Origin of the sequence: Xanthomonas sp. WHRI 1810A (assembly GCF_040202885.1) — a bacterium.
Classification (GTDB): Bacteria; Pseudomonadota; Gammaproteobacteria; order Pseudomonadales; family Pseudomonadaceae; genus Aquipseudomonas.
On sequence record NZ_JBEGED010000007.1, the window covers coordinates 1 to 56,084 of the forward strand.

54 protein-coding genes and 2 tRNA genes (1 of these 56 running past the window's edge) are annotated in these 56,084 nt (G+C 58.4%); 16 read left to right on the forward strand and 40 right to left on the reverse strand.

The genetic code is table 11. The annotated features are described in order from the left end of the window. Positions 1–135: 135 nt before the first annotated feature. The 7 genes from ABQX22_RS11910 to rfbB form a co-directional block, all read right to left on the reverse strand. Positions 136–633, reverse strand: a complete 498-nt coding sequence (locus tag ABQX22_RS11910; RefSeq protein ID WP_349799678.1) for a YiiD C-terminal domain-containing protein — start codon at positions 631–633, stop codon at positions 136–138. Then, positions 620–1,999, reverse strand: coding sequence for a sigma-54-dependent transcriptional regulator (locus ABQX22_RS11915; protein WP_349799680.1), 1,380 nt, complete (start codon positions 1,997–1,999; stop codon positions 620–622). Before ABQX22_RS11915 ends, ABQX22_RS11910 begins: the two co-directional genes overlap by 14 nt. Continuing rightward, positions 1,996–3,810 (reverse strand): sensor histidine kinase, encoded by a 1,815-nt coding sequence (locus tag ABQX22_RS11920; protein ID WP_349799682.1) that lies wholly within the window; start codon positions 3,808–3,810, stop codon positions 1,996–1,998. The genes ABQX22_RS11915 and ABQX22_RS11920 overlap by 4 nt, the downstream gene beginning before the upstream one ends. Before the next feature lie 190 nt (positions 3,811–4,000). After that, a complete protein-coding gene (rfbD, locus tag ABQX22_RS11925; protein WP_349799684.1) occupies positions 4,001–4,879 on the reverse strand; it encodes a dTDP-4-dehydrorhamnose reductase in 879 nt (292 codons plus the stop codon). Continuing rightward, positions 4,876–5,421: a dTDP-4-dehydrorhamnose 3,5-epimerase gene (rfbC, locus tag ABQX22_RS11930; protein ID WP_349799686.1), complete on the reverse strand. Its 546-nt coding sequence runs from the start codon at positions 5,419–5,421 to the stop codon at positions 4,876–4,878. The genes rfbD and rfbC overlap by 4 nt, the downstream gene beginning before the upstream one ends. Further along, the gene (rfbA, locus tag ABQX22_RS11935; RefSeq protein WP_349799688.1) at positions 5,418–6,293 is read right to left on the reverse strand and encodes a glucose-1-phosphate thymidylyltransferase RfbA; all 876 of its coding nucleotides are present in this window, start codon (positions 6,291–6,293) and stop codon (positions 5,418–5,420) included. Before rfbA ends, rfbC begins: the two co-directional genes overlap by 4 nt. Beyond that, entirely contained in the window at positions 6,290–7,369 is a 1,080-nt protein-coding gene (gene rfbB, locus ABQX22_RS11940) for a dTDP-glucose 4,6-dehydratase (RefSeq protein ID WP_349799690.1), read from the reverse strand. Before rfbB ends, rfbA begins: the two co-directional genes overlap by 4 nt. A gap of 202 nt (positions 7,370–7,571) precedes the next feature. Between rfbB and ABQX22_RS11945 the strand changes: the two genes are divergently transcribed. The 3 genes from ABQX22_RS11945 to ABQX22_RS11955 all read left to right on the forward strand — a co-directional run bounded on the left by ABQX22_RS11945 (position 7,572) and on the right by ABQX22_RS11955 (position 13,706). Beyond that, a complete protein-coding gene (locus tag ABQX22_RS11945; protein ID WP_349799692.1) occupies positions 7,572–10,502 on the forward strand; it encodes an aminotransferase in 2,931 nt (976 codons plus the stop codon). Positions 10,503–10,693: 191 nt separating this feature from the next. Next, positions 10,694–11,800, forward strand: a complete 1,107-nt coding sequence (gene aguA, locus ABQX22_RS11950; RefSeq protein ID WP_349799694.1) for an agmatine deiminase — start codon at positions 10,694–10,696, stop codon at positions 11,798–11,800. A gap of 622 nt (positions 11,801–12,422) precedes the next feature. Beyond that, positions 12,423–13,706, forward strand: coding sequence for an OprD family porin (locus ABQX22_RS11955; RefSeq protein WP_349799696.1), 1,284 nt, complete (start codon positions 12,423–12,425; stop codon positions 13,704–13,706). Positions 13,707–13,755: 49 nt separating this feature from the next. Here the strand turns inward: ABQX22_RS11955 and ABQX22_RS11960 are convergent, their stop codons facing one another. From ABQX22_RS11960 to ABQX22_RS12035, 16 genes are all read right to left on the reverse strand, one after another. Continuing rightward, positions 13,756–14,544 (reverse strand): substrate-binding periplasmic protein, encoded by a 789-nt coding sequence (locus tag ABQX22_RS11960; protein ID WP_349799698.1) that lies wholly within the window; start codon positions 14,542–14,544, stop codon positions 13,756–13,758. Positions 14,545–14,661: 117 nt separating this feature from the next. Beyond that, positions 14,662–15,288, reverse strand: a complete 627-nt coding sequence (locus ABQX22_RS11965; protein WP_349799700.1) for a glutathione S-transferase family protein — start codon at positions 15,286–15,288, stop codon at positions 14,662–14,664. A 118-nt stretch (positions 15,289–15,406) separates the two neighbouring features. Beyond that, positions 15,407–15,679 carry a hypothetical protein gene (locus ABQX22_RS11970; protein ID WP_349799702.1) on the reverse strand — a complete coding sequence of 91 codons (273 nt, stop codon included), beginning with the start codon at positions 15,677–15,679 and terminating at the stop codon, positions 15,407–15,409. Then, the gene (locus ABQX22_RS11975; protein WP_349799704.1) at positions 15,676–15,891 is read right to left on the reverse strand and encodes a hypothetical protein; all 216 of its coding nucleotides are present in this window, start codon (positions 15,889–15,891) and stop codon (positions 15,676–15,678) included. Before ABQX22_RS11975 ends, ABQX22_RS11970 begins: the two co-directional genes overlap by 4 nt. Before the next feature lie 170 nt (positions 15,892–16,061). Then, positions 16,062–16,265 carry a hypothetical protein gene (locus ABQX22_RS11980; protein WP_349799706.1) on the reverse strand — a complete coding sequence of 68 codons (204 nt, stop codon included), beginning with the start codon at positions 16,263–16,265 and terminating at the stop codon, positions 16,062–16,064. Positions 16,266–16,516: 251 nt separating this feature from the next. After that, positions 16,517–17,293, reverse strand: a complete 777-nt coding sequence (locus ABQX22_RS11985) for a CatB-related O-acetyltransferase (RefSeq protein WP_349799708.1) — start codon at positions 17,291–17,293, stop codon at positions 16,517–16,519. A 102-nt stretch (positions 17,294–17,395) separates the two neighbouring features. Then, on the reverse strand, positions 17,396–17,683 hold the full coding sequence (locus ABQX22_RS11990) for a DUF6124 family protein (RefSeq protein ID WP_349799709.1): 288 nt from the start codon (positions 17,681–17,683) through the stop codon (positions 17,396–17,398). A gap of 723 nt (positions 17,684–18,406) precedes the next feature. Further along, complete coding sequence (locus ABQX22_RS11995) at positions 18,407–20,308, reverse strand: UvrD-helicase domain-containing protein (RefSeq protein ID WP_349799711.1); 1,902 nt, start codon at positions 20,306–20,308, stop codon at positions 18,407–18,409. Continuing rightward, positions 20,290–22,518: an ATP-dependent nuclease gene (locus ABQX22_RS12000; protein ID WP_349799712.1), complete on the reverse strand. Its 2,229-nt coding sequence runs from the start codon at positions 22,516–22,518 to the stop codon at positions 20,290–20,292. The genes ABQX22_RS11995 and ABQX22_RS12000 overlap by 19 nt, the downstream gene beginning before the upstream one ends. Positions 22,519–23,248: 730 nt before the next feature. Next, positions 23,249–23,539: a DUF6124 family protein gene (locus ABQX22_RS12005; RefSeq protein WP_349799714.1), complete on the reverse strand. Its 291-nt coding sequence runs from the start codon at positions 23,537–23,539 to the stop codon at positions 23,249–23,251. Positions 23,540–24,019: 480 nt separating this feature from the next. Continuing rightward, positions 24,020–24,095 (reverse strand) — tRNA-Thr (locus tag ABQX22_RS12010). Between the two features lie 292 nt (positions 24,096–24,387). Further along, positions 24,388–25,608 carry a methyltransferase gene (locus ABQX22_RS12015; protein WP_349799716.1) on the reverse strand — a complete coding sequence of 407 codons (1,221 nt, stop codon included), beginning with the start codon at positions 25,606–25,608 and terminating at the stop codon, positions 24,388–24,390. Positions 25,609–25,692: 84 nt separating this feature from the next. Beyond that, positions 25,693–26,382 (reverse strand): ABC transporter permease, encoded by a 690-nt coding sequence (locus ABQX22_RS12020; protein WP_349799718.1) that lies wholly within the window; start codon positions 26,380–26,382, stop codon positions 25,693–25,695. Next, a complete protein-coding gene (locus ABQX22_RS12025; protein ID WP_349799720.1) occupies positions 26,379–27,074 on the reverse strand; it encodes an ABC transporter permease in 696 nt (231 codons plus the stop codon). The genes ABQX22_RS12020 and ABQX22_RS12025 overlap by 4 nt, the downstream gene beginning before the upstream one ends. Before the next feature lie 72 nt (positions 27,075–27,146). Beyond that, positions 27,147–27,914: an ABC transporter substrate-binding protein gene (locus tag ABQX22_RS12030; protein ID WP_349799722.1), complete on the reverse strand. Its 768-nt coding sequence runs from the start codon at positions 27,912–27,914 to the stop codon at positions 27,147–27,149. Positions 27,915–27,927: 13 nt separating this feature from the next. Then, positions 27,928–28,701, reverse strand: a complete 774-nt coding sequence (locus ABQX22_RS12035) for an ABC transporter ATP-binding protein (protein ID WP_349799724.1) — start codon at positions 28,699–28,701, stop codon at positions 27,928–27,930. A 456-nt stretch (positions 28,702–29,157) separates the two neighbouring features. Here ABQX22_RS12035 and gabP point away from each other — a divergent pair, with 456 nt between their 5' ends. Next, complete coding sequence (gene gabP / locus ABQX22_RS12040) at positions 29,158–30,549, forward strand: GABA permease (protein WP_349799726.1); 1,392 nt, start codon at positions 29,158–29,160, stop codon at positions 30,547–30,549. Positions 30,550–30,640: 91 nt separating this feature from the next. Here the strand turns inward: gabP and ABQX22_RS12045 are convergent, their stop codons facing one another. The 7 genes from ABQX22_RS12045 to ABQX22_RS12075 form a co-directional block, all read right to left on the reverse strand. Then, entirely contained in the window at positions 30,641–31,162 is a 522-nt protein-coding gene (locus ABQX22_RS12045; RefSeq protein WP_349799728.1) for a cytochrome b/b6 domain-containing protein, read from the reverse strand. Positions 31,163–31,249: 87 nt separating this feature from the next. Beyond that, positions 31,250–31,753, reverse strand: a complete 504-nt coding sequence (locus ABQX22_RS12050; protein WP_349799730.1) for a hypothetical protein — start codon at positions 31,751–31,753, stop codon at positions 31,250–31,252. Positions 31,754–31,842: 89 nt separating this feature from the next. After that, positions 31,843–32,469 (reverse strand): hypothetical protein, encoded by a 627-nt coding sequence (locus ABQX22_RS12055; protein WP_349799732.1) that lies wholly within the window; start codon positions 32,467–32,469, stop codon positions 31,843–31,845. A 95-nt stretch (positions 32,470–32,564) separates the two neighbouring features. Beyond that, positions 32,565–32,640: transfer RNA gene (locus tag ABQX22_RS12060), tRNA-Phe, on the reverse strand. A gap of 101 nt (positions 32,641–32,741) precedes the next feature. Next, positions 32,742–33,014, reverse strand: a complete 273-nt coding sequence (locus tag ABQX22_RS12065) for an oxidative damage protection protein (RefSeq protein ID WP_349799734.1) — start codon at positions 33,012–33,014, stop codon at positions 32,742–32,744. Then, positions 33,011–34,078 (reverse strand): A/G-specific adenine glycosylase, encoded by a 1,068-nt coding sequence (mutY, locus tag ABQX22_RS12070; RefSeq protein WP_349799736.1) that lies wholly within the window; start codon positions 34,076–34,078, stop codon positions 33,011–33,013. Before mutY ends, ABQX22_RS12065 begins: the two co-directional genes overlap by 4 nt. A 124-nt stretch (positions 34,079–34,202) precedes the next feature. Beyond that, positions 34,203–36,419 carry an AsmA family protein gene (locus tag ABQX22_RS12075; protein WP_349799738.1) on the reverse strand — a complete coding sequence of 739 codons (2,217 nt, stop codon included), beginning with the start codon at positions 36,417–36,419 and terminating at the stop codon, positions 34,203–34,205. Between the two features lie 381 nt (positions 36,420–36,800). Here ABQX22_RS12075 and ABQX22_RS12080 point away from each other — a divergent pair, with 381 nt between their 5' ends. The 6 genes from ABQX22_RS12080 to hisF all read left to right on the forward strand — a co-directional run bounded on the left by ABQX22_RS12080 (position 36,801) and on the right by hisF (position 41,924). Further along, the gene (locus ABQX22_RS12080) at positions 36,801–38,462 is read left to right on the forward strand and encodes an OFA family MFS transporter (protein ID WP_349799740.1); all 1,662 of its coding nucleotides are present in this window, start codon (positions 36,801–36,803) and stop codon (positions 38,460–38,462) included. Positions 38,463–38,707: 245 nt separating this feature from the next. Further along, positions 38,708–39,301, forward strand: a complete 594-nt coding sequence (gene hisB / locus ABQX22_RS12085) for an imidazoleglycerol-phosphate dehydratase HisB (RefSeq protein WP_349799742.1) — start codon at positions 38,708–38,710, stop codon at positions 39,299–39,301. Next, positions 39,301–39,939 (forward strand): imidazole glycerol phosphate synthase subunit HisH, encoded by a 639-nt coding sequence (gene hisH, locus ABQX22_RS12090; RefSeq protein WP_349799744.1) that lies wholly within the window; start codon positions 39,301–39,303, stop codon positions 39,937–39,939. Before hisB ends, hisH begins: the two co-directional genes overlap by 1 nt. Further along, entirely contained in the window at positions 39,939–40,199 is a 261-nt protein-coding gene (locus ABQX22_RS12095; RefSeq protein WP_349799746.1) for a DUF2164 domain-containing protein, read from the forward strand. Before hisH ends, ABQX22_RS12095 begins: the two co-directional genes overlap by 1 nt. A gap of 92 nt (positions 40,200–40,291) precedes the next feature. Further along, positions 40,292–41,029 (forward strand): 1-(5-phosphoribosyl)-5-[(5-phosphoribosylamino)methylideneamino]imidazole-4-carboxamide isomerase, encoded by a 738-nt coding sequence (gene hisA, locus ABQX22_RS12100; protein ID WP_349799748.1) that lies wholly within the window; start codon positions 40,292–40,294, stop codon positions 41,027–41,029. A gap of 124 nt (positions 41,030–41,153) precedes the next feature. After that, the gene (gene hisF, locus ABQX22_RS12105; protein ID WP_349799750.1) at positions 41,154–41,924 is read left to right on the forward strand and encodes an imidazole glycerol phosphate synthase subunit HisF; all 771 of its coding nucleotides are present in this window, start codon (positions 41,154–41,156) and stop codon (positions 41,922–41,924) included. An 81-nt stretch (positions 41,925–42,005) separates the two neighbouring features. Here hisF and ABQX22_RS12110 read toward each other — a convergent pair whose 3' ends face one another. Continuing rightward, positions 42,006–43,523 (reverse strand): trypsin-like serine peptidase, encoded by a 1,518-nt coding sequence (locus tag ABQX22_RS12110; protein WP_349799752.1) that lies wholly within the window; start codon positions 43,521–43,523, stop codon positions 42,006–42,008. Positions 43,524–43,721: 198 nt separating this feature from the next. Between ABQX22_RS12110 and ABQX22_RS12115 the strand changes: the two genes are divergently transcribed. Further along, complete coding sequence (locus ABQX22_RS12115; RefSeq protein ID WP_349799754.1) at positions 43,722–44,504, forward strand: substrate-binding periplasmic protein; 783 nt, start codon at positions 43,722–43,724, stop codon at positions 44,502–44,504. 115 nt (positions 44,505–44,619) lie between these two features. On the opposite strand, the gene ABQX22_RS12120 is transcribed toward ABQX22_RS12115, so the two are convergent. From ABQX22_RS12120 to gpmI, 4 genes are all read right to left on the reverse strand, one after another. After that, on the reverse strand, positions 44,620–45,420 hold the full coding sequence (locus ABQX22_RS12120) for a divergent polysaccharide deacetylase family protein (RefSeq protein WP_349799756.1): 801 nt from the start codon (positions 45,418–45,420) through the stop codon (positions 44,620–44,622). A gap of 1 nt (position 45,421) precedes the next feature. Continuing rightward, positions 45,422–46,753, reverse strand: a complete 1,332-nt coding sequence (locus tag ABQX22_RS12125) for a S41 family peptidase (RefSeq protein WP_349799758.1) — start codon at positions 46,751–46,753, stop codon at positions 45,422–45,424. Positions 46,754–46,783: 30 nt separating this feature from the next. Continuing rightward, complete coding sequence (locus tag ABQX22_RS12130; RefSeq protein ID WP_349799759.1) at positions 46,784–48,097, reverse strand: murein hydrolase activator EnvC family protein; 1,314 nt, start codon at positions 48,095–48,097, stop codon at positions 46,784–46,786. A 140-nt stretch (positions 48,098–48,237) separates the two neighbouring features. Beyond that, entirely contained in the window at positions 48,238–49,773 is a 1,536-nt protein-coding gene (gene gpmI, locus ABQX22_RS12135) for a 2,3-bisphosphoglycerate-independent phosphoglycerate mutase (protein WP_349799761.1), read from the reverse strand. Between the two features lie 186 nt (positions 49,774–49,959). Here gpmI and ABQX22_RS12140 point away from each other — a divergent pair, with 186 nt between their 5' ends. From ABQX22_RS12140 to secB, 3 genes are read left to right on the forward strand one after another with little or no spacing between them, the layout of a single operon-like run. Continuing rightward, positions 49,960–50,376 (forward strand): rhodanese-like domain-containing protein, encoded by a 417-nt coding sequence (locus tag ABQX22_RS12140; protein ID WP_349799763.1) that lies wholly within the window; start codon positions 49,960–49,962, stop codon positions 50,374–50,376. 1 nt (position 50,377) lies between these two features. Next, the gene (grxC, locus tag ABQX22_RS12145; RefSeq protein WP_349799765.1) at positions 50,378–50,632 is read left to right on the forward strand and encodes a glutaredoxin 3; all 255 of its coding nucleotides are present in this window, start codon (positions 50,378–50,380) and stop codon (positions 50,630–50,632) included. Positions 50,633–50,671: 39 nt separating this feature from the next. Further along, positions 50,672–51,163 carry a protein-export chaperone SecB gene (gene secB / locus ABQX22_RS12150; RefSeq protein ID WP_349799767.1) on the forward strand — a complete coding sequence of 164 codons (492 nt, stop codon included), beginning with the start codon at positions 50,672–50,674 and terminating at the stop codon, positions 51,161–51,163. Between the two features lie 157 nt (positions 51,164–51,320). On the opposite strand, the gene ABQX22_RS12155 is transcribed toward secB, so the two are convergent. Further along, entirely contained in the window at positions 51,321–51,776 is a 456-nt protein-coding gene (locus ABQX22_RS12155) for a tRNA (cytidine(34)-2'-O)-methyltransferase (protein WP_349799769.1), read from the reverse strand. A gap of 25 nt (positions 51,777–51,801) precedes the next feature. Between ABQX22_RS12155 and ABQX22_RS12160 the strand changes: the two genes are divergently transcribed. Beyond that, positions 51,802–52,215, forward strand: a complete 414-nt coding sequence (locus ABQX22_RS12160) for a hypothetical protein (protein ID WP_349799771.1) — start codon at positions 51,802–51,804, stop codon at positions 52,213–52,215. Between the two features lie 344 nt (positions 52,216–52,559). Here ABQX22_RS12160 and ABQX22_RS12165 read toward each other — a convergent pair whose 3' ends face one another. From ABQX22_RS12165 to ABQX22_RS12175, 3 genes are read right to left on the reverse strand one after another with little or no spacing between them, the layout of a single operon-like run. Continuing rightward, complete coding sequence (locus tag ABQX22_RS12165; protein WP_349799772.1) at positions 52,560–53,150, reverse strand: YggT family protein; 591 nt, start codon at positions 53,148–53,150, stop codon at positions 52,560–52,562. A gap of 10 nt (positions 53,151–53,160) precedes the next feature. Beyond that, the gene (proC, locus tag ABQX22_RS12170) at positions 53,161–53,979 is read right to left on the reverse strand and encodes a pyrroline-5-carboxylate reductase (RefSeq protein ID WP_349799774.1); all 819 of its coding nucleotides are present in this window, start codon (positions 53,977–53,979) and stop codon (positions 53,161–53,163) included. 25 nt (positions 53,980–54,004) lie between these two features. After that, positions 54,005–54,691, reverse strand: a complete 687-nt coding sequence (locus tag ABQX22_RS12175; RefSeq protein WP_349799776.1) for a YggS family pyridoxal phosphate-dependent enzyme — start codon at positions 54,689–54,691, stop codon at positions 54,005–54,007. 54 nt (positions 54,692–54,745) lie between these two features. Here ABQX22_RS12175 and ABQX22_RS12180 point away from each other — a divergent pair, with 54 nt between their 5' ends. Continuing rightward, positions 54,746–55,780, forward strand: coding sequence for a type IV pilus twitching motility protein PilT (locus tag ABQX22_RS12180; RefSeq protein ID WP_349799778.1), 1,035 nt, complete (start codon positions 54,746–54,748; stop codon positions 55,778–55,780). Between the two features lie 83 nt (positions 55,781–55,863). Here the strand turns inward: ABQX22_RS12180 and ABQX22_RS12185 are convergent, their stop codons facing one another. After that, on the reverse strand, positions 55,864–56,084 hold the final stretch of the coding sequence (locus ABQX22_RS12185) for a C40 family peptidase (protein WP_349799780.1). The gene runs 514 nt beyond the window's last position; the window shows 221 of its 735 coding nt (coding positions 515–735); its start codon lies off the right edge, out of view; the stop codon is at positions 55,864–55,866.

Below are 56,084 nucleotides of genomic sequence, written 5' to 3' on the forward strand. Positions count from 1 at the left end.
CAGATCGCAGGACAAGCCAGCTCCCACGGCCTGCGGCCAGAATCAAAAGCACCGTAGGCCACCCAGTTTGCTGCGCGGCAGCGCGGCGTCTGGACGACGGGGGATCTCCTGCACGGGTTGTCGCCGCAAGAATCGTTATCGGTGCACGACGAATTGGCCGGTGAAGGTAACGGCCGACTCCTCTGAGTCCTGCGCCACAATCCGGGTGTCCAGCGTCAGCCGCGCCCGCCCTCGTCGCTGGTACATCTTCAGAAACCGATCCCATGTCGCCTGATCTGGCGCATCGCACAGGGCCACGGCATCGGTCTTCACCGGCAACGGGTAGCTGATCTGCCCTTCCTGAATGACGATGTGACCGTCCTCAATGCCTGCTTCTTTTAGCCGCAGATGCAGCCAGCCCCAGCCCGCCAGCACCGCGCCGCAATACAGACTGCCGCCGAACAGTGTGCTCTTGTGATTGACGTTGGGTGCCAGCGGCAAATGCAGGCGCAGTTGATGGTCATGCCAGCTCAGGACCTGCACCTGCATGTCCCGGGTCAGCGGGATGTCGCGATGCAGCACCGCTTCGAGGGCTTTGGCCTGAGCACCATCGTCATCGCTGATGCCGCCGTGGGCAGGATCATTCGCTTTCATCGTGACCCCCGCCGCTGAAGGTCAGGCCATGCTTGCGCAGCTTGTCGTGCAGCGTTTTGCGCGGCAGGCCGAGGGCTTCAGCCAGGCTGCGCACCGAGCTGTGGGGTCGCGACAATTCTGCCGCAATCAATGAACGCTCGAAGCTTTCGACCTGTTCGCTGAGCCCGCCGCTGGTGCTTGGCATATCGGGCCGCTCATTGCCTTCGAGCTCCAGCTCAAGCCCCAGGGCGAAACGCTCGGCGGCATTTTGCAGCTCACGCACGTTGCCCGGCCAACTGTGGCGCAGCAGCAGCCCGCGATGGCCCGGCTGCAATTCATGACGCGGCAGACCGTGACGCAAGCTGGCGGCATCGGCGAAGTGCTGGAACAGCACCAACGGGTCCTCGCCGCGCTCGCGTAGTGGCGGAATGCGCAGCGGCGCCACGTTCAGCCGGTAATACAAGTCAGCCCGAAAGCGGCCCTGATCGGCGGCGTGTCGCAGGTCTTCCTTGGTCGCGGCGATCACCCGGATATCCAGCGCGATCTGCTGATTGCCGCCTAACCGTTCCACCACGCGCTCTTGCAGCAGGCGCAGCAGCTTGACCTGCACGTCCATGCTCATGCTTTCGATTTCATCGAGGAACAGCGTCCCGCCGTTGGCGAATTCGAACTTGCCGATGCGGCGTTTCTGCGCGCCGGTAAAGGCGCCAGGCTCGTGGCCGAACAGTTCGCTTTCCACCACAGATTCAGCCAATGCCCCGGCGTTGATCGCGACAAAGGGGCCGTTTCGACGATTGGATAAATCATGCAGCGCCCGCGCGACGACTTCTTTGCCAGCCCCGGTTTCACCCAGGATCAGGACGTCGGCCCTGGTGGCGGCGAGCGCACCGATCTGGTCGCGCAGGCGCTGGATCGGCGCCGAAAATCCTACCAGTCGATTGCTCAGTTGCTGGCGATCACTCAAGGCCAGGCGTAGGCTTCGGTTATCCAGCACCAGGCGGCGCAAAGCCAGGGCGCGACGCACGCTGTCGAGCAGTGCATCGCTGGCGAACGGTTTCTCGAGAAAGTCATACGCGCCGGCACGCATGGCCTGTACCGCCAGCGGGACATCGCCATGGCCGGTGATCAGCAACACGGGCAAGTCCGGGTCCTGCGCGTGCAGTTGATTGAGCAGCTCCAGCCCGTCGATCCCCGGCATCCGGATATCGCTGACGATCACCCCCGGCCAGTCACGCTCGATGCGCGCGGGCAAACCCTGGGCGTCGCTCAGGGTCAGGACTTTCAACCCGGCCAGGTCCAGCGTCTGACTCAACGCCTGGCGCAGATGCGGGTCGTCGTCGATCAGCACCACCTGAGTCTGGCTGTCGAGGGCGGTGTCCGTGCTCATGCAGATAAATCCTCTGACGGTTGTAGGTTGACGCCCGAAGCACCGGCACGCATGTGCAAGGTCAGCAGCGCGCCGCCTTCAGGGTGATTGGCGAACAACAGCTCGCCGCCCAGTGCGCGCATCAGCGTATCGCAGATCGCCAGCCCCAGGCCAAGGCCCTGGGTGCGTGTCTTGGTGGTGAAAAACGGTTCGCGGGCGCGTTCCAGTGCTTCGTTTGAAAAGCCCGGGCCGTTGTCGCGGATGTACAGATTGATGCCCTCATCGTTGCGCTCGGCGCTGATCCACAGTTTGCGCGGCGGGCCTTTTTCCGTCAGGGCGTCCAGTGCGTTCGCCAGCAGATTGCCCAGCACCTGACGCAAGCGCGTTTCGCCGGCCTGCACCCACAAGGTCGCGGCCGGCAGGTCACGGATCAGCTCGACTTCCATGGCCCGACGGCGCTTGGCCAGCAACGCCAGGGCATCGTCCAGCGCCGGTTGCAGCGCAACGCTCTCCGGCGCGTGGCGGTCCCGGCGGGCGAAGGCGCGCAGGTGGGCGATGATCGACGCCATGCGCCCGGTCAATTCGCTGATCAGCTTGAGATTGCCCCGGGCGTCCTCGGTGCGCGCGTGATCGAGCAGCACTTCGGCGTTCTCGGCGTAACTGCGGATCGCGGCCAGCGGTTGATTGAGTTCATGGCTGATGCTGGCCGACATGGTCCCCAGCGCCGACAGCTTGCTGGCCTGTACCAGTTCGTCCTGAGCACGGAACAGCTCTTGCTGCGCGTGCTCGCGTTCGAGGACTTCCTGACGCAGTCGGCCGTTGGCGCCTTCCAGGTCGCTGGTGCGTTCGATCACGCGGATTTCCAGCTCGCGCCGGGCCTTGGCCTCGAAGGCGATGCGGTCCAGATAGTGGCGACGGCGCTGCATCATGATGCCCAGTAACAGCATCAGCACCAGCAATGTCGCGCCGCCGATGGCGACCACTGTTTTTACCGGGCGAGAGAGTAATACCCGAGGCGCCAGAATGTTCACGCTCCAGCCAGTTTCCCCGATGTGTTGAGTCTGAGTCAGCCAGTTCTGCTCATCCAGCAGCAAGGGGCGAGGGTCCCGCGTCGGATAGGGCTGGTTGGCGATGATCGCTTCTTTTTCCTGTTCGCTCAGCGGCCGGGTCGCGCGGAATCGCCAGTTGGGGTTGGAGGTCAGGATCACTACGCCGTTATGGTCGGTGACCACCAGTTGTTCCGGGGTTTTGCCCCACAGCGTTTCGGTGTGGTCCAGATCGACCTTGACCACCAGCGCGCCGAGCACGTCATTGCCATCGCGCACGGCAGCACCGAAGAAATAACCGCGTTTGGCCGAGGTGGTGCCCAGGCCGAAGAAGCGACCCAGGCGGCCGGCCATGGCGTCGCTGAAGTACGGTCGAAAGGCGAAATTGCGGCCCACGAAACTGTCGCGCTTGTCCCAGTTGGAGGCGGCGAGGGTGTCGCCGTTCGGGGCCATCAGGTACATGACCTCGGCGCCGGTCTGCTGCGCGGTCGTCTGCAGCAAGTGGTTGGCGGCGTCTTGAGCGTTGCGGTCCTGCGGATTGGCCAGGGCGGCGCGCAGGGCGGGGATGTCGCCGAGGATCTGCGGCATGACTTCGTAGCGGTGCAGCGTGCCAAGCAGGTTGGCCACGTAGAGGTCCAGGGTCTGGCGATTCTGGCTCAGCAGCTGGTTGCGGTAATAACGCTCGGCGAGGTGTTCCAGCGGCCACAGCAGCGGCGCCAGAAGCAGCGCCAGCAATGCAAGGCTGCGCCAGCGGGGACGGCGTGGGAGGGTGGAGGTGGTCATCATAAAATCGCCCGGTGATTCCGCTGCGATGCCTGCTGTATTCCAGATATTCGGCGCCTGCCAAGCCATCATCGCGAGCAAGCTCCCTCCCACTAGGACAGCCGATTTAAGTGGGAGGGAGCTTGCTCGCCATGAGGCCATTTCAGCCGATGCAATCTTATGGGGTACGCGGCATCTGATCCGCGCATTATGCCTACCGCTGCTGCGCTAAGCACTCCAGCAATGCGTCATGCCAGTCCGGCTGGCTGACGCCCCACGCCCGTTGCAGCAAACTGCAATCCAGGCGCGAGTTGAGCGGGCGTGCCGCAGGTGTCGGATACGCACTGGACAGGATCGGTTCAAGCGTTGCGCAGGGCTTGCCTTGCTCGATCAGGTGCTGACCAATCGCCTGGGCAAAGCCGAACCAGGAGGTCTCGCCGCTGGCGGTCAGGTGATAGACACCCCACGTATCGGCTTCCCCCCTTTGCCAGCGCTCGATCAACTGCCGCGTGCTGTGGGCGATGGTGCCGGCCCAGGTCGGTGCGCCAATCTGATCGGCCACGATGGTGAGTTTTTCGCGCTCTTGCAGCAGGCGCTGCATGGTCAGCAGAAAGTTGCGACCAGTCAGCGAATACACCCAGCTTGTGCGCAGGATCAGGTACTGCCCGCCAACGGCGGCGATTGCCTGCTCACCAGCCAGCTTGCTACTGCCGTAGACGCCCAGCGGATGGGTAGGATCGGTCTCGATCCACGGCGTGTCCTTGCTGCCGTCAAACACGTAGTCAGTGGAGTAGTGGATCAACGGGATGCCCAACGCAGCCGCTTCTTCAGCCAATACGCCCGGGGAGATGCCGTTAATGGCCAGCGCCAGCTCCGGCTCGCTTTCGGACTGATCCACTGCCGTGTGCGCCGCCGGGTTGATGATCAGGTCCGGCTTGATGTCCCGGACCGTTGCGCGCAGGGATTCAGGCTGACTCAGATCCATGCGATCACGGCCTGCCACGATCAACTCAGCGGTGTCTTTCAAGCTGTGCTGCAACGCTTGCGACACCTGGCCGTGCTGGCCGGTGATCAGGATGCGCAGCGCGCTCACGGAAACAAGTCCGCGTCTTTGAAGCGCTTACCGTCCTGATCCTTGGCGGACAATTTCGGGGTGTCGCTCAGGCCCCAATCGATGCCCAGGTCGGCGTCATCCCAGCGAATGCAACGCTCGGCGGACGGGGTGTAGTAATCGGTGGTCTTGTAGAGAAATTCAGCGTGCTCGCTCAGCACCACGAACCCGTGGGCAAACCCGGGCGGAATCCACAGCTGGCGTGCGTTTTGCGCTGACAGATGAATGCCCACCCATTGCCCGAAGGTGGGCGAGCTGCGGCGAATGTCCACGGCCACATCCAGCACCTCGCCCAGCGCGACGCGGACCAGCTTGCCCTGCGCGTGCTCCACCTGATAATGCAGGCCGCGCAGCACGCCTTTTTGCGAACGGGAGTGGTTGTCCTGCACGAACTGCGCGGTCACACCGGTCTGTTCGGCGAAGGCCCTGGCGTTGAAGCTTTCGTAGAAGAAACCACGCTCATCACCGAACACGTCGGGCTCGATGATGAGCACATCAGGGATGTCGCACGCGGTCACGTTCACGGCTGTTCTCCCGCCACCTTGAACAGGTACTGACCGTAGCCGGTCTTGCCGAAGTAATCGGCGCGGCTGAGCAGGTGGGCTTTGTCGATCCAGCCGTTCTGATAGGCGATCTCTTCCAGACACGCCACTTTCAGGCCTTGCCGGTGCTCGATGGTCTGCACGTACTGCGACGCTTCCAGCAGGCTGTCGTGGGTGCCGGTGTCGAGCCAGGCGAAACCGCGTCCGAAGCGCTCCACCCGCAAGTCGCCACGCTGCAGGTAGGCGTTATTGACGTCGGTGATTTCCAGCTCGCCCCGTGGCGATGGCTTGACGTTTTTGGCGATCTGCACGACTTCGTTGTCGTAGAAATACAGCCCGGTCACCGCGTAGCTGGACTTGGGGGCCTTGGGCTTTTCTTCGATGGACAGGGCGTGCCCATGCTCGTCGAAATCCACCACGCCGAAGCGGTCCGGGTCTTTGACCCAGTAGCCGAATACGGTGGCGCCGGTCGCATGATCGGCGGCCCGCTTGAGCTGATCAGTGAAGTGCTGACCGTGGAAGATGTTGTCGCCCAGGATCAGGCACACCGGGTCGCTGCCGATAAACTCTTCGCCGATGATGAAGGCCTGCGCCAAACCGTCTGGCTTGGGTTGCTCGGCGTAGTGAAAATTGACCCCGAACTGGCTGCCGTCGCCCAGCAGCGCGCGGTATTGCGGCAGGTCCAGTGGCGTGGAAATCACCAGGATTTCCTTGATGCCCGCCAGCATCAGCACCGAGATCGGGTAGTAGATCATGGGCTTGTCGTAGATCGGCAACAGCTGTTTGGACACGCCGAGGGTGATGGGGTGCAGGCGCGTGCCCGAGCCGCCGGCCAGAACGATTCCTTTGGTCATGCGATCAAGTCCTTTAATGAGGTGCCCAGGCGTTCACCCTGATAACTGCCGTCTTGTACGTGGCGGCACCATTCAAGGTTGTTGAGGTACCACTGCACGGTTTTGCGGAGCCCCGATTCGAAGGTTTCTTCCGGCGTCCAGCCCAACTCGCGCTCGATCTTGCTGGCGTCGATGGCGTAACGCATGTCATGGCCGGGACGATCCGTCACGTAAGTGATCAGGTCGGCGTAGTTATCGACGCCTTTGCGTTGCTCCGGCGCCAGCTCTTCAAGCAGGGCGCAGATGCCGCGTACCACGTCGATGTTCTTCTGCTCGTTGTGCCCGCCGATGTTGTAGGTCTCGCCCACCACGCCTTCGGTGACCACCTTGAGCAGCGCCCGGGCATGGTCCTCGACGAACAGCCAGTCGCGCACCTGCAGGCCGTTGCCATAGACCGGCAGCTTTTTACCGGCCAGGGCGTTGAGGATCACCAGCGGGATCAGCTTCTCGGGGAAGTGAAACGGCCCGTAGTTATTCGAGCAGTTGGTCACCACCACCGGTAGACCATAGGTGCGATGCCACGCGCGAACCAGATGGTCGGACGCCGCCTTGCTGGCCGAGTAGGGCGAGCTGGGCGCGTAGGGCGTGGTTTCGGTGAACAGGTCGTCGACGCCGTGCAGGTCGCCGTACACTTCGTCCGTGGAGATGTGGTGAAAGCGGAACGTCGCACGTTCGGCTTCAGGCAGCCCCGACCAGTAGCTGCGGGTCGCTTCCAGCAGGCTGTAGGTGCCGACGATGTTGGTCTGAATGAATTCGGAAGGGCCGTCGATGGAGCGGTCGACGTGGGATTCGGCCGCCAGGTGCATGATGGCGTGTGGCTGGAAACGCGCGAGCACGTTGCTGACGGCATGCTGATCAACGATATCTTCCTGCACAAACTCGTAGCGGGTGTCAGTGACAATGCTTTGCAGCGACTCCAGATTCCCTGCGTAAGTGAGTTTGTCGAAATTGAGGACCTCGTGGTCCGTGTTGTCGATGAGATGGCGGATCAGTGCGGAGCCGATAAACCCGGCACCACCCGTGACAAGAATTCGCATGGTTCGGCCTTCTTCCCTGGGTAGACGTAAAGGTAATGAATCATAGCTTGTGGGTCGCAGATGACGGGCGCAAGGCGCAAAACGCCCTAAAGCCATGAAATTAATTGATTGGAGGCGGGCGTTTGCGTCATAAAACCGCCGCAAGTGTTTCATCCTGCTAACAGCTACGCTGACTATCGACCCGTCACGAAAGAGACTCCGTATGCCGCTTGATACTTTGATTCGTCGGTCCAGCCTGCCATGCCCGGTCGTCACGGTCGGGCAAGCCTCCCAGTGGCTGGCCACGCATTACGGCCTGACCGGCACGCTCAGGGAATTGGGCAGCCATCAGGACCGGAATTTCCTGGTCGATGCGCAAGCGGCCTTTGGCGCCAGACACCGCTATGTCCTCAAGATCTGCCACGGCGCTTACTCGACTGACGAGCTCGCCGCCCAGCACGCGGCGCTGCGTCACCTGGCAGCGCATTCAACGATCAAGGTGCTGGCCGTTATCCCCGCAAGCCGCGGGGAAGACCTGCTGACGCTGAATGTGGAAGGCGGCACGGTTCATGTCCGGTTGCTGACGTTCATCGACGGCCAGTCAATCGCTCATGTTGCCCATCTCAGCCGTGACGTGGTGGTGGCCTTGGCCGAGCTGTGCGCTGAAGTCGATGTGGCGCTTGCGGACTTTGTGCACCCGGGCCTCGATCGCATCCTGCAGTGGGACCCTCGTCACGCCAGCGCCCTGATCAAACACCTGCTGCCCGTCATTGAAGACGCCGAAGAGCGCGCGTGCATTGCCCAGGCGGCCGAGCAGGCTCACGCTCGATTGCTGCCGTTGATGGCCGTGCTGCCTGTGCAGGCGATTCATCTCGATATCACTGAATACAACGTGGTGTGGGCCAAGAATGAGCATCGCCAGTGGCAGCTTCAGGGATTGATCGACTTCGGTGATCTGGTCCGCACCTGGCGAATCGCGGACCTGTCCGTGACCTGCGCTGCGCTGCTGCATCACGCCGAAGGCGATCCGCTTTATCTGCTCCCCGCAATTCGGGTCTATCACGCCATCAACCCACTCGAACGTGAAGAGCTCCGGGCGTTATGGCCGCTGATCGTTGCCCGTTCGGCAGTGTTGGTGCTGAGCAGCGAGCAGCAGGCCAGCATCGAACCGGACAACGCCTACATTCAGGCGAATCTGGCCAGCGAGTGGAATATCTTCGACGTCGCGACCTCCGTACCGATGCCTTTGATGGAAGCGGCGATCTTAGAGGCGGTCGGCCTGCTTGAATCTTCAGACTCTGCCCGCGACTGGCTGCCCTTGCTGCCGACGCTGAGCGAGCGCGAATTCACAGCGGTTGATATGGGCGTGCTCAGCGAGCATTTCGTGGCCGGAAACTGGGAAGCGGCCGGTATCGACGAGCGCTTGCTGCAACGTGCTGCGCGCACAACCGGCCTGGCCTTCAGCCGTTATGGCGAATATCGGCTGTCGCGCACTCGGCCGGACAGCGCCACAGAGCCCGATACCTTTGCGCTGCATGTGGAGCTGGCGTTGCCGGCCGCGACCCCGGTTCATGCGCCGTTTGCTGGCGTCGTGCGTCACACGGCAGATGCCGCGTTGCTGTTGGAGGGCAACAGCGTAACGCTGCGGCTGTGGGGCGTGGCGGCTGACGGTGAGTCGGGTACGTCCGTCCGGGCTGGTGATGTCATTGGGCAAAGTGCAGGTGTGCTGGTCGTGCAGCTGTGTCGCGAGCCGCAACTGAGCCCGCCTTTATTCGTCAGCCCGTCGTGGGCGCCGGCGTGGCAGGCGTTGTGTCCGTCGCCCAAAAGCCTGCTGGGGTTCGACTGCGATGCGCCTGCGCCGGATGACTCGGCGCAACTGCTGGCCCGACGCGATGCCAGTTTTGCCCGTTCGCAAAAACACTATTACGCCACGCCGCCGCACATCGAGCGTGGCTGGCGCAATCACCTGATCGACATGCACGGCCGGTCCTATCTGGACATGCTCAACAACGTGGCCGTGCTCGGCCATGGCCACCCGCGCATGGCGCAAGTGGCCGGTCGTCAATGGTCGTTGCTCAACACCAATTCGCGCTTTCATTACGCCGCCATCGCTGAGTTCTCCGAGCGCCTGCTCGCGTTGGCGCCGGACGGCATGAACCGGGTGTTCCTGGTCAACAGCGGTACCGAGGCGAACGATCTGGCGATCCGGCTGGCGTGGGCCTACAGCGGCGGGCGCGATGTCCTGAGCGTGCTGGAGGCGTATCACGGCTGGTCGGTGGCCACCGACGCGATCTCCACATCGATTGCCGATAACCCGCAAGCGCTGAGCACGCGGCCCGATTGGGTGCATCCGGTCACGGCGCCGAACACCTATCGCGGCGAGTTTCGTGGGCCGGACAGCGCGCCGGAGTATGTTCGCAGTGTCGAGACACACCTGGCCGCGCTGGCCGAGCAACAGCGGCAAGTGGCGGGCTTTATCTGCGAACCGGTGTACGGTAATGCGGGCGGGATCTCGTTGCCACCGGGCTACCTGAAACAGGTGTATCAACGGGTTCGCGCGCAAGGCGGCGTGTGCATCGCCGATGAAGTGCAGGTGGGTTATGGCCGTCTGGGCGAGTATTTCTGGGGCTTCGAGGAGCAAGGCGTGGTGCCGGACATCATCACCATGGCCAAAGGCATGGGCAACGGTCATCCGCTGGGCGCCGTGATCACCCGCCGGGAAATCGCTGAAGCGCTGGAGGCCGAGGGATACTTCTTCTCCTCCTCAGGCGGCAGTCCGGTCAGTTGCCGGATCGGCCTGGCGGTGCTCGACGTGATGGAGGAGGAGCAACTGTGGGACAACGCCCGCGTTGTGGGTGGATATTTCAAAACGCGGCTGGAAGCGTTGATCGATCAACATCCGCTGGTGGGCGCGGTGCACGGCTCTGGCTTTTATCTGGGCGTCGAACTGGTTCGGGATCGCCAGACGCTGGAACCGGCCACTGAAGAAACCACCTACCTGTGTGATCGTCTGCGGGATCTGGGCATCTTCATGCAGCCGACGGGGGACTACCTGAACATCCTCAAGATCAAACCGCCCATGGTCACGACCCGACACAGCGTGGATTTCTTTGTGGATCATGTGTCCAAGGTGTTGAGTGAGCTGGAGGCCTGAAAACACAGATTGTTGGAGCGAGGCTTGCCCGCGAATGGGTTAATCCACTCAGGTAGTTGCTAAATCAATGGCCTCTTCGCGGGCAAGCCTCGCTCCAACAAGTGTTTCGTCCCGGATTTTTATCCGCTATAAAGCGTCCCCATTAATGGCACGACCCTGCCCATGTCCGTCTTCCCGGAGTCCTGATACCTATGACGACCCTCAACAGCACCCCGCGCGCCGATGGTTTCTACATGCCCGCCGAGTGGGCGCCGCAGACCCAGACCTGGATGGTCTGGCCTGAGCGCCCGGACAACTGGCGTCTGGGCGGCAAGCCGGTGCAGACCGCCCACGTTGCCGTGGCCAAAGCCATCGCGCGTTTCGAGCCGGTTACCGTTGCGGTGTCGGCAGGCCAATATGACAACGCCCGTGCGCGTTTGAACGTCCCCAACATCCGGGTCGTGGAAATCAGCAGCAACGACGCCTGGGTCCGCGATTGCGGTCCGACGTTCGTTATCAACGACAGCGGCGAAGTGCGCGGCGTCAATTGGGGCTTCAATGCCTGGGGCGGCTTCGACGGCGGCTTGTACGCGCCCTGGAATCTCGATGAGCAGTTGGGCGGCAAGGTGCTGGAAATCGAGCGCTGCCCGCGTTATGTCACGCCAGGCTTCGTACTGGAAGGCGGCTCGATTCATGTGGACGGCGAAGGCACGTTGATCACCACCGAAGAATGCCTGCTCAACCGCAATCGCAATCCGCACCTGTCCCGCGAAGAAATTGAAGCGGTGCTGCGTGATCACCTGTCGGTGGAGACAATCATCTGGCTGCCGGACGGTTTGTACAACGACGAAACCGACGGTCATGTGGATAACTTCTGCTGCTACGTACGCCCCGGTGAAGTGCTGCTCGCCTGGACGGACGACCCGCAGGACCCGAATTACCCGCGTTGCCAGGCCGCGATGGGGGTTCTGGAAAACGCGCGGGACGCCAAGGGCCGGCCATTTATCGTGCACAAGATGCCGATTCCGGGCCCGTTGTTTGCGACCGAGGAAGAATGCGCAGGCGTCGATCAGGTGCACGGTAGCCAAGAGCGCAACCCTTCGGTGCGTCTGGCCGGTTCCTACGTGAACTTCCTGATCGTCAACGGCGGCATCATTGCCCCCAGTTTTGACGATCCACTCGATCAGGTGGCTCATGACCTGCTTCAGCAGTTGTTCCCTGAGCACGAGGTTGTCATGGTGCCCGGCCGGGAATTGCTGCTCGGCGGGGGCAACATTCACTGCCTGACCCAACAGCAGCCGGCACCCCATCGCGGCTGAGTTGGTTCACTTCTTGCTGTCATCAAGCCCATCAAGCGATGGGCTTTTTTTTGCTCATGATTCCCGTAGCGCAGAGCGAGATTCGATCCGGGGCGACTTAACGGCCGTCCGATTCGTTCGTCTGTCACAAAAGCTGCGTAGGTTTCGCAGTTCGAAAACGTATTGAGGTCGTCACTATGAACGCAGGTTATGAGCCGCAAATAGCTCGAGGTTTGTCTGCGAGCAATGAAGCACGGCAGATGGTCGCGGACTGGTTACGGATAACCCGGGCTCCGAAAATGCAAGCGCCTGACTACCGCACCATGCTGGTCCGGCGCTATCCGGCAGGACTGCTCGACGAGGCCGAGCTTGAAGCGCTGTTGGGCGTACTCTACAACTGACCCCGAGCTTCTGGCCGGGGCGCGTTCTGTTCAATCGTTAACCCCCAAATTGACACCCCCGTCCAGGGGCGGATAGCATGCGCGGCTTCACTGCCCCGTAGCCAATAGCCACATACGTGCATCAGTAGTCCACTGCGATGATTCGTGCGGGCTTTCGAAGCGGTTTTACGCTCGAGAGACGCAATGCCCTGTCTGGGTATTTGCTGCGGCGCATCAGCCATCCGCCTGACAAGGACGACAAAATGAAATCACGTATTGGCCTGCTCACCCTGAGCATCATGGCTGCATCCACCGCGACTCAGGCGTTTGCCGACGGCCAGGCGGACGCCAAGGGATTCGTGGAAGACAGCAGCCTCAAGCTACGCCTGCGCAACGCCTATATCAGCCGCGACTACAAAGATGGCCGCGATGACAAGGCCGAATGGGGCCAGGCCTTCATGGCCAACTACGCGTCGGGCTTCACCCAGGGCACCGTAGGATTCGGCGTTGACGCGTTCGGCCTGTACGCCGCGCGACTGGACGGCGGCAAGGGCAAAAGTGGCGCGGGCGGTATCGACTTTTTCCGTAAGGGTGAGAACGGCACTGGCGACGCTGCCGACGACCTCTCGCGATTCGGCGGCGCGGTCAAAGCGCGGCTCTCCAATACCGTGCTGAAATACGGCGACATGATGCCGGAGCTGCCTGTACTCAATCACGACAGCTCCCGCCTGTTGCCCGAGTCGTACACCGGCACCATGATCACGTCCAATGAGATCAAGGGGCTGGAACTGGTCGCCGGACGCTTCACCGCCCAGACACGCAAAAGCGCCCAGGGGCGCGACAGCGGCGACGTCAAAAGCATCAACGTCTATGGCGGCAGCTACAAATTCAACGAAGCGTTCAGCGCCGCGTTCTACGGTTCTGACGTGGAAGACGTCCTGAAAAAACAGTACCTGAACCTGAACTACGTGTTTGTCATGTCGCCGGAGCAGTCGCTGGCGCTGGACTTCAACGGCTACAAAACCCGGCTGGACAAGGATTTCGCGGTCAACGACGCCCGTGACAACAAAATCTGGAGCCTGGCGGCGACCTGGTCCGTGGGCATCCATGCCTTCACCATCGCGCACCAGCGCAGTACCGGCGAAACCGGCTACAACTATGGCGGCTACCGCAACGACGGCGGAGTGGGTGACGGCGGCAACAGCATCTTCCTGGCGAACTCGTACTGGTCCGACTTCAACGGCAAGGACGAGCGCTCCTGGCAGCTGGGTTACGGCGTAAACCTGTCTGAGCTGGTCACGCCTGGCCTGAGCTACAAGATCGCTTACGTGCGCGGTGACAACATCGACGACGGCAGCAACCGTGGCGACGGCGATGAGCACGAGCTGTTCAGCCAGCTGAGCTACGTTGTCCAGACCGGCCCGGCCAAAGACCTGTCGATCCGCCTGCGCAATTCGATCCTGAAAGTGTCGAACAACGCTAGCAACTACAACGCCGAAGGTAATGAAACGCGCATCTTCGTCGACTACCCGATCAACGTGTTCTGACACCGGGCATTGCGTGATACCGCCGCCTTCTGTGAACAGGGGGCGGCGCTCATTGGGCCGGCGCAGCCAGTCCGTTCAGGTAGTCCTTGGCGATCCGCTGGATCGTGCCATCCATCCGTAACCCTTCCACAGCCTTGCCCATTGAGCTGACCACGGCTTGATCGCAGGATTTCGAGCACGCCAGGTACAGCTCGGCGGTCATCAACGGCGGGCTCATTTTCAACGGCCGGTCCGACAATTGCCGCCAGATGTACTGGCTTTCCGGCACGCCGTTGAACCAGGCATCGACCCGCCCCCGCAGCAACATCTGAGCCGGGTTGTCGCCGATCTTCAGCGGATAGATCTGGTCGTCGCGAAAGCCTTCATCACGCAGTTTCTGCTCCTGCGCACTGCCCATTCCTACCGCGATCAAGCCATACGCTTTCTTAGCCTGCTCGAACGTTTCAACCCGCTGGTCCAGCGTAAAGAACGCCCGGTCCATGCTCATGATCGGCGCAATCCACGTGTAATCGCTTTCGCGCGAGGGGGTACGAGACAGCGGCACAATCAGCCGATCCGGGCCGATCTGCACCTCTTTTTGCGCGCGTAGCCATGGCAGGCTGATCAGGTTGACCTGATACCCCGTCAGTGCGGCTGCCCTCAGTGCCACTTCGCCCACGATGCCATGCCGGTCGCCCTGGCTGGCCATGCTCAGTGGCGGTGCCTCAGCCAGGTACAAATCGACGGTGTGAGCGGGCGCAGCCTTGGCCAAAGGCCCACTCAGCAGCAGAAACAGGGTGGTGGAGAAAACAAGCGATAGCGGTCCGGCACTGCGAAAAAAACCGGTGAGACGACTCATGGCAACGAAACCCAAGAAGAATGCTGGTGGCAGTTTAGCTGCTCATTTGAGTGATACAGGAGGGATATGAAATCAATCGTCCACCGCACTGATACGCAATGGACGATCCTGGATCAATCAGCCAGCCAGGTTGTACTCGCCGCCCTTTTTCATCGCGGCCTGATAGGCCGGACGCTGCTGGAAGCGCTGGGTCCAGGCCTTCAGGTTGGGGTAGTCCGCCAGCAAGCCTTGTTGATTGGCGATTTCACCAATAAAGCTCATCTGCACGTCCGCGCCGCTCAGCTCGTCACCCAGTAGGTAATCAAACTGGCTCAGGGCGTTGTCGAGGTAGCCCAGGTAGTTTTTCAGCTCACTGTCGATGCGCGGACGCAGCGGCGCGCCGGCATCGCCCAGGCGACCGACGTACAGGTTGAGCATCAGCGGCAGCATGGCCGAGCCTTCGGCAAAATGCAGCCATTGCACGTACTCGTCATAGGTGGCCGTGGCAGGATCGGGTTGCAGGGCGCCGTCACCGTGACGCCGGATCAGGTAATCGACGATAGCGCCGGACTCGATCAGCGTGTGCGGCCCGTCCTGAATGACCGGAGACTTGCCCAGCGGGTTGATGGCTTTCAATTCCGGCGGCGCCAGATTGGTCTTGGCGTCGCGGGCATAGCGCTTCACTTCATACGGTACGCCCAGCTCTTCAAGCAGCCAGAGAATACGTTGCGAGCGGGAGTTGTTCAGGTGATGCACGATAATCATGGGCAGGTCCGTTGGGCAAAGGAGAGGGGACCTGCTGCGCCGGTTTGCGGGCCGGAGCAGGGTCTTCAAAGCAGACCTCGCTCACCCCGCAGAGTGCCTGACTTATCGCGCGCCGCTTTTATGCCTTGGGAGGAAAGCTTTCCAATCGCGCCTGCACCGCGTCGTCGAAAATGATGTAAAGCGTTTCGATATCGCCCTTGCGCACGCGCTTGTCGGACTCCAGATCGTGGATGAAGCTGATCTGCATCTCGCCTTCGCTTTCAACCTCTTCGCGCGTGTTCGCCGCTTCCAGCGAGCGCAGCAATCTGTCGATGGGGGTCCGAATGTTTTTATGCAGCTTGATCTGGTCGAGCCTGTTTTGTGGGGTAACTTCTTCTGAATCGGTATTCATGAGGTCGTGAACTCGCTGGTGCCGGGTTTGTGAGAGCCATACCTGGATTCGTAACCCGCCCCCAGTTGGGCGGCCTGGGCGTCGGCCAGGTCCTTGGAGGCGAAAATATCGACAAAGCGCCAGGGCGTGTTGCGCACCACCGCCCAACCGAGCACATGCGCAGGGTTGGCGGGATCCTTCGGTAAGGCCCGGACAAGGCTGACGACAGTCATGAGGATTCCGTTGGGCTGGGGGGTGGGTTGAGAAGATAACATCTTGGGCGGGTGGGGAACGTGGAAGTCGGGCGGGAGGTGGTTGCTGGGGGTGTCGGGAAAATGGGGAATGGCTTGGTGGGGTAGTCGCTGCGTTAGCAAATGGCCAGACGCAGCGGAGGGCAGTCACATCAGCAAATTCTTGCGGCAGCCGATCTCAACCGTTCCACCGAGGACTCAATCGCATCGATGTTTTGGCTGATGTCTTCTTGGCCCCGGCTTGATTGCCTGTGGATTGAAAAGAGCAGGTGGCCTGCCATGACCACTGACAGCTTCTCGAAATGGGCGGCAGTTTCTTCAAGGTCACGTTTCATATTCGACAGCGTTTCTAGCATGGCTCAGGCTCCAAAGGGCGTAGTGACGGCCCTCTCCGAGGCATCGGATCGCGGCCAATATCCGGACAGTGCAGAGACGGTGTCTCGGCAAAGTTCATCCTTCCGGCGGTGGCCACAAAACGGGCTCAGGAACTGCTCCATATTCGATTTATCGGAAGCGTCTTTGATTACTTGAGTGATGCGACGGCGGCGGTTCGCTTTCAGGACGAACGGCTGCTTTGACGGGGGGCCAAACGGGGTGGCGAGGGAAATCAGGGGGCGACTCTGATTTCCTGGACAGGATAACTGTGCGTGAAGCTGCGATTGTCATAGCAGCCTCGCTGCGTCACGAACAGCTTTGAGTAGCTGGCCAGCTTGCAGTCTGACGCCTCAAGACTGTCCAGAAAGGCCTCTGGCGAATCCATTGGACGCTGCTTCATCGCCTCTACGTCCAGCTGCCACCACTGGCTCTTCAACAACCGTTCGATCAACTCAGGCGGATGCCGAAAACGTACGACCCGGGCGGGGATGCCCGCGACGATGGCGTACGGCGGCACATGCTTGGTGACCACCGATTGCGCAGCGATGATCGCCCCAGTGCCAACGGACACACCTTCGAAAATGAGAGCGCCACGGCCGATCCACACGTCATGACCAATGATCGTGGTGCTGCTTTGGCTGACATAACGCAGCGGGGAGTCGGTGTACTGAAAAGGGTGGCTGCTGACCCAGTTGGTGGGATGGGTATTGCGACTCTGGCCGATCAGCACATCAGAGCTGATTGAACAGAAACGCCCGATGGAGGACACAAAAGACAGTTGGCCGCCGCTCCGGATGTAGGTGTGCGCCCCGATCATGAGCTTTTTCGATTCCACATCGAGTCTGCCGAGAGCGACATCTTCCTCCAGCACCAGCTCCGTTTTAGTGCCAAGGGACGCCGGCCCCCCGCCAATCTTGCAGCCGTGCTTTCTGAGACCACGTTTCCAGTGAAGCTTTCGTAACCCAAACAAAGCAAACCCCTTGTTCCCCCACTGCGGGGAATTGGACACACTTTAACCACTTATCACCTGGCCAGTATGTCCGACGTGTCCTACACACCAGATTTCGTCTTAGACGCCCGGCAGTTCATAGGGAGACAAATTGCCCTTTGCCTACGCCTTGTTACCCACATCCACCGAGCGATCCAGCGCCGCCAGCGAAGCCTCAACCAACGCCCGCGCGGCATCCAGCTGATGCACCACCGAACGCGCCAGCGGCCGGAATTCCAGCGTGCTGTTGTCCGCCACTTCGTAAGCGGTGGCCGCTGCGCAGGCCAGGTAGTCGGAGGCGGTTAGCAGTGCGTGCTCGACGCTGACGTTGGGGTTTACGGAGAATGGTGTTGGGTGTTGGGGGATTGGGTGGGGATTGGTTGGGTGCGGCGGCGGGGTGGATCTGATCATGCGGAATCTCCCTGATTGATTTCGCTGCCACCCTCTGCTGTCAATCAGTATGGGTGGCAGCTGTACACGGGTTGACAGACCGGGAATCAAGGAACCCGGCGCACACGAATGTGCCCCGCGTACAGCCACCGTAGCGACACCAGCTGCGGATGCGAACGCGGCTGGTTGCCTGGCGATTGCTGCGCCTCGATTGAACGGTCTGTCAAAACCGGCCGCGGTCGGTAGCGGCGGGAGGAGCCTATTCCGTGGCGCGAGGCGTCGCAATACGGCGGCGAGCATATCGATTAACTTCAGAAGCGTCCTACGGGGAAGTGGTTCTGTTTGTGTAGGAGGGGCTGTATCAAGTGGAAATCAGGGGCGGCTTGGTGGACGCTTCGCGAGCAAGCTCACTCCTACAAAGAGCCGTGGGAGACGTCGGCATGAACAAATCCAATGAAAACAAAAAAGGCTCACCTTTCGGTGAGCCTCTCGCTAAATCTTGGTGCGGCATCAGGAGTCGAAAAAATCGGCAGGTAATAGGTTTGAAATAATTTGGTTTCAGAGGTCGAGTTTTTATCTCTAAAACTATCCTTATGAAGGAAACTGGCCTTGTGCATTAATCCGTCAATCCTAGTGAAAAGATCACGCGGATTGACTGTTGCAAACAATGACCAGTCCTCATATACCAAATGGGACGTTTGGTAATAAAAGCTAAGCAACCTCCGGTAGTAAGAAAAGTGGGCGTTAGGTGATAGGTTTTACAGCATCCTCACCAAACCATTTTATCGCCGTGGCAATAGCTGTGCTATTTGGATTTTTGTAATATATGGCCAAACATTTTTTTGATCTGGTGGTGCAGACGTAAAAAAGTTTTTTTGTACGCTCTATTACAGAAGCGGTACCTTCTCCTTTAAATATGTAATCGAAGTTATAGCTTGACCAGTTGCCATTGTCTAAAATCACAAGAACATTATCAAACTCTGCGCCTTTGATTTTGTGCTGGGTAGAAAACGGAGTGTATCCTTCGAGATAAGAATAGAGCTTTTGGAATTCAATAAATTTTACTTTCACAACCCGGTCATATACATAGCTGTTTTTGGTAATGAAAATTGCTAATTTATCATCTTTCTTACAGATGCCTAATTCGTCCGCTTTATCGATTACAGATCCAATGTCAGAGGTGGACATGTTGCGAAGCTGATCAATAATGAGTTTAAGTTTTCGTTTGTCGCCTATAGTTCTTATTTTGAATTCGGTACGCTTCAAGAACTCGTTGTATTTTTGTCTATCATAGAGGCTTAAGATATCTTGTATCTTGAATAAGTGCTTTATCAGGGCATCTCTTTTGCTACCTGATTTCACTGATCCATCGGGGTTATCTTTTTTATCATCTATTAACGCATCTTTGGTTAAGTATATTCGGCGGAAAATCCCATAGTTCTCCTCCTTCCCTCGTATGAAAAGCTCAGGATTTTCGGCAATGAAAATTTGCATCGCGGGCGTCGGATTTATTTTTTTTGCGTCGACTGGATAATTATCCAGCAGATGCTGAATCACTTCTCCAAATGTGTATGTTGAGAAGTCGTCAGATATGTTATTGGCTTTGATATATTTTTTGATGCGGTCGCGATACTCTAGTACCTTGTCTCCGTCATATATGAGCATTAGCTCTGGGAAGCCCGCTTTGGGTGCAATTAAGTTATGAGTTAAGTTTAGTTCTTTGTTCTCTCTGCTATCGTTAAAGTTCCAGCCTAGGGCCTCTTTAACTTTTGTTAATTTATCGTCTTCTCCTTCACTATAAATAAATCTCACTTCTCCATCTATGACTTTGCCATTCAGCATATTTGGAGCGGTGTCATCAAGTGATGCTTGCTGCTCGAGTCCATCAGTCCTCAATCGGTTTGCCAATTCATAAATTAAACGAGGGTTTCGTCTGTTTTGGGTTTTTTGAACTTCAAAGACTCTTTTAAGAGCGATATATTTGTTTAGGTTGCCCACGCCATCTGGATATATTGATTGCATGGCGTCCCCAAAAAAACCGACAATGTTTCTTTTTACGCCCTGAAAGAAATGCTCCAAAAATATCTCGACAACCGCTTCGGAAGTGTCTTGGTATTCATCGATAAATATAAATTTGTATCTATCTTTCGCTATATCACAAAGTTTTGGATGGGACTTAAACATAGCGCGAGCGAGTATTAGAACTTCGTCGTGGGAAATTATGGCTTCTCTGACTAATGTATATTCTTTATATTGAATCTCTAGGCCGAGCAAAGTGTGAGGATCGAAATTCTCATCCGGATTTTTTATTGAGTCCGGGTCATGGCTTCTCAACGATGCTATTAACGACCACATTAGCTCAATTTTAAATGGGCGAATTAAGTCCCAAAGAAATTCATGTATGGTGCCGACATTTAAACGAGAGTCTGTAATTCTGCTATTGACTTCTGCCACTGCCGCATTTGTATAAGTCATACATGCCACTTTGCTACAAGGATGCTCGCGTAGGACTTGTTTAATGACGTGCACTAACGAATAAGTCTTTCCGCTTCCCGCACCTCCGCTAAGTAAAAAGTTTTCCCCGTTGTCGATGTGCTTGAAAATTTCCTGTACTTCCGGCTCTAGATTTATTCTTGCTTCAGCCATGTCAATGCCTCCTTGATATATGCAGGAGTAGACCAATTAGAGAACTCAACATCGACGGTAATATCCTTACCACTTTCAATGTCAATAACCGTAGTTGGAGTGATTGTGCTATTAAGCAGGATTTCCATAGCGAAGGAGGGTTTGCTGCCCACAGCTTTCGTTGCGCAAGTGTAAGCGTCTGTCTTGGAGTTAGCAAAATCCTTCAAGTGAATCTGGACAAGCGATGGAAATTTTGTATTTCCTATGAACTTTGAATGCTGGTCAAAAGCTAAGTCTTTTATGAACGCTCTGTTTATATGGAAGAAAGAGTCCTCAAAGCTTCTCGCATGATAATCTGCACCCGTTGAATCCTTCTCCAAGGTTTGATATGCACAAAATAGGTCGCCACCTTCTTGTTGAATCCATTTAGAGTTGCTGTCCTTTGTGAGTATCTTATCGTTATAAGAGAGTCCAGTATAGAAAGCTAAGCTTTTGTTGTTAAAAAAGAAGTTTAGAGACGCGTTTGTAGTGGAAGTCCCATGCTCTACTTTACACTTTTTTAGCTCAGTCTTTAATGTTCCGTCCGCGTTTGTTTTTGCGACGTTATTGTCGTCGAGTACTGGATTCTCATTTGCGGCATCAATATCAGTAATGATGAGTGAGCGTACTCCAATGAAGTTAACAAATTTTTCAAAAATATGTGAGTATGCCCCAACCTCAATCATCGATATGTTTTGCGACAGAAGCGGTATGGGGCTTTTTGAGCCGGTACGCAGGTCTTTAATAACATCTTCCTGGTCAACCTTCATCATCATCGCAGGGAGCAAGACGCGCTCGGTGTCTCCTTCGATGAAAATGGTCTTGTCTGCAAAAAATAACTCTGATCTATGTATAGTTAGGTATTGCTTAAGGAAAGTGTAGTGCTGCCCGTCTTCGTAGTAGTCTTTCAGGTCTTTTAAATTTTTAGAGGTCACACAGTCATCTGATTTTTTGAAATATTTTATATCTTCAAAGTCGCTCTCTGACACGATGTAGGACGAGTGGGTACTTAATATTGTTTGTAAGCCCCGAGTAGTACCATCATCTCTTTTAATTCCCGGCCTGAGGAGAGATTTGATGTTTTTTATGAAAATTCGTTGAAGTTGTGGGTGGGTGTGCGCTTCAGGTTCTTCAATGAATAAAATGTTTATGTCTGAAGGTGTTTCATTGACATCCTTGTGAAAGTCATGAAGTTTAAGCTTTATTTCAAATATCATGCTTATAAGGTTAAGATATCCTAGGCCGTTGTAATTTTCCGGTAAGTTATGTTCGCCAGCCCCTAGGCCGTACATCACAGTAGTGTTTTCCTCCAGTAAATCACGATGTTGAAGGGATGACACAATTTTGATGACGGAATCATTCTGGCTTACCCCGCCGAATTTTTTTACGTCGTCTATAACGTCCTTGAAGATTTTTTCATACACTATATTTAGCTGAGTGTCTGTATCTGTTAGAGTGTCTTTAAATTCTTCTACAATACTTTCGTTAGGGTTAGTTGCTTCCAGCTTCTTGTATATCTTTGCAGATAGCATTGAGAGCGAGTTGTCAGTATCTTTATTGGACACATTTCGGCGTGCACTGATCCATTTGAAATTTATTAGTTTGGAGATTTTTATCCCTTCGGCATCCAAGTCAACAAAATCATTTATGTCGATATCTTTTGTCGTGATGTCATATCGCACACTTCGTCTAGTTATAGAAAAATAACGTGCGTGATTTTCTTTCATGTAGTCAAAAAGGGTTTTTGGGGTTTTTCCCTCGTCAACCTTTTTTGCTTTAACTTTTCTATAGTCTGCAGCAATACTTTGAATATCTTCGGGTGTAACTTTGTAATCGAAAGTCAGAACTACAAACTTGTTGTCCGGGTCAAGATCCATAATGACTTTGTCGCCGATATTTCCTAGGTCATCATGCTCATCGTACTCAATGAATATTTGTAGGGAGATGCCCAAAGCTTGATCGTTGGGGCGCTCGTCATGCACTACCTTAAGTATGTGGTCTTTTGCTTCGCTATTTAGGTCTTCAAAGGTAAAGTTGTTTTTTGGTGCACTACTGCCTATGAATTTCTCTAAGCAAAGCAGGAATGATGTTTTACCACAGTTGTTTTTTCCAATTATTAGGGACAGATTCTTTTCTAAATCGACTGTTAAATCCTTAAGAATTCTGAAATTTTGAACTTTGATCTTGGTCACTCGCATTGCAGCGTCCTTTCTTAAGCGATTTCGGTTTATCGTTGTTCCTGCGGTTTAGTCGACCTGGCAATTGTATTATTTCTGAGCATCATGGTGACATTTAAGCTCTCCTTTGCAGGCCATTAGAATCCGTTCTACCCAGTGGTCTGTGCGCAAACGGGTGCGAAGGGAAATGCCAGTGATGGCACATTAGCTTCGCTTGGAAGCAATAGCAAGACCCTGAGATAGCAGGGTCCGGCATCTCAAGGCCGAGTGGAAGGGGCGGAGCTAAGTTGGTGATTTCCCACTCTCGGTGCGTGCCGATTGCCTGCCGGAACCAAAACCTCCTGAGTGAAGGGACGCCTACATTGTGAGCATCCACGCAAACAGGACATTCAGTATTGGTTGTTCCGAACCTTAATCAATGTTCGCTATCAACTTAGCGTGTGTCCACCCTATCGAAGCGCCAAGTTTTACCGAGGCGGATAGCGACTAACTGAAAGGTTAGCAGATAGCAATATCGCGTCGGCTGGGTGCGTTGATTTAGGTGCAAATTTAGAAACCATACGAGGTGTTTTTGCTGCCGCCAGGTCCATGGATTATCTCGGTGCCAGCGCCTGAGGGGGAATGCCGCAAAGCATTAATCGATTTGGGCTGCAGCGGTGATAGGAGCGCCCGTCTGTTCCTGGAGGAAAGAGAGGGCGCAGGTTGGCGCGAAGAAATGGCCAAGCAGATAGATCGCCGGAGCCAGCTACAAAGGTGAACTACTCACTTTGGCAATCGACACCTCTATCAGCGCTCTCGCAGCATTTAGTTGATGCACCACCGACCGGGCCAATGGGCGGAACTCCAACGCGCTGTTATCTGCGACTTCGTACGCGGTGGCTGCGGCGCAGGCGAGGTATTCGGAGGCAGTGAGCAGGGCGTCTTCAACTCTGACGCCAGGCTTGACCGAGAACAGGCTCAGATTACCGAGGTTGGCGTTGGCGCAGGTCGGTTGTGGGGCGGGCGTTTCGGGCGGGTGGGGAGTGGATCTGATCATGGTGTCTCTCCTGACTTGGATGAGACCGACACCGTTCGCGACTAAACGAATAGGTGGCGGCTGTACGCGGGTTAGTCGACCGGGAAGTCAGGCACCCGGCGCACCCGAAGGTGCCCCTCGTACAGCCACCATAAACAGATAGAGCCGATATCGATGACAGCGGCTCAGGTTATGGGGCGTTACGCGCCTGACGTGTTCGGGCGACTAAACCCGGTCGTTGTTCGCAACGACACAGGGCAAGGTAGTCGCCGGATCTGGCGCGTTCAAGCGGCCGGGAGGATATCGTTTAATTTCAGAACCGTCCTACGGGATTTGGGACTTTTTGTGTGGGGATGTAGTGCGGTGGTGTGGCCGAGAATGCTTTCGCGGGCAAGCGCGCTCCTACGGTCTTGGGCTGCCCTGTGTGGACGAGATATGGACGCATTAATCGGGCGCAAACAAAAAAGGCCCACCTTTCGGTGAGCCTCTCTCGCTAAATCTTGGTGCCGGCACCAGGAGTCGAACCCGGGACCTACTGATTACAAGTCAGTTGCTCTACCAACTGAGCTATACCGGCGTGATGGGCGCTGATTATAGGGATTTGGATTCTTGAGTAAAGCCTTAATTTCAGTTTTTTGACCTCTTTATGCCGAAACGCTCTGAAGCTTATTCACAAGCGGCGTAAAGCCCCTATAACACGCAGTGTCATTTGTGAAACGGTTCTCATTGGTTCGCAAGCTACTGAATTTGCTTGACTTAAAACGCTGTACAAAAATTGATCAATGGCCGAAATGGTCTGCATGCTGCGGTTTTCATGCGTTGGCCAATATTGCGTCAACAGACTTATCCACAGGGCAGCGTGCCACAAGTCATGGGAAGCGTTCGGCGAGAATCATCAAGTTACGTGGGGTGATCTGGGGCTCGCAGAAGGTGCCGATGCGTACGCTGTAACCACGCGCTTCCAGATACAGCGCGCGGTCGAGGATGAGCCGCAGTTCCAGCGGGCGGCGGAACAGGTTTCGCACCAGCTCCAGGTTGCGGACTTCGGCGAGTCGTTGCCAGCCTGCGGCTTCCAGGGCGGGCCAGTCTTGATCGCCTGTTACAGCGATGCCCTTCAGTGCGGCAAGGTCGCGCAGGTAGTCGGTGAAGGGTTTGTCCAGCCAGGCCACGGGCAGCGAAGGCGTGGGCAGGTATTGATCCAGGCCCCGAACTTGTCGCTGCAGCAGGTCGAAGGCCAGGCGCCGGGCCATGGAGGTGTCACGCTGGCGACGCACGCGGGCGCCGGCGGTGACGGTTTCGCTGAGCGGCAGGCCGAGGTCGTCGATGGACAGCTCAAGCGTTGAGGCTTGGCCCTCGGCAGACACCGCCTGAAAGCGTTGCGCGGCTGTGCGGTTGTAGCAGCAGGGCGCGATGGCCATGTGTTGGCAGTCGGCGTCGCTGGCCACTTGCATCAGCCGCACGTGAAGATCACCGCAGGCGTGCAGGGCGACGGGGGCGTGGTGAGCCAACAGGCGCGCGGCAGCGCCGGGAGCCATGACGTCCTGTTCAATGTGTTCGGCGTTGAGGTGCAGGTGGGCGCTGAGCTGGCGGCCCGCTTCGACCAGGTGCGGGTCGTATTCGAGGCAGGTCAGCGCTTGACCGCTGTGCGCCAGGCGACGACCCAGATGGCCTTTACCAGCGCACCAATCGAGCCAGTGCCCAGGCGATGTTTCAAAACTCAGGGCACTGGCGAAGGCTTCGATTTGCTGCCATTTGCGGCCGGGCACGTCGACCGCCATGCGCGATGAAACGGGCGGTATCTCCACGACAGGAAGCTTGCCGACGGCACTCAGGGCCACGGACTCGGCGGCGATATCAGCAAAGGGTGAGGGCGCATTGAGCTGTTCGGGCTGGTTATGCGCCGCATCCGCTTCGGCCAAGGTGCGGCTGCGCAACCAGCGGGCGAGTTCGGGGTGGGTGCTCTCCCACGGCAGCTCCCGGTGGGTGAACGGCCTGGGGCGCCACAAGGTTTGGTGATCGAGCAGAAAGCGATCAAGCGCCTCAAAGCGGGCCCGCAGGTCACGTGTTTGCAGGATCGGGATGGCGGGCATGAGCAAGGACGCCGGGGACGGTGAGTCAGGGTAAGCGGGCGCGAGGTCGGGGGCAATCGCAGGCTGTGGCCGCTGACGCAGTCCCTACCGCCCTTGGCACTGATCCACGCGCAGCACTTTCTCCAGCAGTTTGAAGCCCTGCACCAGCACGAACGACATGAGCAGGTAGAGCATGCCGGCCGCGAAGAAAATCTCAACCGGCAGATACGTTCGGGCGATGATCGTGCGCGCCATGCCGGTGAGTTCAAGCAGAGTGACGGTGCTCGCGAGGGCACTGGCTTTGAGCATCAGGATCACTTCGTTGCTGTAGGCCGGCAGGCCAATCCGCGCGGCACGCGGCAGCACGATGTAGATCAGCGCCTTGGCCCTGGACATGCCCAGCGCGCGGGCGGCTTCGACTTCGCCCACCGGGACGGCTTGAATCGCGCCGCGCAGGATTTCCGCGATGTAGGCCGCGGTGTGCAACGTCATGGTCAGCGCTGCGCAGAAAAACGGATCACGCAGATAGGGCCACAGCGGGCCTTGTCGCACGGCGTCGAATTGCGCGAGCCCGTAATAGACGAGGAACAGCTGCACCAATAACGGCGTGCCGCGAAAGAAGAAAATGTAGCCGTAAGGCAGCGTGCGAATGTAGGGATTGCGCGAGGCGCGGGCGATGCCCAGCGGGATGGCCAGCAGCAAACCGGCGATGACCGCCACGGCGACCAGCTCAAGGGTCAGGGTCGCGCCTTGCGCCAGTTTCGGCAGCCATTTGATGATCACGTCCCAGTTCACGAGGCGCTCCTTGCAAAGCCTCGGGCCGCACGCTGTTCGAGAAAGTGCATGCTGGTCATCGCCAGCACCGTCAGGCCCAGATACATGAGCGCAGCGACCATATAGAAGGTGAAGGGCTGCTTGGTGGCGGTCACCGCGATCTGCGAATGGCGCATGATTTCTTCCAGGCCGATGACAGACACCAGCGCGGTGTCTTTCATCAGGATCATGAACAGATTGCCCAGGCCCGGCAGGGCGATGCGCCACATCTGCGGCATGATCAGCTTGATGAAGATCCGTGAGCGCGACATGCCCAGCGCAAGCCCTGCTTCACGATGGCCTTTGGGGATCGACAGCATCGCGCCGCGAAAGACCTCGGTAGCGTAAGCGCCAAAGCACAACCCCAAGGCGATAACGCCTGCGGAGAAAGCGCTGATTTCCAGGCCGGGCAGGCCGACGGCGGTGCCAATGGCCCGCACGGCGTTAACGGTGCCGAAGTAAATCAACAACACCCACAGCAGTTCCGGGATGCCACGCACCAGGGTCGAGTAGCCGCCGCCGAGCCAGTTGAGCGCTCGATAAGAGGAAGTTTTCGCCAAGGCGCCCAACAGGCCGAGGACCAGCCCCAGGCACAGGGCCGAGAGCGCGAGTTGGACGGTCATCAGCACACCGGCAGCGAGTGCGGGGCCGAATCCGTAAAGATCAAAATTCATGGCAGGGCTTGTTTCAGGGACGGGCGCTGCTGCGTTCCTTATAAGAAACGGCAGCAGCGCCTGTCGGACGGATCAGAGAATGCTGAAAGGGAAATACTTGTCGTTGATCTTTTTGTAGGTGCCGTCTTCGATGATTTCCTTGAGCGCCAGATTCAGTTTCGCGCGCAGTGGATCACCGGTTCTGACCGCCATGCCGATCTTGTCGTTGTCGTAGACCGGGTTGCCTTTGAACTCGTAAGCCGTGCCCGCTTCGCTTTTCAGCCATTCGTAGCTGACGTATTTGTCGGAAAGGATGGCGTCGAGTCGGCCGGAGGTGAGGTCCAGGTAGGCGTTTTCCTGGGTATCGTACAGCTTGACGGTCACGTCGCTGCCCCAGTTGTCTTCCAGCCAGGTGCCGGACAAGGTGGCGCGTTGGGCGCCGATGGTTTTACCGTTCAAGGAGGCTTTCAGTTCGTCGACCGAGTGGCCTTTGATGTCGGCGCTTTTCGGCGCGATGAATTGCAGTTTGTTCGAGTAGTACGGTTCGGTGAAGTCGACGGCGGCCTTGCGTTCATCGGAGATCGACATCGAAGAAATGATGAAGTCGAATTTCCCGGCGTTCAGGGCCGGGATGATGCCATCCCAGTCAGACGTCACGATTTCGCACTCGACTTTCATTTTGGCGCACAGGGCCTGGCCGATCTCGACGTCGAAGCCCACGACCTGCCCGCTGGAGTCTTTGTTGTTGAAGGGAGGGTATGCGCCCTCGACCCCCATTTTCAGGGTTTCGGCAGCGAAGGCGCTGGAGGCCAATGCCAGCGTCGTGGCTGCGGCCAGCAACAGGTGTCTGAGGATCTGCATGGGTGTTGCTCCGTTAACGATTGCTGGACATGAATTGTTTGCAGCGCGCCGACTGCGGGTCTTCAAAGACCTGCTGCGGCGATCCTTGTTCCTCTATCAAGCCTTGATGCAGAAACACCACTTCGCTCGACACCTGCCGCGCGAAGCTCATTTCGTGGGTCACCAGTAACATCGTTCGGCCTTCTTCGGCCAGTGCGCGGATCACGCCCAGCACTTCCTGAACCATCTCCGGATCAAGCGCCGAGGTCGGCTCATCAAAGAGAATGACCTTGGGCCGCATCGCCAGCGTTCGGGCGATGGCGGCGCGTTGTTGCTGACCGCCCGACAACTGTGCCGGATAGACGTGTCGCTTGTCACCGATGCCGACTTTGGCCAGCAACGCTTCGGCCGCTTCGATGGCCTCGGCCTTGCTCTGGCCCAGCACACGGCGCGGCGCCTCGATGATGTTGTCGAGCACACTCATGTGGGGCCAAAGGTTGAAGTTCTGAAACACAAAGCCGATTTCGCTGCGCAGACGGTTGATCTGTTTGGTGTCGGCGGCAATCAGCTCGCCGTTGCGCGCTGCTTTGAGCTTGAGGGCTTCGCCTGCCACCAGAATCTCACCCTGATGGGGATTTTCCAGCAGATTGATGCAGCGCAGCAGCGTCGACTTGCCGGAGCCTGACGAGCCTAGAATAGAGATCACGTCACCGTCTCGCGCTTTGAGCGAAACGCCCTTGAGCACCTCGAGTTCGCCGTAGCGCTTGTACAGGTTGCGGATTTCCAGTGCGGGCGTGGCCTCAGCCATGTCGGGTCCTCATGTGTTCTGCTGTCTTTTCGCTCAAACGGGCCTCGATCGCAGCACTGATTCGGTGCTGGCTTGCCGGGCTGTGTGCGCAAAAAAAGGCGCGATGTTGCCAGTTTTACCCCAGTAACAAAAGCGCCATTTGGCCGCATTCATTGAGTCGGACGCTCGTGTGTGCATTCAAAAGGGGCGATGACAGGGTAAATGTGTATTTTCGGTGCGCGCTGGGGTCGTTTGTCTGAGGCAGTCGGTAACATTTCCTACGCGACTGGCGGAATGCCATACCAATCAATGCCTTGCAAGATCGCCCTATACCGGGCATCTCCGAGGACGACGTCGTTTTTGAAATATTTTGGCGTAATTCTTGCGTAAAAAATAAGTAACAGAGCCGTACGGATATTTTTACGAATGTCTGCAGGGTGTCTTGAACCGTATGAAAATCCGTAAAAGGTTGTTCCTATGAGCAGTGCTTCTAATTCTTCGAGTCTCGAGCAAGGGTTGAAACCGCGTCACATCACTATGCTGTCCATTGCGGGCGTGATTGGCGCTGGTCTGTTTGTGGGGTCTGGTCACGCCATTGCTGAGGCGGGGCCGGCGGTACTGCTGGCGTATGGCGCCGCCGGTACGCTGGTGGTGCTGGTGATGCGCATGTTGGCCGAGATGGCCGTGGCGTCGCCTGATACGGGTTCGTTCTCTACCTACGCCGATCGCGCGATTGGTCACTGGGCGGGTTTTACCATCGGTTGGTTGTACTGGTGGTTCTGGGTGTTGGTGATTCCGCTGGAGGCCAACGCCGCGGCGACGATCCTCCACGCCTGGTTCCCGAGCGTCGCCATCTGGGCGTTCACGTTGGTGATCACGCTGCTGCTGACCGCTACCAACCTGTTCAGCGTCAAGAATTACGGCGAATTCGAGTTCTGGTTTGCCCTCATCAAAGTCCTGGCGATCCTCGGCTTCGTCGTGCTGGGCGTGCTGGCCATCCTGGGTCTGTTGCCGAACTCGCAGGTCAGTGGCGTCAGTCATCTGTTCGACACTCAGGGCTTCATGCCCAACGGTATCGGTGCGGTGTTGGCGGCCATGCTGACCACGATGTTCTCGTTTATGGGCACCGAGATCGTCACCATCGCTGCCGCCGAGTCGAAAAACCCTGGCGAGCAGATTACCAAGGCGACCAACTCGGTCATCTGGCGAATCTGTCTGTTTTACCTGGTGTCGATTTTCATCGTAGTAGCGCTGGTGCCCTGGAATGACAGCCGCCTGGCCGATGTCGGCTCCTACCAGACGGTGCTCGATCTGATGGGCATCCCCAACGCCAAGTTGATCGTCGATCTGGTCGTACTGGTGGCGGTCACCAGTTGCCTGAATTCGGCGCTTTACACCGCGTCGCGCATGATGTTTTCGCTGGGCAAACGCGGCGATGCGCCTGCGCTGTCACAACGCACCAGCAAGGCCGGCACGCCGATATGGGCAGTGCTGATGTCGACCGCGGCAGCCTTTCTCGCCGTATTTGCCAACTACGTGGCGCCCGCTGCCGTGTTTGATTTCCTGCTTGCCAGTTCAGGTGCGATTGCGCTGCTGGTGTACCTGGTGATCGCCGTTTCTCAGCTGCGCATGCGTCAAAAACGACAGGCTGCTGGCGAAACAATCGCCTTCAGCATGTGGCTGTTCCCCGGCCTGACCTGGGCCGTCATCGTGTTCATCGTCGGCGTGCTGGCGATCATGCTGGTGCAGGAAGCCCACCGCATGGAGATCATCGCCACGGGGTTGTTGAGTGTAATGGTGATCGCCGCAGGCCTGATCGTTTCACGCCGCCGCAAAGGCGCACATGCCGGGAAGGTCGCGCTTGGCTGAGATGAGCAGTTGAGCGTTTAGCGGTTAGGAAACGGCTGTGATCAGTGATGATTGCGGCCGTTTTTCGTTGTCACGGCGTTCGAAAATGGTGTTAGCGCATCCGCCACAATACCGAGCGTCCCATCACCTGATGCTGCACCACTGCCATCAAATGCACCGCCACCAACCCCGCCAACACCGCGCATAACACGTGATGCACCTCATGCAGCGTGCTCAGCGTCGTGGCTGAGTGGATCAGTTGTGGCAGTTGGAAGAGGCTGAGCATGTCGACGGGGTGAGTCATCATCAGTACGCCGGTGATCAGCACCGCGCTCACCACGACATAGAGCGCCACATGTGCCCAACGAGCCAGATACGCCTGAAGGCCTTGAGGCGCGGGCGTTTGGTTTTGCATGACCGCGAGCCACACGCGCCACATGAAGACCGGGATGAACACGCTGGTGAGCTGTGGATTGACTGACTCCACCCACAGGCGAAAGCGGTCTTCGTGCGCCAGCAGCGAGACGCCGAAACCGCTGAAGGTCGCCCACAGGATGACGGCGGCCGATACCCAGTGCAGATAAATGCGCCAGGTGGAATACGGCTTGTGTGAGGGTGTAGAGAGCTCGGTCAACGTGGCGGCCTAATTGAGAAGAGATGTCATTCTCGTCAAGGTCGGCACGCTAACCGCGTAGTGGCACTTTGTAAATTAAAATTGCGGTTACGGATGCGGTGGGGCAGGCCGGCTGGTGCGTGCGTTCTTCTTCTCAAGGATCTGAGACGCCTGGCTGTAGTCGGCTTGAAACGCTTCGCCGCCGATCCATTCGATGGCCGCGTCTTCGTCCTCATCATGGTGAATCGCGCGATAGGTAATCAGCAGCCCCATCATGAAGTCGGTAGCAGGTTCTTCCTCTTCCTCGGCGATGACCAGCTCCAGCACCGGGTACTGCAGGAACACCACGCACATCGCCAGTTGGCTGATGGCCTCGGCGCTTTTCATGGCTTCAAACAGGTCATCGAAGTCGGCAGGGTCGAACCCGTTTTCGACGATGTCTTTGAAGTCGAAGGTGCTGAGGTCGATCTCGACATCATCGAACGGCTCGTTGACGAAGGGGTTAGCCAGCACCGGGTGCACGACGCTTTGCCCGGCCTTGCCCATGCGGTTCTGCTTGGCTTTGACTTTCGCCCGCTTGGCGCGCTTCTGTTGTTTGTCAGGGGAGGCCATTGAGGCGATTTCCTTTGTGCGGTGCAGCCATCTTCATGGCCCGGGATGGACGGGCGGACAGTGTATGAGTCTTGCGCCCGTCAGTCCTGCTACTTCTGGCCTGAGATCAACCGATCGATCATTTCCTCTTCGATCTCGCCAAGGACATCCCGGAAGGCCTCGTAGAAATCATCATTGACGATGCGCGCCCTGACAGCCTCTTCGTCGAGCCCATGAGCCCATCTCCAGTAGGCGCCCAGCGAATTGACCAGAATGTCGTCGTAGTGGTTGAAGTCAATGTTGTAAAGGGCATGAGCTGCGACCGGTCCTCTCGCGAACGCTGACAGCAATGCGTGCTCGCCTTCCAGCTCTGCTTGTTTGAGTGCTTCGAAATGCGCAATGCGTTGCTCCTCCGAGGGCTCCGGCGCTGGACGCTCGTAGACTTCACTTAGCTGCATTTCATCTTCGGTCGGCATGCCAGTCATGTCGCCCTTCAAGAGCGCCTTCATTGCCTCGCGCTCCTCGTCATTCAGGGTTTCGAGGAGTTCAGGCTCAATATAGGCTTCCAAAAGTAGGTCATCTTCATCTAGCGCTACGTCGGGTGAGAGGAAATCCGGCATGAAATAGTCGGGAACGATAGGCGTCGCTGTGTGAGGGTTCTGGCGTGCGACGCGACTTTGTTTAGCTTTGGTCTTGGCGCGTTTGGCACGCTTTTGCTGCTTGTTCGCGGATGACATGGAAAGCTCTCCTGTTGTGCGAATCTGCAATGTTAATAAATCGCGCCCAATAAAAAACCCCTGAATCTTTCGATGCAGAGGTTTTTCGGTATTTGTGGTGCCCAGAGACGGAATCGAACCGCCGACACGGGGATTTTCAATCCCCTGCTCTACCGACTGAGCTATCTGGGCAACGGGGCGCATTAGACGTGTTTTTCAGGGGGTCGTCAAGCGTGTTTTTCAAAAAATCGAATTATTACCGTCGCTTACGACCCGCACTGCGATAAACCCTTTTATTCTGCGGGCGGAACATACCCGTCGGCCTTGGCGTATTCCTCGCCCGACAGAAACTTATCCATCTCGGTCTGCAGGAATTTTCGGTCTTCGGCGTTCATCATGTTCAGGCGACGCTCGTTGATCAGCAGGGTCTGGTGTTTCTGCCAGTCTCCCCAGGCTTTCTGCGAAACGTTATTGAAGATGTCTTCGCCTTTTGCGCCTGGATAAGGGGCGCGTTCCAGGCCTGGCAGTTCTTCTTTGTATTTACGGCACATTACGATGCGGGTCATGAGGACTCTCCTGCATTCAATACGTCGGCTGCGTTTTTAAGCAGCTTCTTCACCGGGGCGGCAAGGCCCAGGCGCGGCGGGGTGGCGAGGTTATACCAGAGCCAGTCGTCCTCGGCCACGTGATGGGCGGACTGCTGGACCTGCACCAGCCATGGTTCGATGGTCAGCTGGAAGTGGCTGAACGTGTGGATCAGGCCGGGCAGGGCGTGATGCTCGCCGAGCTCCAGCGCGTGTTGCGTTGCCAGGTGCTGCACGTCATCGAAGTCGTCCAGCTCCGGCAGGCTCCATAATCCGCCCCACAAACCGGTCGAAGGGCGGCGATACAGCAGAATCGCGCCGTCGCGGTTGGCGAACATCGGCATCAATGTACGCCGCTGCGGAATGGTCTTGCGCGGCTTGGGGATCGGGTAGCGCGTTTCCAGGCCCAACAGGTGCGCTTCGCAACCGCGCTCGAGCGGACACAGCAGGCAGCTTGGCCGGGTGCGCGTGCACAACGTGGCGCCCAGATCCATCATCGCCTGGGTGTAATTGTTCACCCGTTGATAGGGCGTGAAACGCTCGGCATTGGCCCAGAGCTGCTTGGCGACCTTGGGCTCGCCCGGATAACCCTCTTGCGCCGTGTAGCGCGCCAGAACGCGTTTGACGTTGCCGTCCAGAATCGGTGCGCGCAGGCCCATGCTGATGCTGGCGATAGCGCCGGCGGTCGACAGCCCGATGCCCGGCAGCAGGATCAGTTTTTCAACGTCGCGCGGGAATTCGCCCCCATGATCGGCGACCACGATCTTGGCGGCCTTCTGCAGATTGCGAGCGCGGGTGTAATAGCCCAGGCCCGTCCACAGGTGCAGCACTTCGTCTTCGGGCGCGTCCGCCAGGGCTTGTACTGTCGGGAGCGCTTCCATGAAGCGGTCGAAGTAATTGAGCACGGTGCTGACTTGAGTCTGTTGCAGCATGATTTCCGAGACCCACACCCGGTATGGCGTGATGTCCTGTTGCCACGGCAGGTCATGCCGGCCGTGACGGTCGTACCACTCCAGCACGGCGCTGGAGAATTGTTCGGCTTGCATGGAGTGTCCGGGGTTGGAGGAGTGAAACTGTAGGAGCGCGCCTGCCCGCGATAAGGTTTTTCAGGCGACATCGTCATGCCTGATCAACGGCCATCGCGGGCAAGCGCGCTCCTACAGGGAGTTGTCAGCGCTTGAACAATCCCTTGATCGCATCCTTGAGTTCCGGGCTCACTTTGTCGCCCAGCTTCTCGTCGATTTTGTCACCGATACGGTCGCCTGCCAGCCTGGCGGCGACTTTGCCCAGCCCGTCGTTGTCCAGACGGCACGCCTTGGCGCCCAATTCCAGGGGGCCACGGCACTGTACCGGCCATTCGATACCGACAAAGCGTGGGTTGACCTCGCAAGCAGGGTCCGGCATGTCGCTCTTGTCGCCTTCGATAATGATGCCGACGCGGTAGTCCATGCCCAGCACACGCAGGTCGATGTCACCCTCACCGTTGACGGTCAGGCCCGGCGTACGCACTTTCAAGTCCGGGTTGCTGGCCACGCCGTTGCGGAACACCAGATTGCCGTTCAGTTGCTGGAAGGGCGTGTCCTTGCCGCGCGGCTCGCCGCTCAGTGATTTGCGGTTGAGCGTTGCGATGCCCCGGCACAGCTGCTGCTCCAGGTTGGCGTTGACCAGCACGCCGTTGTTCAGCGCAAAGCTCGCCGTGCCGTTGAGGCTGTCGATCAGTGCTTTCTCGCTGTTGCCTTTGCCGGTCAAGTCACTGTTGAGGGTCAGCAGGCCACGCAGCGGCGGGGTTTCGCCCTGAGCCTGGATAAAGCGCTCGACCGGCACCTTGGCAATGCGCGTTTGAACGCTGGCCAGCGGCACGTCCGGACGTACATCGAGATTGCCCTTGACCTCGAAATTGCCGTTGTAGAGATCGCCGCGCAGGCTGTCGAGCTTGACCACGCCAGCCTGTGCCGAGGTCTTGAGCGCAGCGTTCTGGATCAGCAGTTTCTGAACCGTCAGTTGACCGAAACTCAGGTCTGCATCAACGTCCAGCGTGCGCATCCGCTCCAGGGGCAGCAATTTCGCATCGCTCCAGGCGCCTTTCGTGGGCTGATCCGGCAGTGGCGTGGTACCTGCGCCCGCCAGGGCCTGGGCCTCGCCGCCTTCGACTTCGGCCTTGCGCGCGGCGCCCGCACTCTTGCGTTCTTCACTCTGGGCAGGGCGATAGCGGTCAGCGTTGAACGTATCGGCCTTGAGCTGCAGGCGCAGCGACTGTTTGGCGATGTCCTCCACGGCGATGCGACCAGTGATGGTGCTGTCGTCGAGCTTCAGGGTCAGGTCGTCGAACGTCACGCTGGTCGGGTTCGCGGCCACTCGGGTGACCATTTCAAACTTGTTCAGACTGCCTTCGCCCAACGGCGGTGCGGGCTGGCCAATGTTTTCGAGAAAGTCGCGCAGATTGATTTGAGCGATCGACAGACCGCCACTCAATTGCGGCGTCTTGTCCAGATCGCGAACATGCAGCTCGCCTAGCGCACGCAGCTGATTGGCCGAGACCTTCATGCCGCTCCATTCGGCGACGTTGGCCGCCTGATCGACCAGCAGATTGCCCTGCGCGGCGAAGGTCAGCGTCTTGCCTTGCAACGGATCGCCCGCCGCTTCGCCGGACAGGCGCATGTCTTCGAATTGATAGCGCTTAAGCACCCGGTCAAACCGCAACTGGCCGGACAACTCGGTCTTGGTGCGAATGACCGGTTGATTGGTGCTGAGGAAGGCCGTCAGCTTGATCGGGATGTCAGTGGCTTCATGCACCGCGCCGGTACTGATCTGAATACTTTCGGCGGTAAATTGCCGGGCCTTGGGAATGTCGTTGTATTCGATGCGCGCGTTGTTGACCGTCAGGCTGTCGATGTCCAGCTTAACCGGCTGCGCCGGCCGCTCGGGTTTGGTGGGTGGGGCGGGCTCGCCGGCGGGGGTGGTCGCCTCGGTTGACGCAGTGGCGGGCACCTTGCCGATGTCTTCCCAGTTGCCATGGCCGTTGGCGTCACGGGTCAGCATCAGATTCAGGCCTTCGACGCGCACGTCGCTCATCTGCACTTCTTTGCGCAGCAGCGGCAGCACGCGAACGGAAAGGCCGAGCATCTGCAGGTCGGCGAACGGTTTGGTCGGGTCGGTCAGGGTAGCGACGCTGGCGTCATGCAGTTCCAGGCCTAGCCAGGGGAACAGACTCCAGCCGATATCGCCGTTGAGGGTCAGCTCCACATGGGCCTTGTCGCGCGCCAGTTTACGAATCTCGTCTTTATAGTCGTTGGGATCAAACAGATGGCTCAGGGCAAAACCCAGAGCCACGATGATCAGCAACAGCCCGAGAACACACAGTCCCAGGATTTTGCCGAACGCTTTCATGAGCGAGTCCTTGTTGTCGTGTCGTTCAAAATTTAGCCCGCGAGTATAACGTTCTCACGCAAGCGTAGTTTGCTTCGCGGTCAAGGTGCCAAATTTCCGCCATTTATCGTCGCCTCCCGGCTCAATCGCGCGGAAGTGTCAGCTTTCTTACGCAGTGATCCTACCCATGACGGACGGTATAAAAAAGGTAGTAGCAGATCGCTTTCTTTTGCGCGGCAGATGGTAAAGTTTCGCGCTTCGAAGCTTTAGCTGCGTCGAATTGTCACGTAATCAAAAATCCTGCCGATAAAACAACCGTTGCCTGCGTGCATCAAGGTTGTGGGCGAAAAAGCGTTGCCACTACTTTGCAAGTCACAACTAAAAAAATCTGGGGGAATAACAATGAGTACAAGTACTGCGTTGGGCGGTTCTACCGCGCAACCTGCGTTCTTGTCCAAAGAGCGCATTATCGCGAAGAGCGGGTTCAACCGCTGGCTGGTACCACCTGCAGCCCTCGCGATCCACCTGTGTATCGGCATGGCCTATGGCTTCTCGGTGTTCTGGCTGCCGTTGTCCAAGGCAGTGGGTATCAAGACCGCCGTTGCTTGTGCACCCGACATGGGTTTCTTCGAGCAAGTATTTTCAGCCAGCTGTGACTGGCCGATCTCGATGCTCGGCTGGATCTACACCCTGTTCTTCATTTTCCTGGGTTGCTCGGCAGCCATCTGGGGTGGCTGGCTAGAGCACGCCGGTCCGCGCAAGGCTGGCGTCGTGTCGGCACTGTGCTGGTGTGGCGGTCTGCTGATCTCGGCACTGGGCATTTATACGCACCAGATCTGGCTGATGTGGATTGGTTCGGGCGTGATCGGTGGTATCGGTCTGGGCCTTGGCTATATCTCGCCGGTCTCGACGCTGATCAAGTGGTTCCCGGACAAGCGCGGCATGGCCACCGGCATGGCGATCATGGGTTTCGGCGGCGGCGCGATGGTCGGTGCTCCCCTGGCAACTGCTCTGATGAGCCGCTTTGCTTCGCCTGACAGCGTCGGCGTATGGCAGACCTTCGTGGCCATGGCGGTGATCTACTTCATCTTCATGATCGGCGGCGCCCTGTCTTATCGCGTTCCGCCTACCGGCTGGAAACCTGAAGGCTGGACCGCTCCGGTCAAGAAAGCCAGCAACGCAATGATCACCAACCGTCACGTGCACGTGAACGTTGCGTGGAGAACCCCGCAGTTCCGTCTGGTCTGGCTGGTGCTGTGCCTGAACGTCTCGGCCGGTATCGGCATCCTGGGTATGGCCTCTCCGCTGTTACAGGAAGTGTTCGCGGGCAAGTTGCTGGGCAATGACTTGGGCTTCAGCCAGCTGGACGCTTCGCAACTGGCGGCCATTGCGGCCATCGCGGCGGGCTTCACCGGTCTGTTGAGCCTGTTCAACATCGGCGGACGTTTCTTCTGGGCATCGTTCTCGGACTACATCGGCCGCAAAGCCACGTACTTCGTATTCTTCGCCTTGGGTTTCCTGCTGTACGCGTCGGTTCCGACACTGGGCCACATGGGCAGCGTCGCGCTGTTCGCGGCGGCTTTCTGCGTGATCCTGTCGATGTACGGCGGCGGCTTCGCCACTGTGCCGGCCTACCTGGCTGACCTGTTCGGTACGCAAATGGTCGGCGCGATCCATGGTCGTCTGCTGACTGCATGGGCAGCGGCTGGCGTGCTGGGTCCGGTGCTGGTGAACTACCTGCGTGAATACCAGCTGAGCCACGGCGTAGCGCGTGCCGATGCCTACAACATCACGTTGTACATCCTCGCGGGCCTGTTGGTGTTGGGCTTCATCTGCAACCTGCTGGTGCGTCCGGTGGCTGACAAGTACTTCATGACCGACGCAGAGCTCAAAGCCGAGCAAGCCATCGGTCACGATGTCGGTGCCGATCACAGCACTTCGCTTGAGTGGAAAGCAGCCTCCGGCACCAAGCCGCTGGCGATCCTGGCCTGGTTGGCCGTGGGCATCCCGCTGGCGTGGGGCGTCTGGATCACCCTGCAGAAAACGGCTGTGTTGTTCCAGTAAGAGGTAGAAGGTTCGGCCTGATCGTTTGCAGGCCGGACTAAACCTGTAGGAGCGCGCTTGCCCGCGATTGCAGTGTGTCAGGCACTCATGATGTGTTTGATACACCGCAATCGCGGGCAAGCGCGCTCCTACAGTCCCCCTTCCGAATCAATCCCTCCGTCACCCATCACACGTCTCGTGTTTCTGTTTCCCCGCCGCACGCCTATAATGCTCGCCTTTTCGCCCAATGATTTGCGGAGCTGGTGATGGCCGAACGTATGGCGTTTGTCGAGCGCGACACTCTGGAAACCCAGATCAAAGCCTCGATCAACCTGGATGGCACTGGAAAGGCCCGATTCGACATCGGCGTTCCCTTCCTTGAACACATGCTCGATCAGATTGCCCGTCACGGGTTGATCGATCTGGATATCGTCAGCAAAGGCGACCTGCACATCGACGACCACCATACGGTGGAAGACGTCGGTATCACCTTGGGTCAGGCATTCAGCAAAGCCATCGGCGACAAAAAGGGCATCCGTCGCTACGGCCACGCCTACGTCCCGCTGGATGAAGCGCTGTCACGCGTGGTCATCGACTTTTCCGGTCGCCCGGGCCTGCAGATGCATGTCCCCTATACCCGCGCCACCGTTGGCGGCTTTGATGTCGACCTGTTTCAGGAATTTTTCCAGGGCTTCGTCAACCACGCCAATGTCACGCTGCACATCGACAACCTGCGCGGCTCCAACACTCACCACCAGATCGAAACCGTGTTCAAGGCTTTCGGCCGTGCGCTGCGCATGGCGGTTGAGCTCGACGACCGTATGGCTGGCCAGATGCCCTCGACCAAGGGCGTGCTCTGATGCAGACAGTCGCGGTTATCGATTACGGCATGGGCAACTTGCACTCGGTGGCCAAGGCCCTGGAGCACGTGGGCGCCGGTCGTGTGCTGATCACCAGTGACGCCGATGTGATTCGTGAGGCCGACCGTGTGGTCTTCCCCGGTGTGGGCGCGATTCGCGACTGCATGGCCGAGATCCGCCGGCTGGGCTTCGACGCCCTGGTGCGCGAAGTGAGTCAGGACCGCCCCTTCCTTGGCATCTGCGTCGGCATGCAGGCGCTGATGGACCGCAGCGAAGAGAGCGGCGGTGAAGACTGCATCGGTGTGTTTCCAGGTCAGGTGCGGTTCTTCGGCAAGGACCTGCACGAAGACGGCGAACACCTGAAAGTCCCGCACATGGGCTGGAACGAAGTGAAGCAAGCGGTTGATCACCCGCTGTGGCACAGCATTCCGGATCTGGCGCGGTTCTATTTCGTGCACAGCTATTACATCGATTCGCCCAATGCCCGGCAGATTGTCGGTCGTGGCCATTACGGCCATGATTTCGCCGCTGCACTGGCGGACGGCTCGCGGTTCGCGGTGCAGTTCCACCCGGAGAAGAGCCATACCCATGGCCTGCAGTTGCTGCAGAACTTCGCCGCGTGGGACGGTCGCTGGTGATGGCCAAAAAGAACAAGCCGCCGATCCTGACGCTCACGCCCGAGCAAGAAAGCGAGGCGTGTCACAAGATCAAGCGCTTCATGGAGGACCGCTTCGAACTGGACCTGGGTTCGTTCGAGGCGGCTGAAATCCTTGAATTGTTCACCCAGGAAATCGCCCCGCACTATTACAACCGAGCGATCTTCGATGTTCAGGCGCACTTGAAAGAGCGCTTCGAGAGCATCGAAAGCGACGTTTGGGCGCTGGAGAAGGGCAGCTGAAAGCGACAAGCTTGAAGCTGCAAGAATTAGTACGCGTGCCCGCTTGCAGCTTATAGCTCGCGGCTCGCAGCTCTTTTACGAAGGAAAAGCTCATGCTCATCATTCCCGCCATCGACCTTAAAGACGGTGCCTGCGTGCGTCTGCGCCAGGGCCGCATGGAAGATTCAACGGTGTTTTCCGACGACCCGGTGGCCATGGCCGCCAAGTGGGTCGAGGGCGGCTGCCGTCGTTTGCACCTGGTCGATCTGAACGGTGCGTTCGAAGGTCAGCCGGTCAACGGCGACGTGGTCACGGCCATTGCCAAGCGCTACCCGCAACTGCCGATCCAGATCGGCGGCGGCATTCGTTCGCTGGAAACCATCGAGCACTACATCAAGGCCGGCGTCAGCTACGTGATCATCGGCACCAAGGCGGTCAAGGAGCCTGAGTTCGTGGCTGAAGCCTGCCGTGCGTTTCCGGGCAAGGTGATTGTCGGTCTGGACGCCAAGGACGGTTTTGTCGCCACCGACGGCTGGGCTGAAGTCAGCTCGGTCCAGGTGATCGATCTGGCCAAGCGTTTTGAAGCGGACGGTGTCTCGGCCATCGTTTACACCGACATCGCCAAAGACGGCATGATGCAGGGCTGCAACGTGCCCTTCACGGTGGCGCTGGCCAATGCCACACGCATTCCCGTGATCGCCTCAGGTGGCATTCACAACCTGGGCGACATCAAGGCGCTGCTCGATGCCGGCGCACCGGGGATCATCGGCGCGATTACCGGCCGGGCGATCTACGAAGGCACGCTGGATGTGGCTGAAGCCCAGGCGCTTTGCGATCTGGCTCAGCGCTGATCTGTAGGAGCGCGCTTGCCCGCGATTGTCCGTTTCAGACGACCGATTTCTTTCGGATGTACTGACGGTTTCGCGGGCAAGCGCGCTCCTACAGGTGACTCACAGAATTTCGGAGAATGGTCACATGGCCCTCGCCAAACGCATCATCCCTTGCCTGGACGTCGACAACGGTCGCGTAGTCAAGGGCGTGAAGTTCGAGAACATCCGCGATGCCGGTGACCCGGTGGAAATTGCTCGTATGTACGACGAGCAGGGCGCTGACGAGATTACCTTTCTCGACATCACCGCCAGCGTCGACGGCCGCGACACCACGCTGCACACCGTTGAGCGCATGGCCAGCCAGGTCTTCATCCCGCTGACCGTGGGTGGCGGTGTGCGCACCGTGCAGGACATCCGCAATCTGTTGAACGCCGGCGCGGACAAGGTCTCGATCAACACCGCAGCGGTCTTCAACCCTGAATTTGTCGGCGAAGCCGCTGCCCGTTTCGGCTCGCAATGCATCGTCGTGGCCATTGATGCCAAAAAGGTCTCGCTGCCCGGCGAAACCCCGCGCTGGGAAATCTTCACCCACGGCGGGCGCAAGCCGACGGGCCTGGACGCTGTGGTATGGGCCAAGAAGATGGAAGACCTGGGCGCTGGCGAAATTCTCCTGACCAGCATGGACCAGGACGGCATGAAAAACGGTTTTGACCTGGGCGTCACGCGCGCGATCAGCGATGCGCTGGGCATCCCGGTGATCGCTTCTGGCGGCGTCGGCAATCTTCAGCATCTGGCCGCTGGCGTGCTGGAAGGGCATGCCAGTGCAGTGCTGGCGGCAAGTATTTTCCACTTTGGCGAATACACCGTGCCGGAGGCCAAGGCGTTCATGGCCAGGCAAGGGATTGTGGTTCGCTGATCCTGACTGCGCTGGCTTACCGTAATCCTGGTCAGCCAGCGCGCTTGTTTCCCTGATTAAACTTACTCGACGACCTCCCGATCAGGGCAGCAATAGGTCAGTGCGTGGCGACGATGGCTGGCTGGTCATGTCATAGGCCTTGGAGCATAGCTTCATCGGCAATGGTGTCGCTTCAATGATCACCACCTCGTCGAATTCAGGTAGGTAGCCCTCTGGGTCATCGCATTGCGTAGCTTCAGCCGGGCCCGATTTGAACGTGTACACCCACAGCGTCGGGTTGGAGTAGTACGGCATCACTTGGTAGCCGCCCTCAGCCCTGCGTTCGATGGTCAGTTGCGGCATGCGGGTCGGCCCCGACGGTGCGATTTCCATCGCCACAATCACTGGCTTGTTCATCATCTCTTGCGCCGGTCGCTGGGCGGCAGAGTCCACGCCGATGATGCACAGAAAATACAGGCCAGCCTCCGAGCCTACGCGGTCATCGATCAAAGCCTGCGTCGCGCTGTTGGCGTTGCTGTAGTGATGCGGGCTTTCACATTCCGTAGGCGTACGAACAGCTTTGTAGCGGTAGAAAGGGGTGTCCAGCGAGAACGGCCATGACCACGTTGGCAGGACGGTACCGCCCTGATCGTCGTCGGTTACCCGGCTATAGGGGTTTGGCGAGTAGCTTGCCCCCAAGGTCATCTTGAGTGTCGATTGCAAGGTGCATTCAACGTCCAGCGGGTTGAACAGGCCCTGGCTGAAGCAGGTCTTGAGGCCAAGCGCCGGGCTGGAATAAGAGGTGTCTGGCGATAGCATCGGCTGCCCGTTATGGATCTCGCAGGGAGCGTTTGGCTGGCAGCGGTTTTCTTCTTTGACGCCTGTGGTGGACGTGCTGAGGACGCCTACGATCTGATTCGAGTTCCTGTCCAGCACGGGGCTACCTGAACTTCCCGGGGCCAGACCCTGACAGCGATGCTTATGGAAGCCGCGGAATATGTACACATCTTCCAGCAAGTCCGCATTGCCCTCCAGCGGGCATGCCGACAGACGCAGGGCAGGGGCGTCTTCATGGCCTGACGGGACGCCGACGATCAGCACATTCATGCCTTGGGCCGGTCCATGGGTACTGATGCTCAGCGGCTCGATACCTTTGTCGAGCAGCGATTGCAGCGATGTGTCCAGCTCGACAATGGCCAAATCCGCACCACGCGTGGTCGCCCGGACCAGCTTTTTCAACGCATAACGCTCGGTGTTCGGCATGTTGCCAAGGAAGTAGTCGAAATCGATATGGCCATCCAGAGGGATGTCGCTCGCGATATTCAGACTGTCCTGACTCACGCAGTGGCCGCTGGTGAGGATGTACGCAGGCCCTGATGCCACCGGGCTGCCGTTGCGTGAGTCGATCAAGGACGCGCTGCAATGGATGTCGGGCGTCTCCTTGCCTGGTTGCAGACGGCCTACTGCCCTCCATGGGCCGTGACGGTTTTGCGCATTATCGAGAGCAATGGCGGCAGCGTAATTCTCCTGGCCCTGGCCATAGTCGTTTGCCTGGGTAATGCCTGCCGCCATGAGGCTCATGATCGCGAGGCTATACAAGGCGTGTGTGTGATATTTCATGAAGCACCTATCTGGTCTGATGGCGCCCGCGTTTGGTGCGGGCTGTTAGAAAGAAGCCATCAGGTAGTCAGATAAAGTGCACTCTGGTCACATACATATTTATGGCTTCAGCGACAAAGCTCAGCGTCGGTCCAGGGCTCTGGACAACGGTGCGCAGGGCCTGCACCCTGTGCAAAGTCATGGGTAGAGATGAATCGTATGCTGAGAATTTCAGCTTTTGTTTTTGCGCTGGTCGGTTGTGTCTCGAGCGCAGTTATTCAGGCAGAAGGGCTGAGCGGCTCCGCAGGTGGACGCACTCCGGCGGACACCTCGTTTGTCCTGCTGACCGAAAATTTTCCACCCTACAACATGGCCACAGACGGGAAAAACTTCGCCCAGGAAAGCAACATCGAAGGGATTGCCGTCGAGATCGTACGCCAGACCTTCAAGCGCGCCGGGATCGGCTACAACATGACCCTGCGCTTCCCGTGGGACCGCATCTACAAACTCGCAATGAACAATCCCGGCTATGGCGTCTTCGTCACGGCGCGACTGCCTGAGCGCGAAAAGCTCTTCAAGTGGGTAGGCCCGATAGGTCCGGACGACTGGGTCATGCTGGGGCGGTCTGACAGCACCATCGAGCTGAAAACTCTTGATCAGGCCCGGCAGTACAAGATCGGCGCCTATAAAGGGGATGCGATTGCCCAAGAGCTGGCACGTCAGGGCCTCAACCCGGTGACCGTGTTGAGGGACAAAGACAACGCCAGAAAGCTCGTCAATGGGCAGATCGACCTGTGGGCCACAGGCGACCCGGCGGGCCGGTATCTGGCGCGGCAAGAAGGGATTTCAGGGTTGAAGACCGTCTTGCGCTTCAATCAGGCGGAGCTGTTTCTGGCACTCAACCGGGAAACGCCTGACCAGGTGGTCGCCAAGCTGCAGAAAGCGCTGGATGAGATGCGTGCGGAAGGGGTGGTGGACAAGATTCTGGGCAGTTACCTGTAACTACGCAGATGTAGGAGCGCGCTTGCCCGCGATTGCGTTGGATCAGGCGACACATTCATTGCTGAAGGATCGTCATCGCGGGCAAGCGCGCTCCTACAGGTTGCGTCGCAACGTGCTACCGATAAACACCGTTGCGACCATGCCCCGCCATCGCTTCATTCCCGCGCTCGGTCACCATGTGGCGAATCTCGATCCACTCGATGCCCTGGGATTTGAGCTTGGGCAGTTCGCGCTCCAGCACGTCCAGCGTCACCGGGTAAGGATGGCCAATCATGACGGCCGAGCCCTGCTTGTGCGCCAGCTTGATCGCCGTTTGCAACTGCCCGGTAATGGCCTCTGCGGTGCGTTCATCGTCCAGAAACACATCCCGCGACACGCTCGCCAACCCGATTTTCTGCGCCTCGGCAGCGGCAACGGTCTTGGCGCTGGTCCGGCTGTCCACCAAGAACAAATGCCTGCGTTGCAACTCGCCCACCAGCCAAGTCATAGCCACCGGCTCGGCGGTCATTCGGCTGCCCATATGGTTATTGATGCCGGCGGCAAATGGCACTTTCAGCAGGGCGGCGTTCAGGCGTGATTCGAGTTCAGGCAACGGCAATTCCGGGTGCCACGCGTAAGGGCCCGTTGCAGGATCCATGGGCATGTGCAGCATCACGGTTTTGCCGGCCTTGTGCGCCTGACGCGCGAATTCCGTGGCATGAGGGGTGTCGGGCATGATTGCCAGAGTGACCGGGCCGGGCAGTTTGAGCGCCCGGCTGTCGCGCTCAGGGTTCTGTCCGAGGTCATCGATGATCAGGCTGAGGTAGGCAGTCTTTGCCGGCTTGGCGGAAGGTTCTGCGGCGTTGACCGGTGCCGCGTGGACGGCACCGGTCAGAGCAGAAAGGGCGCAAACGAGCCCGGTGAGCCACGCGCGCATATCAGTTGCCGCGCGTCACACTCAATCCCTTGAGCAGGCTGAGCGCCTGATTGAGCTGGTAATCGTCGTCCTGCGGACGCGCCTTGCCAGCCGCTGCCTTGGTGGTCGGCTTGTCTGCGCCGCCATTGCCGTTGCCCAAGTGGCCGAGCAAATCGGCTTCCTTGTAGTTCTCGGCATCGGTTTCGGCGGTCAGCTTGGCGCGGCGCACTTCGATATCGGGGTTGATCCCCTGGGCCTGAATCGAGCGACCATTGGGCGTGTAGTACAGCGCCGTGGTGATCTTCAGCGCGCGATCATTGTTGAGCGGCAGGACGGTTTGTACCGAGCCTTTACCGAACGTGTCGGTGCCCATCAGGATCCCGCGTTTCTGGTCTTGCAGGGCGCCGGCGACGATTTCAGACGCTGAAGCACTGCCGCCGTTGATCAGCACAACCAGTGGCACGCCTTCGCTGGCGTCGGCCGGATCGGCGGAGAACCGCAGCTCGGAGTTGGCGATGCGGCCTTTGGTGTAGACGATCAGGCCCTTGGTCAGGAAGTGATCCGCCACTTCGACGGCCGCCTGCAGTACGCCGCCCGGGTTGTTGCGCAGGTCCAGAATCAGCCCGCTCATCTTCTTGCCGTTGTCCTTGCGCAGCTTGGCCAGCGCCTTGCCGACTTCTTCGCCGGTCTTGACCTGGAACTGGGTGATGCGGATGTAGCCGAAGCCGTTCTCCAGCATCTGCGCCTTCACGCTCTTGACCTGGATGGTGGCCCGCGCAAGGGTCACATCGAATGGCGTGCCGCCGTCGCGCACCAGCGTAAGGGTGATTTTCTCACCCAGCTTGCCGCGCATCTTGTCGACCGCTTCCTGCATGGTCTGGCCTTGGGTCGGCGCGCCGTTGATCTTGACGATCAAGTCACCTGCTTCAATCCCGGCCTTGGAAGCTGGCGTGTCGTCGATGGGCGAGACCACCTTGATGAAGCCGTCTTCTACGCCGACTTCGATGCCCAGCCCGCCAAACTCGCCGCTGGTGCTTTCCTGCAGCTCCTGGAAGTCTTCCGGGCCCAGGTAGGCAGAGTGCGGATCCAGATTGCTGAGCATGCCTTTGATGGCGTTTTCCAGCAGGGTTTTGTCATCCACAGGTTCGACGTAAGCGGCTTTGATCCGGTCCATGACCTCGGCGAAGGTGCGCAGCTCGTCAAGCGGCAGCGGCGCCTTCAGGTTGGGTGCAGTCGCGGCAGGCGAAGCAGCCGGTGCTGCTGCGGGTGCGGCACCGGCGGCCTGGGCAAGAGGAGCACCGATGATCACGGCGATGATCAGGGCCAGCGAGGTGAGGCGGGACGTGAACAGCATGTCTTACGAACTCCTGAATGAGGCGTCGACTTATCCTTGAGTGCGACACCATTGGGCCGGATCACTTGGGCGACCCTGCTGACGAATAGCGAAATACAACGCCGGAGTATCTTGCCCGCCGCCACTGTTACCCACAGTGGAGATGGCTTCTCCGGCTTTTACAACGTCCCCAGCCTCTTTCAACAGACTCTGGTTGTGACCGTACAGACTCAAATAGCCGTTGCCGTGGTCGAGAATGACCAGAAGCCCTGCGCCACGCAACCAATCGGCGAACACCACACGACCACCATGCACAGCGTGTACCTGACTGCCCGCCGAAGCGCTGATCATCACGCCATCCCACTTGGTTCGTGCGTCGTCGCCGCGTGTTTCACCGAAACGCGCCAACAATCGACCATCGACAGGCCAAGGAAGTTTTCCCTTTGCCTGATCAAAAGGGCCGCCATACGACTGACCGGTACTGGAAACCATTGCGCCGGGTGCTTTTACCGGACGGCGAGGGGCTTCATCGCTGTCATCCTTTTTGCCCCGGCTGGCCGCCAGTGCTTCCTGCTCGCGCTGGCGCTTCTCAGCCTCTTGTTGAGCGATCAGCGCTTTCTGACGCGCTTCTTCGGCTTCTCTGGCCTGGCGTGCCAAGGTTTCTTCGATGGTTTTCAGCACTTTCGCCAGGTCGTTCTGATCCTGCTGACGCGCTTGCAGCTTCTGGTCGCGAGCCTTGTAGTCCTGATTGAGCTTGGCAAGGGCGGTCTGGCGTTCTTTGCGCACATCGTCAAGCTTGGCTTTCTGGTCGTCCAGCGAGCTTTTCTGAACCAGCAATTGCGCTTGCTGCAGGTCGATGTCTTTCTCGACACCGGCCAATTGGCGCAATGTTTCATTGAAACTGCGCAGCTGCTCCAGGCGGGCCTGGCTCAGGTAATCGTAATAGGTGAGGGTGCGGGCGAACTTTTCCGGGTTCTGCTGGTTGAGCAGCAGCTTGAGGTATTCCTGGCGACCGCTCTGGTACGCGGCGCGGGCCTGCATGGCGATCAATCGTTGTTGTTCAACGCGTGCGGTCTGGAGTTTTTTTTTCTCCTGGTCGAGCCGTTGCAGCTCGCTTTCACTCTTTTTTAGTTCCTTCTGCAGGACCTCGACCTGCTTTTCCAGCTTGCCCATTTCCGTTTCAGTGGTGCGCAGGTCTTTCTGGACGCCGGACTTTTCTTCCTGCAGCTGCCCGAGCACCTTCTTCAGTTCTGTGATGTCCTGACGCGTGGCATCGAGTTGTTTCTGGGTCTGTGCCCGATCGTCGTCGGCGAACGCCGGATTGAGCAGACAGAGCAAAGCAAGGGCGATCAGGGCGCGAAGCATGGGGCGGGCGATACCAAGGAGTGAAGACGGGCCTAGTATGCCCGCCAGAGGCCGCAAAAAAAACGCTATGAGGCCGCAGCTTTCAGACATTTCATACAAAACCGGCGCTGTCGGGTCACGACAGGCCGGTTTAAAGCGCGTTACCTGGAAACGAGGATCGAATGGCCGGTCATCTCTTCGGGTACTTCCATGCCCAGCAGTTGCAGCATGGTCGGCGCCACGTCAGCCAGCACCCCGCCTTCGCGGACCTTCAGATCGCGCTTGCCAACATAGATGAACGGCACCGGCTCGGTGGTGTGCGCGGTGTGCGGCTGATGCGTCTGTTCATCCGTCATCTGCTCAACGTTGCCGTGGTCGGCGGTGATCAACGCTTCGCCACCCACTTGCTCCAGCGCCTCGGCAATGCGACCGACGCACACGTCCAGGCATTCGACGGCCTTGATCGCCGCTTCCATGATCCCGCTGTGGCCGACCATGTCGCCGTTGGCGTAGTTGACGATGATGACGTCAAAGCGCTGATTGACGATGGCGTCGACGATTTTGTCGGTGACTTCCGGTGCGCTCATTTCCGGCTGAAGATCGTACGTGGCAACTTTCGGCGACGGGATCAGGATGCGCTCTTCGCCCGGGAACGGTTCTTCACGGCCGCCGGAGAAGAAGAAGGTGACGTGGGCGTATTTTTCGGTCTCGGCGATGCGCAGCTGGGTCTTGCCGTTGTTCGACAGGTACTCGCCCAACACGTTTTTCAGGCCGCCTTTGGTGAATGCGGCCGGCGCCGGGATGTTGGCCGCGTATTGCGTCAGGGTCACGAAGCCGGCGAGTTGTGGCTGGCGGGAGCGGGCGAAGTCCTTGAAATCGTTGTCAACGAACACGCGGCTCAGTTCGCGGGCACGGTCGGAACGGAAGTTCATGAACACCACAGCGTCGCCGTCTTCCACTTTGGCCTGCTCGCCAATGCGGGTGGCTTTGACGAACTCGTCGTTCTCGTCGCGCTCGTAAGCGGCATCCAGCCCCGCCTTGGCGGTCGCGGCCTGGAATTCGGAGGTGCCGTCGACGATCAGGTTGTAGGCCGACTCAACGCGGTCCCAGCGATTATCGCGGTCCATGGCGAAATAGCGGCCGATGATCGTGGCCGTACGACCTTTGCCCAGACGCTGGTAGGCGGTTTCCATGGTTTCGAGGTACTTGTGCGCGCTGCGCGGCGGGGTGTCGCGGCCATCAAGGAAGGCGTGCAGGTAAATCTTGTCGGCGCCACGTTTGACCGCCAGCTCAACCATGGCCACCAGGTGATCTTCATGGCTGTGCACGCCGCCGTCCGACAGAAGGCCCAGAATGTGGACAGCTTTGCCTGCGCCGACAGCGGCGTCGACCGCTTTGCAGATGGCCGGGTTTTCGAAGAAGTCGCCATCGCGGATCGATTTGGTTACGCGGGTGAAGTCCTGATACACCACACGCCCGGCACCGAGGTTCATGTGACCGACCTCGGAATTGCCCATCTGGCCGTCCGGCAGGCCGACATCCATGCCTGAGCCTGAGATCAGGCCGTTGGGCATCGTTGCGTACAAGCGATCAAAGACCGGCATTTTGGCCGAATAGACCGCATTACCGTCGTGGCTGTCGCTGTGTCCGAAGCCGTCCAGAATAATCAGGACCAAAGGTTTGGGCGTGGTAGTCATAGATCCCTCGTCTGCAAAGGGTGTGAAAATCAGGCGCTGATCTCACATCGCTGGCATGGCTTAAAGAAGAAGTAGAAAAAAGATCGGTATTTTAGGAGCAAGTTCAAACGGCGTCACTGCCGTACGGGCTTTGGCCGACCTTGGGGGCTGTGTATACTGGCCGACATTTTAACGCCCTGGAACCTCATGATGGTTGCTCACCTGATTCAATTTGCCACTGAACACTATTTACTGGTTGGCGCCTTCGTCATTTTGCTGGCTCTGCTGATCGCGTACGAGATGAGCAAGGGCGGCCGCAGCCTGAGCACTGGCGAGCTGACCACCCTGGTCAATCGCGATGAGGGCGTTGTGATCGACGTGCGCACCAAGAAGGACTTCACCGCAGGCCATATCGTTGGCGCGTTGAGCTTCCCGCAGGACAAGGTCATTTCTCGCGTAGCTGAACTTGAGAAGTACAAGGAAAAGACCCTGATTATCGTTGACGCCGCCGGCCAGCACGCTGGCATGACCGCGCGTGAACTGCTGAAATCCGGTTTCAAGGCAGCCAAGCTGTCGGGTGGCATCTCCTCCTGGCGTGCAGATAACCTTCCATTGGTGAAATGAAATGCCTGAAGTCATCGTCTATTCCAGCGACTATTGCCCGTATTGCACGCGCGCCAAACAACTGCTGAACAGCAAGAAGGTGGCTTTTGACGAAATCATCGTCGACGGCAAGCCTGCGCTGCGTTCAGAGATGATCAAGAAAGCAGGGCGTACGTCCGTTCCGCAGATCTGGATCGGCTCGGTTCACGTCGGTGGATGCGATGACCTCTTTGCTCTGGAGCGCGCCGGCAAGCTGGACGCGCTGCTGACAGCCTGAATTCAACCCTACAAGACCTTAAAGTAAGAAGGATTTGAGATGACTGATCAAACTGATACCGGCGCCGTTGCCAACGAAGAAGGCCCACAGTTCTCCCTGCAGCGCATCTATGTGCGTGACCTGTCCTTCGAAGCGCCGAAAAGCCCGGCGATCTTCCGCCAGGAGTGGACGCCAAACGTAAGCCTGGACCTGAACACGCGTCAGAAGCAGCTCGAAAATGATTTCTACGAAGTCGTGCTGACCTTGTCGGTTGAAGTGAAGAATGGCGAAGAAATCGCATTCATCGCTGAAGTGCAGCAAGCGGGCATCTTCCTGATCAAAGGTCTGGATCAGGCATCGATGAGCCACACCCTCGGCGCATTCTGCCCGAACATCCTGTTCCCTTACGCGCGCGAAACCATCGACAGCCTGGTCGTACGCGGCTCGTTCCCTGCGCTGATGCTGGCCCCGGTGAACTTCGACGCCCTGTACGCGCAAGAGCTGCAGCGCATGCAAGAAGCTGGCGAAACGCCAACGCCTACCGTTCAGTAAGCGGTTGCTTCACACACAAAAAAGCGCCTCTCGTGGGCGCTTTTTTGTGGGTGCTGTAGGAGCGCGCTTGCCCGCGATGACGTAGGCACATCCGGCCTCGATGGTGCCTGACACGACGCTGTCGCGGGCAAGCGCGCTCCTACAGTGGCTGGGGGGGTTATTTGAACTCCAATTGCCGCCAGCCTTCGTACACGGCCACCGCTACGGTGTTGGACAGATTCAAACTGCGGCAACCTTCACGCATCGGCAACCGGAGGCGTTGGTCGCCCGGTAGCGCGTCCAGCACATCAGCCGGCAGGCCGCGGCTTTCCGGGCCGAACAGAAACGCGTCGCCTTCGGCAAACTGCGCATCGTGAAAAACCCGCGAGCCCTTTGTGGTAAAAGCGAACAGGCGCGGGTGGCCGATGCTGTCCAGGCAGCTGGGCAGGTCAGCGTGACGATGCAACGTGGCATATTCGTGGTAGTCGAGCCCGGCGCGGCGCAGGCGCTTGTCGTCCAGCTCGAAGCCCAGCGGCTCGATCAAATGCAGGCTGCAGCCGCTGTTGGCGCACAGCCTGATGATGTTGCCGGTATTCGGCGGAATTTCTGGTTGAAAAAGGATCACGTGAAACATGCACGGCTCCGGACAAAAGGACGGGATGCATTCTACCCCTGAAGAGGACCCCAGGCCGAAGATGTGGCCGAAGGTTTTAGGGTCGATCGCGATTGTCGGGTTTATGGTCGGGTTGATGATCGGCCGTATCACCACGCCTGATCCCACTCAACTGCAGCAGGTCGAGGCGCTTCCCAATGGCTTGGCATTGTGGTTCAACCACGAGCCGCAACTGCACGGCGAGCACATTGATGGCGCCATCGCGCTGTTGTTCGCCGCCAAAGGCGAGCCGCAGCGGGGCGAGTTCAAATTCGAAGGACGGGATGTGCGTTGGAGGGTGCAGCGAAGTGACAAGGGGTTGTTGCTGAACCTGCTGGCGGCCCGTCCGTTGCACGGTGACTGGCACGGTGCAACTCAGGACGGGCGCTGGAGACTGGAAGTCAGTCTCCGGGAGGAATAAAAGAGGGGAATCCCCGGCCTGCCTGTACCAAGGTCCCCAAAACTGGAATTACTTTATGTATTGCAGAGCGCGTGCCAGTTTTGGGAAATCGCTGTAGGAAATTTGAAAATATCCTGTGGGCCCCTGAAACAGCGCAGTCCGCAGAGATCTTCACACGTGGATGGCATTCACAGGATGAGCAGACGTTTTTGAATGAGGGCGTTACTGGCTTTTTTTGCACGCTATTCGCGCGTTTTGGCCCCGGCAGTGACCAAAGTGATGCACGCGTTTGAAGAGATAAAGAAAGGGGGCCAACCTCTTTCATCCATATGAAATCGGTAGGGCCCCCTCGATCCAGCCAGGCGTCAGATCAACCGCCACAACTCCTGCGGCATACCTGCATAGGCCGCCAGCTGTGGCATCAGGTACGACTGCACAACCTGAATCGCCAGGAAGGCGAAGATCGGCGAGATATCCATGCCGCCCAGGTTCGGGATAATCCGGCGGAACGGCGCCAGAATGGGCTCGCTGATCTGATACGCCAGCTCTGCGGCCGGGTTATGGCTGCCGGGCGCGATCCACGACACGATGACCATGATGATCATCGCCACCCAGAAAATCTTCAGCAGCAACGAGAGCACGCCCAGGATCGACCAGATGAACAGGTGCGGGATATCGCCGATGGTTCCGTAGGTCATCATCAGCACGAACGCCATCAGCAGCGCCTGAATCACGATCCCCAGCAGCAGCGAAGACGTGTCGAGCCCCAGCACGCTCGGAATGAGTCGGCGAATGGGCTTGAGCAGCGGCTGTGTCGCGCGGACAGCGAACTGGCACAGTGGGTTGTAGAAGTTGGCCTTGACCAGTTGCAGCACGAAGCGCAACAGCACGATGGTGAGGTAAAGGCTGATCAGCGTCTGTACAACGAACACCGTAGCGCCAGTGAGTGCATTCATAGACTTCTCCTTATTTGCCCAGGACTTCGGCCATTTCGGCTGAACGGTGGGCGGCGGCGCTGAGTGCGGTTTCGACGATGGCTTCGAAATCGTTGGCCTGGAATGATTTGATTGCAGCTTCCGTGGTGCCCGCAGGCGAGGTCACGCGGCGTCGCAGTTCGGCAGCCTCGACATCGCTGCCAGTGGCCATCAGCGCGGCGCCCAAGGCGGTTTGCAGGGTCAGTTTGCTCGCCACTTCAGCAGGCAGGCCGAGTTTGATCCCGGCGGCGGTCATGGCCTCGATCAACAGAAAGAAATACGCAGGGCCACTGCCGGAGACTGCGGTGACGGCGTCCAGATGCGCCTCTTGGTCCAGCCACAACGCAATGCCGACCGCGGACAGCAACTCTTCGGCCTGATGCCGTTGTGCGGCGGTGACGTCGAGCGTGGCGTACAGGCCGCTGGCCCCTTGGCGCAACAGGGCAGGGGTGTTGGGCATGCAGCGCACGATCGGTTGTTCGCCCAGCCAGTTTTTCATGCTGGCGCAGGTAATGCCGGCCGCCACCGACACCATCAACTGGTGGGGTTTGAGGTGAGGGCGCAATGCCTGGCAGACAGCTTTCATCATCTGTGGCTTGACCGCCAACAGCACCACGTCTGCGCCTTCGATGGCCTGGGCGTTATCGGCGAACACCTTGATGCCGTGCTCGGCGGACACGCGCTCGCGGGTTTGTTCACCCGGGTCGCTTGCGCGGATCAGATCAGGCTCGACGCCCTGAGCGCGCAGCCCGCCGATGAGACTGGCGGCCATGTTGCCTGCGCCGATGAATGCGATGCGAGTCTTGCTCATGAACGAATTCCTGTGGGGCAAAGGGTTAGGGCTGGCCGTAATCACGGGCGCCGAAAAGAGCCGTGCCGATCCTGACCCAAGTCGCGCCTTGTGCAATGGCGGCTTCCAGGTCATGGCTCATGCCCATGGAAAGGGTGTCCAGCGGCAGTTTCAATGAGCGCTGCAGGCTGTTTACAGTCGCGAACGCTGCGTTCTGTTCGTTGAGGTCATCCGTGGGTTCGGGAATTGCCATCAGTCCGCGCAGTCTGACATTGGGAAGGGCAGCGATGGCTTCGGCCAGTGCGGGCAGATCTTCCGGCGTGCAGCCTGATTTGGTGGCTTCGCCGCTCACGTTGACCTGAATGCAGATGTTCAGCGGCGGCAAGTGCGGAGGACGTTGTTCGGACAGGCGCTGTGCGATCTTCAAACGGTCCACGGAATGCACCCAGGCAAAATGCTCGGCGATTGCCTTCGTCTTGTTCGATTGAATGGGGCCGATGAAATGCCAGATCAAGGGCAGGTCAGCCAGTTCGAGCTGTTTGCTCAGGGCTTCCTGGAGGTAGTTCTCGCCGAAATCGGTCAATCCGGCCGCATGGGCTTCGCGCAAGTCGGTCGCCGGCTTGGTCTTGCTCACGGCCAGTAGACCGATGGACGCAGGATCACGTTGCGCCGCGTGTGCAGCCGCTTGAATTCGCTCACCGAGCGTTGAAATGTTCTCTGCTATCGTGGACATTGATTTGCGCCAGCAGGGCTAAAGTCTGCGGCATTCTATGTGATGAGGAGCTGTATGGATATTACCGAGCTGCTTGCCTTCAGTGCCAAGCAAGGCGCGTCGGACTTACACCTCTCGGCCGGCCTGCCGCCGATGATTCGGGTTGATGGCGATGTGCGCCGGATCAACCTGCCGCCGCTGGACCAGAAAGCGGTTCAGGGCCTGATCTACGACATCATGAATGACAAGCAGCGCAAGGACTTCGAGGAAGATCTGGAAACGGACTTTTCGTTTGAAGTGCCAGGCGTTGCGCGGTTCCGGGTCAACGCGTTCAACCAGAACCGTGGCGCCGGTGCCGTGTTCCGGACCATTCCCTCCAAAGTGCTGAGCATGGAAGACTTGGGGATGGGAGAAGTGTTTCGCAAGATTACCGACGTACCCCGTGGCCTGGTGCTGGTGACCGGCCCTACCGGTTCGGGCAAGTCAACGACGCTGGCGGCGATGGTCGATTACCTGAACGCCAACAAGCACCACCACATCCTCACGATTGAGGATCCCATCGAGTTCGTACACGAATCCAAGAAGAGTCTGATTAACCAGCGCGAAGTGCATCGGGACACCCACGGCTTTGCCGAAGCGCTGCGCTCGGCCCTGCGTGAAGACCCTGACGTGATTCTGGTGGGCGAGCTGCGGGACCTTGAGACAATCCGGCTGGCGCTGACGGCTGCGGAAACCGGTCACCTGGTGTTCGGCACGCTGCACACCACCTCGGCGGCGAAAAGTATCGACCGGATCGTCGATGTGTTCCCGGCCCAGGAGAAGTCGATGATTCGCTCGATGCTCTCCGAATCGCTGCACGCCATCGTGTCCCAAGCGCTGTTGAAGAAGATCGGTGGAGGGCGCGTGGCGGCGCACGAAATCATGATCGGCACGTCGGCGATCCGAAACCTGATCCGTGAAGACAAAGTGGCGCAGATGTATTCGTCGATTCAGACTGGCGGGGCGCTGGGGATGCAGACCCTGGACATGTGCCTGAAGGATCTGGTGAGCAAGGGCATCATCAGTCGGGAAAGCGCGCGGGAGAAAGCAAAAACGCCTGACAATTTCTAGTTGTCAGGCGTTTTTAGGCTGTAGGAGCGAATTTATTCGCAAAGCCCTTAGCGAATAAATTCGCTCCTACCGAGGTCTGGCGATCAACGCTGTGCCAGACGCACCGTCGCTTTGCGCGAAGAAGGTGGCTGCTTTGGCAATACGCGCTTGGCAACGACGTAATGGCTGTCCCAATACGGCTTGTTCAGCGTGTCCACGGTAACGGACTTGCCACGACGCGGTGCATGCACGAACTGGCCGCCGCCCAGGTAAATGGCGACATGATTGACCGTGCGGCTCTTGATGTTGAAGAACAGCAAGTCAC

Bases quoted from the DNA above. Each gene is read 5' to 3' on its own strand.
- ABQX22_RS12095 (WP_349799746.1), top strand. From the start codon at position 39,939: ATGGCCAAAAAGAACAAGCCGCCGATCCTGACGCTCACGCCCGAGCAA.
- ABQX22_RS12140 (WP_349799763.1), top strand. From the start codon at position 49,960: ATGATGGTTGCTCACCTGATTCAATTTGCCACTGAACACTATTTACTG.
- ABQX22_RS11915 (WP_349799680.1), bottom strand. From the start codon at position 1,999: ATGAGCACGGACACCGCCCTCGACAGCCAGACTCAGGTGGTGCTGATC.
- ABQX22_RS11970 (WP_349799702.1), bottom strand. From the start codon at position 15,679: ATGAATACCGATTCAGAAGAAGTTACCCCACAAAACAGGCTCGACCAG.
- ABQX22_RS12110 (WP_349799752.1), bottom strand. From the start codon at position 43,523: ATGAAATATCACACACACGCCTTGTATAGCCTCGCGATCATGAGCCTC.
- gpmI (WP_349799761.1), bottom strand. From the start codon at position 49,773: ATGACTACCACGCCCAAACCTTTGGTCCTGATTATTCTGGACGGCTTC.
- ABQX22_RS12130 (WP_349799759.1), bottom strand. From the start codon at position 48,097: ATGCTTCGCGCCCTGATCGCCCTTGCTTTGCTCTGTCTGCTCAATCCG.
- secB (WP_349799767.1), top strand. From the start codon at position 50,672: ATGACTGATCAAACTGATACCGGCGCCGTTGCCAACGAAGAAGGCCCA.
- ABQX22_RS12065 (WP_349799734.1), bottom strand. From the start codon at position 33,014: ATGACCCGCATCGTAATGTGCCGTAAATACAAAGAAGAACTGCCAGGC.
- gabP (WP_349799726.1), top strand. From the start codon at position 29,158: ATGAGCAGTGCTTCTAATTCTTCGAGTCTCGAGCAAGGGTTGAAACCG.
- ABQX22_RS11955 (WP_349799696.1), top strand. From the start codon at position 12,423: ATGAAATCACGTATTGGCCTGCTCACCCTGAGCATCATGGCTGCATCC.
- ABQX22_RS11945 (WP_349799692.1), top strand. From the start codon at position 7,572: ATGCCGCTTGATACTTTGATTCGTCGGTCCAGCCTGCCATGCCCGGTC.
- ABQX22_RS11965 (WP_349799700.1), bottom strand. From the start codon at position 15,288: ATGATTATCGTGCATCACCTGAACAACTCCCGCTCGCAACGTATTCTC.
- ABQX22_RS12125 (WP_349799758.1), bottom strand. From the start codon at position 46,753: ATGCTGTTCACGTCCCGCCTCACCTCGCTGGCCCTGATCATCGCCGTG.
- ABQX22_RS12025 (WP_349799720.1), bottom strand. From the start codon at position 27,074: ATGAATTTTGATCTTTACGGATTCGGCCCCGCACTCGCTGCCGGTGTG.
- ABQX22_RS11980 (WP_349799706.1), bottom strand. From the start codon at position 16,265: ATGCTAGAAACGCTGTCGAATATGAAACGTGACCTTGAAGAAACTGCC.
- ABQX22_RS12035 (WP_349799724.1), bottom strand. From the start codon at position 28,701: ATGGCTGAGGCCACGCCCGCACTGGAAATCCGCAACCTGTACAAGCGC.
- grxC (WP_349799765.1), top strand. From the start codon at position 50,378: ATGCCTGAAGTCATCGTCTATTCCAGCGACTATTGCCCGTATTGCACG.
- ABQX22_RS12005 (WP_349799714.1), bottom strand. From the start codon at position 23,539: ATGATCAGATCCACTCCCCACCCGCCCGAAACGCCCGCCCCACAACCG.
- ABQX22_RS12115 (WP_349799754.1), top strand. From the start codon at position 43,722: ATGCTGAGAATTTCAGCTTTTGTTTTTGCGCTGGTCGGTTGTGTCTCG.
- ABQX22_RS12055 (WP_349799732.1), bottom strand. From the start codon at position 32,469: ATGTCATCCGCGAACAAGCAGCAAAAGCGTGCCAAACGCGCCAAGACC.
- ABQX22_RS12160 (WP_349799771.1), top strand. From the start codon at position 51,802: ATGCATTCTACCCCTGAAGAGGACCCCAGGCCGAAGATGTGGCCGAAG.
- ABQX22_RS12175 (WP_349799776.1), bottom strand. From the start codon at position 54,691: ATGTCCACGATAGCAGAGAACATTTCAACGCTCGGTGAGCGAATTCAA.
- rfbA (WP_349799688.1), bottom strand. From the start codon at position 6,293: ATGACCAAAGGAATCGTTCTGGCCGGCGGCTCGGGCACGCGCCTGCAC.
- ABQX22_RS12015 (WP_349799716.1), bottom strand. From the start codon at position 25,608: ATGCCCGCCATCCCGATCCTGCAAACACGTGACCTGCGGGCCCGCTTT.
- ABQX22_RS12180 (WP_349799778.1), top strand. From the start codon at position 54,746: ATGGATATTACCGAGCTGCTTGCCTTCAGTGCCAAGCAAGGCGCGTCG.
- ABQX22_RS11975 (WP_349799704.1), bottom strand. From the start codon at position 15,891: ATGACTGTCGTCAGCCTTGTCCGGGCCTTACCGAAGGATCCCGCCAAC.
- rfbB (WP_349799690.1), bottom strand. From the start codon at position 7,369: ATGCGAATTCTTGTCACGGGTGGTGCCGGGTTTATCGGCTCCGCACTG.
- ABQX22_RS11990 (WP_349799709.1), bottom strand. From the start codon at position 17,683: ATGATCAGATCCACCCCGCCGCCGCACCCAACCAATCCCCACCCAATC.
- ABQX22_RS12075 (WP_349799738.1), bottom strand. From the start codon at position 36,419: ATGAAAGCGTTCGGCAAAATCCTGGGACTGTGTGTTCTCGGGCTGTTG.
- mutY (WP_349799736.1), bottom strand. From the start codon at position 34,078: ATGCAAGCCGAACAATTCTCCAGCGCCGTGCTGGAGTGGTACGACCGT.
- ABQX22_RS12120 (WP_349799756.1), bottom strand. From the start codon at position 45,420: ATGCGCGCGTGGCTCACCGGGCTCGTTTGCGCCCTTTCTGCTCTGACC.
- ABQX22_RS11995 (WP_349799711.1), bottom strand. From the start codon at position 20,308: ATGGCTGAAGCAAGAATAAATCTAGAGCCGGAAGTACAGGAAATTTTC.
- aguA (WP_349799694.1), top strand. From the start codon at position 10,694: ATGACGACCCTCAACAGCACCCCGCGCGCCGATGGTTTCTACATGCCC.
- ABQX22_RS11910 (WP_349799678.1), bottom strand. From the start codon at position 633: ATGAAAGCGAATGATCCTGCCCACGGCGGCATCAGCGATGACGATGGT.
- hisH (WP_349799744.1), top strand. From the start codon at position 39,301: ATGCAGACAGTCGCGGTTATCGATTACGGCATGGGCAACTTGCACTCG.
- ABQX22_RS11960 (WP_349799698.1), bottom strand. From the start codon at position 14,544: ATGAGTCGTCTCACCGGTTTTTTTCGCAGTGCCGGACCGCTATCGCTT.
- ABQX22_RS12030 (WP_349799722.1), bottom strand. From the start codon at position 27,914: ATGCAGATCCTCAGACACCTGTTGCTGGCCGCAGCCACGACGCTGGCA.
- ABQX22_RS12155 (WP_349799769.1), bottom strand. From the start codon at position 51,776: ATGTTTCACGTGATCCTTTTTCAACCAGAAATTCCGCCGAATACCGGC.
- hisB (WP_349799742.1), top strand. From the start codon at position 38,708: ATGGCCGAACGTATGGCGTTTGTCGAGCGCGACACTCTGGAAACCCAG.
- proC (WP_349799774.1), bottom strand. From the start codon at position 53,979: ATGAGCAAGACTCGCATCGCATTCATCGGCGCAGGCAACATGGCCGCC.
- ABQX22_RS12165 (WP_349799772.1), bottom strand. From the start codon at position 53,150: ATGAATGCACTCACTGGCGCTACGGTGTTCGTTGTACAGACGCTGATC.
- ABQX22_RS11920 (WP_349799682.1), bottom strand. From the start codon at position 3,810: ATGATGACCACCTCCACCCTCCCACGCCGTCCCCGCTGGCGCAGCCTT.
- hisF (WP_349799750.1), top strand. From the start codon at position 41,154: ATGGCCCTCGCCAAACGCATCATCCCTTGCCTGGACGTCGACAACGGT.
- ABQX22_RS12080 (WP_349799740.1), top strand. From the start codon at position 36,801: ATGAGTACAAGTACTGCGTTGGGCGGTTCTACCGCGCAACCTGCGTTC.
- hisA (WP_349799748.1), top strand. From the start codon at position 40,292: ATGCTCATCATTCCCGCCATCGACCTTAAAGACGGTGCCTGCGTGCGT.
- ABQX22_RS12050 (WP_349799730.1), bottom strand. From the start codon at position 31,753: ATGGCCTCCCCTGACAAACAACAGAAGCGCGCCAAGCGGGCGAAAGTC.